Source organism: Thetidibacter halocola (assembly GCF_018224955.1).
In the GTDB taxonomy this organism is placed as follows: Bacteria; Pseudomonadota; Alphaproteobacteria; order Rhodobacterales; family Rhodobacteraceae; genus Thetidibacter; species Thetidibacter halocola.
Genome location: NZ_JAGTUU010000011.1, coordinates 1 through 57,671 on the forward strand (window position 1 = coordinate 1; position 57,671 = coordinate 57,671).

Here is a 57,671-nt window from a genome sequence, read left to right on the forward strand (position 1 = left end):
CGTCAGGTTCTTCACACCGCTGTCGACGATCGCCTGGATCAGAAGTTCCGGAATGCCGCAAAGACCGAAGCCACCAGACGCGATCAGCATGCCGTCATGCAGCACACCCTCCAGCGCCTCGGCAGCACTGCCGTAGACCTTTTTCATGGAAAACTCCCCGTTTCGATGACAGGGGTTTTCGCCGCCGCGCAGCGTAGAGTCAATGCGCGGCGCCCGATCGGGCGATCAGGCCTTCTTCTTGGCGGCGGTCTTTTTCGCGCTGCTCTTGGCCGCGGCCTTCTTCTTGCCGCCCTTGCCCGCCTTTTCCGAGATCAGCGCCACGGCCATGGCCATGGTCACATCCTCGGGCTTGACGTCCTTGGGCAGGGTCGCGTTGACCTTTTCCCACTTGATGTATGGGCCATAGCGCCCTTCCATCACGTTTACGGCGCCGCCGCCCTCGGGATGCTCGCCCAGTTCGCGCAGGGGTTTCACCGCCGCACCACGGGCGCGCCCACCGGGATTTGCGCGCTTTTCGGCCAGCATCTCGACCGCGCGGTTCATGCCGATCTCGAACACGTCGGCCGGGTCGCGCAGGTTGGCGTAGACGGGCTTGGCCTCGTCCGGCAGCTGGTGCGCGATGTAGGGGCCGAAGCGGCCGAAATTCGACGTGACCTCACCGCCCTCGGGGTGCATGCCCACGACGCGCGGCAGGCTGAGCAGGGTCAGCGCCTTTTCCAGCGTCATCGCGTCCTTATCCCAGCCCTTGGGCAGGGACGAGCGCGGCGGCTTCTTGTTTTCCGGCGTGGGCTCACCACGCTGGACATAAGGCCCGAAACGGCCGTCCTTCAGCCAGATCTCGTCGCCATTGTCATGGCCCAGCAGGCGCTCGTCGCCCTCGGCCCCCTCGCCAGCGATGGGGCGGGTATAGGTGCATTCGGGATAGTTGCCGCAACCCACGAAGCCGCCGGTGCGCGAGGTCTTCAGATGCAGCCGCCCCTGCCCGCATTTCGGGCAGATGCGCGGGTCGGAGCCGTCCTCGCGCGGCGGATAAAGCTGGGGCGCAAGCGCCTCGTCCAAAACGGTCAGCACCTCGGCGATGCGCAATTCCGACGTCTCGGCGATGGCGGCAGAGAAGTCGCGCCAGAACTTGCCCAGCAGCGCCTTGTAGTCCATCGCGCCGGCGCTGACCTCGTCGAGCTCGTTTTCCAGCTCGGCGGTGAAGTCGTATTCGACATAGCGCTTGAAAAAGTTGAGCAGGAAGATGGTGACGATCCGGCCCTTGTCCTCGGGGATCAGGCGGCCCTGCTCCTTGCGGACATAGTCGCGGTCCTGGATCGTGGTCAGCACGCTGGCATAGGTCGACGGGCGCCCGATGCCCAGTTCTTCCATCTTCTTGACAAGCGTCGCCTCGGTGTAGCGCGGAGGCGGCTGGGTGAAGCTTTGCGTGCCCAGAACGGCGCCGTTTTCCGACAGCAGCGCCGCCGCGTGGCGGCGAATGCCCTTGGCGGCGGTCTCGACCACGTCGTCGGTCTTTTCGGCGGCCTTGTCGAAGGCGTCGTTCAGAGAACCGGGCGCAAAGACGGCCTTTTCGCCCTGCATGATCTGGGGCAGACGCTTGTCGTCGTCTTCGAGCGGCTCGTCGCGTCCCTCTTCGTAGACCTTGAGGAAGCCGTCGAAGGTCACGACCTGCCCGGTCGCACGCAGGCCGACCTGGCCGTCGTCGCTGCCGATCTCGACCGTGGTGCGTTCGAGGCGCGCTGCCTCCATCTGGCAGGCCAGCGTCCGCTTCCAGATCAGGTCATACAGCTTGCGCTGGTCGGCCTCAGTCAGGCGCAGGCTTTCGACATCCGCTTTCATCTCGGTCGGGCGGATGCATTCGTGGGCTTCCTGCGCGTTCTTGGCCTTGTTCTTGTAGAGGCGCGGGCTGTCGGGGACGTATTTCGCGCCGTAACGGTCCTTAATCGCGGCGCGGCAGGCGGTCACAGCCTCTGGCGCCATGTCGATGCCGTCGGTCCGCATGTAGGTGATGTGGCCGGCCTCGTACAGGCGCTGCGCGGCGTTCATGCACTGTTTCGCGCCCATGCCGAACTTGCGGCTCGCCTCCTGCTGGAGGGTCGAGGTCATGAACGGGGCCGAGGGGTTGCGCGTGCTTGGCTTGGCCTCGACCGAGCGGACGGTCATCGCGCGCGAGCCGACCGCCTGCACCGCCATCTCGGCCTGCGTGGCGTTGGCCAGATCGAACTTGTCCAGCTTCTTGCCGGCCAGCGTGACGAGGCGCGCATCAAAGGTCTGGCCGCGGGGCGTCTGGAAGACCGCCTTGACCTGCCAGTATTCGCGCGCCCTGAATGCCTCGATCTCCATCTCGCGCTCGACCACGAGGCGCAGGCAGACCGATTGCACGCGGCCCGCGCTGCGCGCGCCGGGTAGTTTGCGCCACAGAACCGGCGACAAGTTGAAACCGACGAGGTAGTCCAGCGCCCGGCGGGCGAGATAGGCTTCGACCAGCGGCGCGTCGATCTCGCGCGGGTTCTTCATCGCCTCGGTGACGGCGGCCTTGGTGATGGCGTTGAAGGTGACGCGCTTGACGTCGGTGGTCGCCTTGATCGAGCGCCGCTTGGTCAGCGCCTCCTTCAGGTGCCAGCTGATCGCCTCGCCCTCGCGGTCGGGGTCGGTCGCGAGGATCAGCGCGTTGTCCGTCTTCAGCGCCTCGGCGATGGCCGCCACATGTTTCCGCGAATCGGGAGAGACCTCCCACGTCATGTCGAACTCATGCTCGGTATCGACGGAACCGTCCTTGGCCGGCAGGTCGCGCACATGGCCGTAAGACGCCAGAACCGTGTAGTCGGATCCCAGATACTTGTTGATTGTCTTGGCCTTGGCCGGGGATTCGACGACGACGACGGGCATCGGGCGCTTCACCTCTTGAATGGTCGGGTCAACGGATTTTGCGGACCGCTCCGGCCCGCGTATGGCGTTCAGGCATGTGGGGTGCAAGGGGGATTTGTCAATTGCGGGTGGCGGCGAGGCCCCGCGACACGGTCGCTCAGCGCGGGTCGACCAGCGACAGCAGGCCGCCGGGCTGGCGGCGGATGCGGCCGTCCATTTCCAGGTCGGTCAGCACCGGTGCCACCTGCGCCGGAAAGCCGCCGAGGTCGCGGATCAGCTGATCCTCGGCCAGCGGCGAGGGGCCCAGCCGCGCCAGGATCTCGCCATGCAGGACGGCGGTCTCGCGCAGGCTGCGGCGTTCGGGCGGCGGATCTGCGATGACGGGCGCGGCGAAAGGCAGGTCTGGCTGCACGGGCTCCGCCAGCGGGCCCAGCGCCTCGAGTACGTCAGCCGCGTCACGCACCAGGCGCGCGCCGTCGCGGATCAGCATGTTGCAGCCTGCGGCGCGCGCGTCGAACGGGTGGCCGGGCACCGCCAGCACCTCGCGCCCCTGGTCGAGCGCGCCGCGCGCGGTGATGAGAGAGCCCGATTTTCCCGCCGCCTCGACCACCACGACAGCGCGTGCGAGGCCCGAGACGATGCGATTGCGGGTCGGGAAATGCCGCGCGACCGGTTGCATGCCAACGGGCTGCTCGCTGATCCGCGCGCCGCCTGAACTGGCGATATCCTCGCCGAGTTGGGTGTTTTCCGACGGATAGAGCACGTCGACCCCGCCTGCCATGACGGCGACGGTGCCGGTTTCCAGCGCGGCGTGATGGGCCGCAGCGTCGATCCCGCGCGCCAGCCCCGAGACGACGACGATTCCCGCCTGCCCCAGCCCGACCGCCAGAGACCGCGCCATGCGCAGGCCCAGCGACGAGGCGTTGCGCGCACCGACCAGCGCGACCATGGGCCGGCGCAGGATGGCGTGATCGCCCGTCACCCAAAGCGCCGGAGGCGCGTCGGGCAGGTCCAGAAGCAATGCGGGGTAATCGGCCTCGCCCGCGCAGACCAGGCGGGCACCGCAGGCGCGCGCGGCCTTCATCTCGGCCAGGACGACGCCAATGGGACAGGCCTCGTAGCGGTCGACCCCGGCGGCGCGGGCGACCTCGGGCAGCGCGTCCAGCGCGGCCCCGGCGGAACCATGTTCGGAAATCAGGCGCCAGAAGGTGGTGGGCCCCACGCGGCGCGAGCGCAAGAGACGAAGCCAGGACACACGGTCATCTTCCGTGGTGGGTGGGAGTGGGGGGTGAGTGGAAGAGTAGCTGTGTTCCGTCATCCTGGCCCCGTCGTCTTGCAGGATCATGGGTAGCGCGACAGTGGTTAACCAGCGGTAAACCGCGACGCTCCAATTCGACGAAAAACGCCTGGTCCGCGAAAAACTTGGCTTGGCGCCGCGGCGCCCGGCTCTCGCAAGACGCGAAATGCCCAGATATCGCTCAACTGCCCGAATCCTGCGCAGCGTGGCCAGCGCAGGATCGGCGCGAGAGGCAGTGGGCGGCTCAGGTCACCGCGCCGCCGACCGTCAGTCCGCCGATCATCACCGTCGGCTGGCCGACACCCACCGGCACCCATTGCCCGGCCTTGCCGCAATTGCCCATGCCGGGGTCCAGCGCCATGTCGTTGCCCAGCGCCCGGATATTGAGCAGCGCCGTCGCCCCGTCGCCGATCAGGGTCGCGCCCTTGACCGGCGCGCCCACCTTGCCGTCCTTCACGCGGTAGGCCTCGGTGCAGCTGAACACGAACTTGCCGTTGGTGATATCCACCTGCCCACCGCCGAACCCCACCGCCCAGATGCCGTCCTTGAGGTCGCCGACGATGTCCTGGGGATCGGCCTCTCCGCCCAGCATGTAGGTGTTGGTCATGCGCGGCATCGGGATGTGCGCGTAGGATTCGCGCCGTCCGTTGCCGGTGGGCGCGACGCCCATCAGCCGGGCATTCTGCCGGTCCTGCATGTAGCCCACCAGCACGCCATCCTCGATCAGAACGTTCTTGCCGCTGGGCGTGCCTTCGTCATCCACGGTGATGCTGCCGCGACGGTCCAGGATGGTGCCGTCGTCCAGCACCGTCACGCCGGGTGCCGCCACGCGCTGGCCCATCAGCCCGGCAAAGGCGGAACTGCCCTTGCGATTGAAATCGCCCTCGAGCCCGTGGCCGATCGCCTCGTGCAGCAGGATGCCGGGCCAGCCCGGCCCCAGCACGATGTCCATCACGCCCGCCGGCGCCGGTTCGGCGCGCAGGTTGACCAGGGCGATGCGCAGCGCCTCGCGCGCCTTGGCCTGCCAGTCGGCGGGGTCCAGCAGCCCGTCGAGGCCGACACGCCCACCGCCGCCCGCCGTGCCGGTCTCGCGCCGGCCGTCCTGTTCGACGATGACCGAGACGTTGACCCGCGTCATCGGGCGCACATCCGTCACCAGCCCGCCCTCGGGCCGCAGGATCGCGACCTCCTGCAGCGAGGCGGCGATGGTCGCCGTCACCTGCACCACACGCGGGTCGAGGTCGCGGGCAAAGGCGTCGATCTCGCGCAGCGTCTCAACCTTGACCGGAAAGCTCGCCCCGGCGATCGGGTCGGCATCGGTGTAGAGCCGCGTGTTGGTGCCCGCCGGTGGCGGCGCCATCACCCCGCCGCCGTCGCCCACCGCCAGCCGCGCCGTGTCCGAGGCGCGCTTCAGCGCGGATTCGCTGATCTCGGTGGAATGCGCATAGCCGGCCACCTCTCCCTTGACGGCGCGCAGGCCGAATCCCTCGGCGGCGTCGTAGCTCGCGGTCTTGATGCGCCCGTCGTCGAAGACCAGCACCTCGGACCGGCGGCGTTCGAGAAACAACTCGCCGTCCTCGGCGCCGGAAAGCGCCTGTTTCAGCAGCTGAGCGGCGCGATCACGGTCCAGATGCGTGTCGAACGGGGCGAAGGGGGCGTCGGCCATGCGTGTCCTCGGGGTTGATCCAGATCAAGAAAAGCGGCGGTTTGCCGCAAGGCGAGTTCTTTATCGTCGGAGCAGAATATGATTTCTAGCAGACGATACGCAATGGGAGGGGTTGCGCAGTCGGCGCAAGCATGTCCCTAGACCGCAGGCCCGCCCCGCGGCGCGGCACGACACAAGACGAAAACGATCAGGAAGTGACATGAGCATCAAGACGATCCTTTCAAGCCTGGGCGCCGCCATGATCGCCGCGCCGGCGATGGCGCAGGGCCTCGACGTCGTGGGCCGGCCCCATGACGGCATGACCGGGTTCCAGCCCGCCGCAACCGAACTGGCACGGGACCTGCAGTGGCTGGATGGCATGATCCTCGTCATCATCACGGCGATCACGCTGTTCGTGACGGCGCTGCTGGCTTTCGTGATCGTGCGTTACAACCAGCGCACCAACCCGACGCCGAAATCCTTCACCCACAACACCCCGCTGGAAATCGCCTGGACGGTCGGACCGATCCTGATCCTGGTGTTCATCGGCGCCTTCTCGCTGCCCGTGCTGTTCAAGCAGCAGGAGATCCCCGAGGGCGACATCACCATCAAGGTGACCGGCTACCAGTGGTATTGGGGCTACGAGTATGTGGGCACCGACCTGGCCTATGACAGCTACATGATCGGCGCGCCCGCCACCGGCGGCGAAAACCGCATGACCCCCGAGGTCGAGGCCCAGCTGGTCGAGGCAGGCTACACCAAGGAAGACTTCCTGCTGGCGACCGACACCGCCGTGGTCGTGCCCGTGGGCAAGACCGTGGTGATGCAGGTGACCGGCGCGGACGTGATCCACAGCTGGACCATCCCGGCCTTCGGCGTGAAGCAGGATGCAGTCCCCGGTCGCCTGGCGGAACTGTGGTTCAACGCCGAGCGCGAGGGCGTCTATTTCGGCCAGTGCTCGGAACTCTGCGGCATCGCGCATGCCTACATGCCGATCACGGTCAAGGTCGTCTCGGAAGCGGCCTATGAGGCCTGGCTCCAGCGCTCGATCGAGGACGGCGGCTATGTCGACGTCCGCGAGGTGCTGACGAACTGATCCCGGCACGGCCCGGCATGACCGGGCGCGCCAACCGGCAGGGCGGGGGTTCCCCCGCCCGCCTTGCAGAAAAGACCGACGGACGGACCCATGACCGACGCCAGCTTCGACAGCAGGACACTGACGCAGGAAGCGCAATTCGGCGACTATTTCGCCCTGCTCAAGCCGCGTGTCATGACGCTGGTCGTCTTCACCGCCTTCGTCGGCCTGCTGGCCGCGCCGGAAACGGTGCATCCCTTCGTCGGCTTCTGCGCGATCCTCTTCATCGCCGTGGGCGGCGGCGCCTCGGGCGCGCTGAACATGTGGTATGACAGCGACATCGACGCCGTCATGCGCCGCACGGCGAAACGTCCGATCCCCGCCGGCAAGGTGACGCGGGACGAGGCGCTGGCCATCGGGCTGACGCTGTCCGTCTTTTCGGTCGTGTTCCTGGGGCTGGCGACCAACTGGCTCGCCGCCGGGCTGCTGGCCTTCACCATCTTCTTCTACGTCGTGATCTATACGATGTGGCTCAAGCGGCTGACGCCGCAGAACATCGTGATCGGCGGCGCCGCCGGGGCCTTTCCCCCGATGATCGGCTGGGCTGCCGCGACCGGCGACATCTCGACCGCGTCGGTGCTGATGTTCTGCCTGACATTCCTGTGGACCCCGCCACATTTCTGGGCGCTCGCCCTGTTCGTGCGGATGGACTACGACAACGCCACCGTCCCGATGCTGACCGTGACCCACGGACGCCGGGCGACCCGCACCCATATCCTTGTCTACACCGTGCTGCTGGCGGTCTTTGCGCTGGGCCTGGGCCTGACGCAGGTGGGCGGGCCGGTCTACCTGGCCGTGGCCGTGGTGCTGAACGCGCTGTTCCTGAAAGGCGCCTGGGCGATCTGGCGCCGTGACGAGGCCGCGTCCGAGGCCGACAACTTTCGCGTCGAGAAGAAGTTCTTCAAGCTGTCGCTGCTTTATCTCTTCGCGCATTTCGGCGCGATCCTGCTCGAGGCCGGGATCGACCGGCTGGGGGTCTTCGCATGAGCCTGAACCGGCAGCATGAGATTCATGGCCGCCGCTTTGGCCGCAATCTGGGCGTCGGCCTTGTGCTGGGGGCGCTGATCGCGATCATCTTCGGCCTGACCGTCGTCAAGATCGAGCGTGGCGACTTCCAGGTGCAACCGCAGACGCAGGGGGTGTCCAATGGCAATTGACGCAAAGACCAGGACCGTTCTCCAGACGGCCGGCACAGTCGTCCTGATGGGCAGCCTGGCCTGGGCCTCGGTACCGTTCTACGACTGGTTCTGCCGCGTCACCGGCTTTGGCGGCACGCCCAACGTGGCGACTGCCGCAGGCGACGTGCTGGACCAGACGATCAAGATCAAGTTCGACGCCTCGAAGGAACGCGGCATGCCGTGGGACTTCCGCCCCGTCGAGCACGAAATGACGATCCGCATCGGCGAAGAGGGCCTGGCCTTCTACGAGGCCTACAACCCGACCGACCGCGTCGTGGCTGGATCGGCCAGTTACAACGTCACGCCCTACGAGGCCGGCGCCTTCTTTTCCAAGATCCAGTGCTTCTGTTTCGAGGAGCAGGTGCTGCAGCCGGGTGAACGGGTGCTGATGCCGGTCAGCTTCTTCGTCGATCCGGGCATCGTGACGGACCGCGACGCGAAATACACAAAGCACATCACGCTTTCCTACACTTTCCACGAGATCGACCTGCCCGAAGAGGCGCAGGCCGCGCTCGCAACCGAACAGGACGCGCCCGGCGCGTCCCTGAACTGACGCCTAACGAGGGAACCGATGGCACACGCTAAGAACCACGATTACCACATCCTGAACCCCTCCATCTGGCCCTTCGCCGGCGCGGTGGCGGGCTTCGTCATGCTTTTCGGAGCGGTCCTGTTCTTCCACGACCGCGGTCCGTGGATGCTTCTCATCGGCCTGGTCGGTGTGCTTTACGTCATGTTCGGCTGGTGGGCGGACGTTGTCGCGGAAAGCCAAGTGGGCGACCACACCCCGGTGGTGAGCATCGGCCTGAAATACGGCTTCATCCTGTTCATCATGTCCGAGGTGATGTTCTTCTTCGCCTGGTTCTGGTCGTTCTTCAAGCACGCGCTCTACCCGATGGATCCGGGTGGTATGAGCCCAGCGGTGGATGGCGTCTGGCCGCCCGCGGGAATCGAGACCTTCGACCCCTGGCACCTGCCGCTGATCAACACGCTGATCCTGCTGTGCTCGGGCGCGGCGGCGACCTGGGCGCACCATGCGCTGGTGCACGAGAACAACCGCGAGGACATGAAGCGCGGCCTGATCCTGGCCATCGCACTCGGCGCGCTGTTCACCGTGTTCCAGGTCTACGAATACGGTCACGCGGCCTTCGGCTTTGCCGGCAACATCTATGGTGCGAACTTCTTCATGGCGACGGGCTTTCACGGCGCCCACGTGGTGATCGGGACGATCTTCCTGTTCGTCTGCCTGCTGCGCCTGATGAAAGGCCATTTCACCCAGGACAAGCATATCGGCTTCGAGGCGGCTGCCTGGTACTGGCACTTCGTCGACGTGGTGTGGCTGTTCCTGTTTGCCGCCGTTTACATCTGGGGCGGCTGACCAGCCCCCAGGCCCAAGGACAGAGCGCCCGCCCTTTCGGCGGGCGTTTCCCTTTGGGGGCTCTGCCCGGCGGGCCCACGGCCCGCTCCCCCGAGGTATTTGAAGCCCAAAGAAGCCCGCGACGCGTTCCGGGCGCCATCCGGGGATTGCACCCGCCGTCCGAGAGGCTAAACCCGGGGGGCAGGACAGGAGACGGAAGTGACACGCGCCATCGCCCCCATTTTGCTTGGTCTCGCCGGCATCGCGATCCTGCTCTGGCTGGGCCTGTGGCAGATGCAGCGGCTGGAGTGGAAGCGCGGCATCCTGACCGAGATCGAGACCACCATCGCGGGCGCGCCGCAGCCCCTGCCCAGCCTTGTCGCACCGGACGAGCAGCGCTATGCGCCGGTCGATCTGAGCGGGCGTATCGGGGCCGAGGCGCTGTTCGTGCTGGTTTCCGTCAAGCAGCGCGGCGCCGGCTGGCGGGTGATCTCGGGTTTCGAGACCGAAGACGGGCGGCGCGTGCTGCTGGACCGCGGCTATGTGCCGGTTGTGGACAAGACCGCGCCGCTGCGCGACGACCTGCTGGAGGTCGAGGGCAACCTGCACTGGCCCGACGACCGCAACTCTTCGACGCCGGAAAACGACCAAGATGGGAACATCTGGTATGCCCGCGACATCGCCGCAATGGCCGAAGTATTGGGGACCGAGCCGCTGCTGGTCGTCGCGCGACGCATCACGCCGCCGGACCCCGGCCTGACCCCCCTGCCCGTCGACACGTCGGGCATTCCCAACGATCACCTGCAATACGCCGTCACATGGTTCTCGCTGGCCGCGGTCTGGTTCCTCATGACCGCGCTCTGGACCTGGCGGCGCCTGAAGGAAGGCCCCTGACATGCGCTATATCTCCACCCGCGGGCAGGCGCCCATCCTGAGCTTCGAAGACGCGATGCTGTCGGGCCTGGCGCGCGACGGCGGGCTCTATGTGCCCGAAAGCGTGCCGCAGATGAGCGCCGCCGACATCCGCGCGCTGAACGGGCTGAGTTACGAGGAGGTCGCCTTCCGCGTGATGCGGCCCTTCGTGGGCGACAGCTTTACCGACGAGACGTTTGCCGACCTGATCGCGCGCGCCTATGCCGGCTTTGGCCACAACGCCCGGGCGCCGCTGGTGCAGCTGGCGCCGAACCACTTCCTGCTGGAGCTGTTCCACGGGCCGACCCTGGCGTTCAAGGACTTCGCCATGCAGCTGATCGGCCAGCTTTTCCAGGAGGCGCTGGGACGGCGGGGCGAGCGGGTTACCATCGTCGGCGCGACCAGCGGCGACACCGGCAGCGCGGCGATCGAGGCGTTCCGCGGCCTCGACAATGTCGATGTCTTCATCCTGTATCCGCATGGCCGGGTGTCCGAGGTGCAGCGCCGCCAGATGACCACGCCCACCGAATCCAACGTGCACGCGCTGGCGGTGGACGGCACCTTTGACGACTGCCAGGCGCGGCTGAAGGACATGTTCAACCATTTCGAGTTCCGCGACCGGGTGCGGCTGGCGGGCGTCAACAGCATCAACTGGGCGCGGGTTCTGGCGCAGGTGGTCTACTACTTCTCGTCCGCCGTCAGCCTGGGCGCGCCGGACCGCAGGGTCAGCTTTACCGTGCCCACCGGCAATTTCGGCGATATCTTCGCCGGCTACATCGCCAAGCGCATGGGCCTGCCCATCGACCGGTTGGTTGTGGCGACGAACCAGAACGACATCCTGCACCGCTGCCTGTCGGGCGGCGAGTATCGGACATCCGAGGTGCATCCCTCGATCAGCCCGTCGATGGACATCGAGGTCAGCAGCAACTTCGAGCGTGCGCTGTTCGACGCCTATGGCCGCGACGGTGGCGCGGTGGCGCAACTGATGGCAGAACTCAAGGCGGGCGGCTTTGCCGTCAGCCAGGGCGCGTTGCAGGCGCTGCGCGAGCATTTCGACTCGGGCCGCGTGTCGGAGGAGGAAACGCTGGCCACGATCACCGTGGCACAGAAGACCATGGGAGAGCTGCTCTGCCCGCATTCCGCCATCGGCGTGAAGGTGGCCGAGGACCTGCGCAACCCGGCCGTGCCGATGGTGACGCTGGCCACCGCCCACCCGGCCAAGTTCCCCGACGCGGTCGAGAAGGCCAGCGGCATCCGTCCCCCCCTTCCAAACCGCATGGCGGACCTGTATGAGCGGCCAGAGCGCGTGACGCGGGTCGCCAATGACCTCTCCGCGCTGGAAACCCTGATCGAGGAGCGTCGCACAAAGTGACCGTGCAGATCGCCACACTGGAGAACGGCCTGCGGATCGTGACCGAACGCATGCCGGGCCTGCAATCCGCCGCCATCGGCATCTGGGTCTGCGCGGGCGGTCGCCACGAGCGCCCCGAACAGAACGGCGTGGCGCATTTCCTCGAACACATGGCGTTCAAGGGCACCGCACGGCGCAGCGCACTTCAGATCGCCGAGGCGATCGAGGACGTTGGTGGCTATATCAACGCCTACACCTCGCGCGAGGTGACAGCCTATTACGCCCGGGTTCTGGGCGCCGATACCGAACTGGCGCTGGACGTGATCGGCGACATCCTGATGAACCCGGTCTTCGACCCGAAAGAGATCGAGACAGAGCGCCATGTCATCCTCCAGGAGATCGGCCAGGCGCTGGACACACCCGACGACGTGATCTTCGACTGGTTGCAGGAAAAGGCCTATCCCGGCCAGGCACTGGGCCGCACCATCCTGGGCGAGACCGCGCGCATCCGCGCATTCGACCGCGAAGACCTGGCGACCTTCGTGACCGAGCATTACGGACCCGACCAGCTGATCCTGTCGGCGGCGGGCGACGTGGATCACGACCGGATCGTGACCCAGGCGCGGGAGATCTTCGGCGGCCTCATCCGCCGCCCCGGCCGCAGCGCCGACCCTGCCCGCTTTGCCGGCGGCGAGGCGCGGCATGAAAAGCGGCTGGAACAGGCGCATGTGGCGCTGGCCTTCGACGGTCCGGGCTATCGGCACGCGGATTACTACACCGGGCAGATCTACAGCATCGCGCTGGGCGGCGGCATGTCCTCGCGGCTGTTCCAGGAGATCCGTGAAAAGCGCGGCCTGTGCTACACGATCTTCGCGCAGTCCGGCGCCTATGCCGACACCGGCATGACGACGATCTATGCCGGCACCTCGGCCGATGAGATCGGCGACCTGATGACCCTCACCATCGACGAGATGAAGCGCGCCGTCGAGGACATGAGCGTGGCCGAGATCGACCGCGCCCGCGCCCAGATGAAGGCCGGGCTGCTGATGGGGCTCGAAAGCCCCTCGAGCCGGGCCGAGCGCATGGCGCGGATGCTCCAGATCTGGGGAGAGGTGCCGCCGATCGAATCGACCGTCGCCAAGATCGACGCCGTCACACCCGAGGACGTGCGCCGCTTTGCCGAGGCGCAGGCAGTGACCAGCCCCGCGGCGCTGGCGCTTTACGGCCCGGTGAAACGGGCGCCCGACCTCGCCGCACTGGCGGCCCGCCGGGCGGCCTGATGCTGGGACGCAGGCGCAAGATCCGGCTGGACACCGACCGGCTGTTCCTGCGCCCGCCGATCCATGCGGATTACACGCCCTGGACCTCGCTCCGGCGCGAGAGCGAGCCCTTCCTGACCCAGTGGGAGCCCAGCTGGGCCGAGGATCACCTGTCGCGCCGCGCCTTTACAAACCGCGTCTACTGGGCCGCGCGATCGGTCTCCAGCGGCAGCGCCCTGCCCCTGTTCCTCTTCCGCCGCAGCGACGAGGCGCTGCTGGGCGCGATCACGCTGGACAACATCCGCCGTGGCCCGGCCCAGGCCGGAACCCTCGGCTACTGGATCGGCGAGCGCCACGCCCGCCAGGGCTTCATGGCAGAGGCGCTGGCGGCGGTGGTGCATCACGCCTTCAACCGGATGGACCTGAGCCGGCTCGAGGCCGCCTGCCTGCCTGAGAACGTCGCCTCACGCGGGTTGCTGGAACGTTCGGGCTTCAAGTACGAGGGCGTCGCGCAAAGCTATCTCCAGATCAACGGGCGCTGGCGCACCCATGTGCTCTACGCCGCGCTGCGCAGCGACCGGCGCGGCCGCACCGACACGGGCTAGGTCCACGCGGCGGATGCCCGCCGGACAGGCAGCGCGCCCGTCGTCTTGTCGCCAGGGACCCACCCCGCGCGGATGTGACTTTGGCAAATGCCACGGCTGGCCTACCTTCATGCAGATCGCACAGGGAGCCGCCGATGATCCTCCGCCTCGCCCTCGCCCTTCTGCTGACCGCCAGCGCCGCCACCGCGCAGGACCAGCGCCGCCCGTCCCATTGCATCGCCATCGCCGATGCCGCGCCGGGGCTGCAATACCTGCAAAAGGCCAGTTGGACCGAACCGGTGCCGGAATACAGCGTCCGCATCCAGTATCTCGCCCATGCCTCCTTCCTGATCCAGACCCGAGGCGGGCTCGAGGCGGTCACCGACTTCACCGGCTACATCGGCAATGTCGACCTGATCCCCGACATCGTGACGATGAACCACGCCCATGACACGCACTGGACGGCCAATCCCGATCCGGCCATTCCCCACGTCCTGCAAGGCTGGGGAGAGACATTTGGCGCCGGCATCGATCACCATCTCGACCTGGGCGAGATGCTGGTGCGCAACGTCTCGACCGACATCCGATCGTCCTTCGGCGGGACCGAGGAAAAGGGCAACTCGATCTTCGTCTTCGAGGTCGAGGGCCTCTGCATCGGGCATCTTGGCCACCTGCACCACGAACCCACGGACGACCAATACGCCGCCCTGGGCCGGCTTGACGTGCTGATGGTGCCGGTCGATGGCGGCTACACGATGCCACTCGCCACCACGGTGCGGATCGTCGAGCGGCTGAAATCCTCGATCATCCTGCCGATGCACTGGTTCTCAGGCTTCGCCCTGAACCGCTTCCTCGAGGATATCTCCGACACTTTTCCCATCGATATCCGCGACACCCCGACGCTCGAGGTCTCGCTGCGCGACCTGCCCTCGCGGCCCACGGTGATCGTGCTGCGCCCGGAATGGCTGCGCGACCCGTCCTGATCTTCTTCGGCTCCCAAATACCGCAGGAGGGGTCCGGGGGCGCAGCCCCCGGGGCCTGCGCGGCTCGAGCGCAAATCATACTGAGCGGCGCAGCCGCACCGCTGGATCATTCCCGCGCCGCGTTCTAGACCTGTCGCCGACAGGAGAATGCCCATGCCGCTTTGCCCCGCCGACGACGCTTTTGCCGAGACCCTCGCTGCGCGCCTGCCGCCCGACACGCTGCGTCGGGCCGAGCCGCGTCACCTCGAGGAGCCGCGCGGCCGCTGGCACGGAATCTCGGGCTGGATCGCCCTGCCCCGCAATGCCGAGGAGACGGCCCTGGTCGTCCGCGCCTGCGCCGAGGCGCGCGTCGGGCTGATCCCGCTGGGCGGCGGCACCGGGCTTGTCGGCGGACAGATCGCACCCGACGGCCCGCCACCGCTGCTGGTCTCGACCGAACGCATGGCGGCGATCCGCGCCGTCTACCCGCGCGAGAACGTGCTGATCGCCGAGGCGGGCGCGATCCTCGCCGACGTGCAGGCGGCGGCAGAGGCCGAGAACCGGCTGTTTCCGCTATCCCTCGCCTCCGAAGGCTCGGCGCGGGTCGGCGGGTTGCTGGCGACGAACGCGGGCGGCGTCAACGTGCTGCGCTACGGCAATGCGCGCGACCAGGTGCTGGGGCTCGAGGCGGTGTTGCCCGACGGCACGATCTGGCACGGGCTGAAACGGCTGCGCAAGGACAACACCGGCTATGACCTGCGCCACCTGCTGATGGGCGCCGAAGGCACGCTGGGGATCATCACGGCGGCCGCGCTGAAACTGTCGCCCCGCCCAGCCGCGACCGGCACCGCGCTGCTGGCGGTGGCCTCACCCGAAGCCGCGCTCGACCTGCTGGCGCTGGCGCGCGACCGGCTGGGCGAGGCAGTGAGCGCCTTCGAGCTCATGGCCCGGACCGGCTTCGACTTCCTGCGGCAGACCCTGCCCGACCTGCGCCAGCCCTGGGACGCGGCGCCGGACTGGACAGTGCTGGTGGAGATCGGCCTGCCGCGCGGACTGGACCCGCAGGAGGCACTGGAAGACCTCTTTGCCGCCGCGCACGAGCGTGGCCTCTGCAACGACGGCCTGATCGCGCAGAATGCAGGCCAGGCGCAGGAGTTCTGGGCCGTGCGCGAACATATCCCCGAGGCCAACCGCCGCATCGGCGCCGTGTCGAGCCACGACATCTCGCTGCCGCTGGGCGAGGTCGCGCATTTCGTCGCCGAGGCCGGCCCGGCGCTGGAGCGGATCGGTGCCTTCCGTGTCAACTGTTTCGGCCACCTGGGCGACGGCAACCTGCATTACAACGTCTTTCCCCTGCCCGGCCGCAGCCCGGCGGATCATCGCAACCAGCGCGAAGAGGTCATGACCTGCCTGCACGACCTGGCGGATCGACTGGGCGGATCGGTCAGTGCCGAACACGGGATCGGCCGCCTGAAGGTCGGCGACCTGGAACGCTACGGCGATCCGGCCAAGCTGGCGGCGATGCGCGCGATCAAGCACGCGCTGGACCCGCAGGGGATCATGAATCCGGGCGCGGTGCTGCGCGTGGGCTGAGGCCCCTTGTTGCGAGGGGCATCAGGGGCTCTGCCGCTCTTGGCCTGCGGCCAATGCACCCCGGGATGTTTCCGGCCAGAAGAAACGCTGCCGCCCGCAGGATCAGCCCGCCTTCAATTGGCCGAGACGGCAAAGACGCAGCCGTCCGAGATCAGCTCCGGCGGCGTCAGGCACAGGCCCTTGGCGGTCTGGAAGGCGGCCAGCACCTTTGGCACGTAGTCGCGCGTCTCGGCATAAGGTGGGACGCCGCCATGTTTCGGGATCGAGTTCTCGCCCGCATTGTAGCCCGCCAGGACCAGGATCGGGTCGCCGTCGAATTGCTTCATCAGGAAGTCCAGGAACGCCACGCCGCCGCGGATGTTCTGCACCGGGTCGTCGCGGTCGATCACACCGAAGCGTTCCGCCGTGGCGGGCATGAGCTGCATCAGGCCGCTGGCCCCGGCATGGCTGACCGCATCGGCCCGCCCCGAGGATTCGACCGCGATCACCGCCAGCGCCAGCGCCGGGGAAACGCGCGTGCCCACCGTCTCGCGCAGGATGTGGCTGCCATATCGGGCGGCGATGTTCTGGAGCGATTGCAGCCGCGGGCTTGCCACGCCGTCGCCGGGCTGGCGCGCGGCCAGGGCATCCAGCGCGGCGCCGAGGCGCCCTGGCCCGCTGTCGGTCAGTTTCGGCGAGACCGCCTGCCAGAACCAGTCGTATCCGCCGGCAGGGGCGACAGGGCCTCCCGGGTCGCGCGGCGCGACCGTGGCGACCGCGGCGGGCGTCGCCGGCGGCGGCGGCACGGCAGGATTGTCGCGCGGGGCGATCTGCACCGTGATCCGTTTCGCACCGGGCGCGGGCGGTTTGACCCGCTTGGCCGAGAATTGCGGAAAGGGGCTGGGGGCTTCCGCCAGCACGGGCGGAGACGCCAGATGCAGCGCGCAAAGCGCCGCGAGAAGCGGGGTGACTCGCATGATTGCCTGGGCCTGCCTAGTTTTTTTTTGTCTGCTCTTTTGGCAGAGTTTCGCACAATCCACCCGTCTAGACCAGAATTGTTAACAAAAGCGGAACGAAAGCCAGCAATCTTCAAGGTCATGTCGCCGTTCTGCGCCCGAAAAATCATCCCAAGCCATTGATTTCAATACTACTAATTCCCGCTCCTTTGCCCTGCATGCGCCCCGCAGATACTGCAAAATCAATCCAATCCTGTCACACTCTTGCCCCAATGCGGGGGCCATATATGCCCATACCGCGACGGAACAGGGCAAGTGAGAGAGGCCCGGAACGGTCCAAGCGGTTCGAAGGACACCACATCTACGGAGAGAGACCAATGCTGAAATTCATCAACACCTTCCGCAAGGACGAAGACGGCGCTGTCACGGTGGACTGGGTCGTGCTGACCGCCGCTGTCGTGGGCCTGGCCATCGCCGCCTACTCGACCATCGAGACCAACGCCAACACGCTGATCACCGCTGCCGGTGGCGCCGTCGCGGCAGAGAACGACTTCTAATCACCCCGCGGCCTGACCGCCGCATTCAATCGACCGGCACCGCGGTGGTGCCGGCCCCTTCCCCGGACCGGGAACTCAGGAGAGACCAATGCTGAAATTCATCAACACCTTCCGCAAGGACGAAGACGGCGCTGTCACGGTGGACTGGGTCGTTCTGACCGCCGCTGTCGTGGGCCTGGCCATCGCCGCCTACTCGACCATCGAGACCAACGCGACCACGCTGATCACCGCTGCCGGTGGCGCTGTCGCGGCCGAAAACGACTTCTGAGCCTAAGGCTCTACCCGTCTAGCGCGGGCCGGCATCCCGGCCCGCGCTGTCCAACAGACAACGCGCAAAACGGGGAGCAAAGATGCTTGAGCGCCTGAAGGCCTTTACCGATGACGACAACGGCGCAGTCACTGTCGACTGGGTCGTGCTCACCGCCGCGGTTGTCGGCATGTCCGCGATCTCCTTTTTCGTGATCGAGGACAATTCCAACGACCTCATGGCGGCGGCAGGCGGCGCAATCGCCGCGGAAAACGACTTCTGATCGTTCCGAAATCGCAAGCGACGTAAAGGCTGAACCCAGAACGGGTCCGGCCTTTTTTCATGTCGGGGCCTTGCCCAACAATTCCCCAAGGCACGGCGCGTTTTGGCCATATTCCCCCGGTATCAAATCCCCACAAGCAGTTCACGACTCGTCCGAGTCCCAGGAAAAATGAGGTAAGACATGCGGCTCGTATTTGGACTCGTCCTGATTGCGGGACTCGGCCTGGCCGGTTTCGCGGTCTACATGGCGCAGAACTATATCGGTGCCTACGAGAACGCGCTCAAGCAGGAGCGCGAGAAGGCCACCAAGGCAGTTCCCACCCAGCAGATCTATGTGACCACGCGCGCCATCGCCTATGGCGAGCAGATCCAGCCCGAGGACTATCGCCTGGCCCCCTGGGCCAAGGAAGTCCTGCCCGAGGGCTTCTTCGACGAGGAAAACCCTTTCGTCAAAACCGGCGACAAACCCCGCGTCGCCGTGCGCGTCATCGAGAAGAACGAGGCGCTGACCACGGTCAAGGTGTCCGAACCCGGTGGTGACGCCGGCCTGACCTCTCGGCTGAACCGGGGAGAGCGCGCCTTTGCCATCGAGGTCGACGTGTCCTCGGGGGTGTCGGGCTTCCTGCGCCCGGGCGACCGCGTCGACATCTACTGGACCGGCCGGATCCCTGGCAACGACCCGAACCTGCCGACGGGTGACGTCACCAAGCTGATCCAGACCGGCATCCGCCTGATCGCCATCGACCAGAACTCGGTTGCGGACAGCACCGACGCGATGATCGCCCGCACCGTGACCGTCGCGGCGTCACCGCAGGAAATCGCCAACCTGGCGCAGGCGCAGCAGACCGGACAGTTGTCGCTGTCGCTGATGTCGCACAATGACGACACCGTCGCAGAGGCCATCGAGGTCGACCAGCGCTCGCTCCTGGGCCTGACCAAGCAGGAGCAGAAAGAGACAGAGGCGCTGAAGGTCTGCACCATCCGCACCCGCCGCGGCGCCGACGTCGTCGAACTGCCGATCCCCTGCTCGGATTGAACGGTTCGCCCCCGGCGCACCATGCGGGCCATCCTTCGGGGTGGCCCGCAGGCATTTCCCGTTAGCGTTGCATTTTCGCCTCTGTTGCGGGTTATCCACATAAAACCGGCATGGGAAGCCATTGATTCTTGCAAAAAATGGCAAACTGTCCCAAGTTGCAGTCAAAGCGGGCAACCAGACCCGCGTTCCGAGGCGTGATCGAAAGGCAGGTCACATGAAAATCGACAGGTTCATGCAGGCAGCCCTCTTGGGGTTGACTTTGGCATATGCGCCGGTGGCGCAGCAGGCAGAGGCGGAAAGCATCCGCGTCGTGCGGACAGGAACGGAATCGGTCCTGAGCGTCCCGATGAATCGGGCCGTCGTGGTCGAAAGCGACATCCCCTTTGCCGAGTTGTCCATCGCAAACCCCGCGATCGCGGATATCTCGTCATTGTCTGATCGGACGATATACGTCCTGGGCAAGGCGCCGGGCACCACGACATTGACCATTCTGGACGCCGAGGGACAGCTGATCACCAATGTCGATGTCCGCGTCGCCGCGGATGTCACCGAGTTCAAGGAACGGCTGCGCCAGATCCTCCCCGACGAGAAGATCGACGTGCGCACCGCCAATGACGGCATCGTTCTGTCAGGCACCGTGACCTCCATCCAGAAGCTGGAGAACGCACTGCAACTGGCTGAACGCTATGCGCCCAACCGGGTCTCGAACCTGATGGTGGTGGGCGGAATCCAGCAGGTCATGCTGAAGGTCCGCTTTGCCGAGATGCAGCGCTCGGTCGCCAAGACCCTGCGCGCTTCGCTGGCCACCGGCGGATCGGTGCTGAACGGCGACCTGGGACTTGAGATCGGCACCGGCAACGCAGCGCCGCTGACCGATGTCGACACCATCGTAGGCAAGCTTAACCCGCAATCGGGCTCGAACGCCGCCAATGGCGGCATGCTGCTGGGCTTCAACGCCGGCGGCCTTGAAATCGGCATCCTGCTGGAAGCGCTGGAACAGAAGGGCGTCGTCCGCACACTGGCCGAACCCAACCTCGTCGCCCTGTCGGGCCAGGAGGCCAAGTTCCTGGCGGGCGGGGAATATCCCATCCCGGTCAGCCAGCAGGGCGGCACGATTTCCATCGAATACAAGCCCTTCGGTGTCGAGCTGAACTTCATCCCGCGGGTTGTCGACGGCGACCTCATCAACATCGAGCTCGAGGCCGCCGTGTCGGCCATCGACCCCGACAACGGGTTCGAACTCGAGACGATCCGCGTCGACGCCTTCCGGCGCCGCGAGACTCAGACGACGGTCGAGATGCGCGACGGCGAAAGCTTTGCCATCGCCGGCCTGCTGCAGGACGATTTCCGCGACCTCAGCGGTCAGGTGCCTTGGCTGGGCGACATTCCCGTGCTGGGCGCGCTGTTCCGCAGCGCGGAGTATCGGCGCGAACAGTCGGAACTGGTCATCATCGTGACCCCGCACCTGGTGGAACCCACCCGGGGCGAGGCATTGGCCCTGCCGACCGACCGCGTCCGGCCGCCGACCGAAAAGGACCTGTTCCTCTTCGGCCGCGTCGCCGACGACACCAAGACGCGCCGCCCGACATCGGGCGCCGCGGGCGAGGTTGCGCGGCAGGACTTCAGCGGGTCTTATGGCTACGTGATGGACTAACGGACATGCGGGGGCGCACCATGATCAGGATCACTATCGCAACCGCCGGACTCGCCCTCTTGGGCGCCTGTGGCGTCGTCAGCAACGATCCGATCCAGGGCCAGTTCTGGCGTGAGGCGGGATCTCTGGTCGATACCGGCGACTTCGGCAACGCGACGATGAACAACCACCAGTACCAGACCGGCGAAAAGAAATTCGCCTACGACCTGGCGCAGCGGTTCGCATCCGAGGTGCTGACCACGGTCAACTTCGCCTTCAACAGCGACGCGCTGGACGCCGGCGCGCAGGACACGCTGCGCGAACAGGCCAACTGGATCCGGCAATTCCCCGAGTTGCGCTTCCGCGTCTATGGCCATACCGACAAGGTCGGCTCGGACGCCTACAACCGCTCTCTCGGCCTGCGTCGGGCACATGCGGTGGTCAACTTCATCGTCAGCCAGGGCGTCTCGCGCGAGCGCCTCGAGGCGGTCGTCTCCTACGGCGAGACGCAGCCTCTGATCGTGACCGAGGGACGCGAGCGGCGCAACCGCCGCACCGTGACCGAGGTGTCGGGCTGGGTCGGACGGCATCCGACCGTTCTGGACGGGCGCTATGCCGACGTGGTCTATCGCGAATACGTCAACAGTGCGCAGCCCGCGACCGGCCTCAGCGGCATCAGCGGCAACAACCTCAGCCTCGAAAGCGGCCTGACCGGCGGCGGCGGTGGCGGTGGCGCGGGGGCGGCGCAGGCGGGTCTCTGACCCGGCCAGCCCGGAAAAGACCGGCAGGAAGGCGCCTTCGGGCGCCTTTTTTCATGACCGCTTGCCAATCTGCGCCTGCCCTGCCCCGGCGCCGCGACTCCGGCCGGGACCGTCCGCCGATCATCTGCGCTTATCCAACAATTACGATCTTTTGGCCCAAATGTTGCCGCCTTTGGCAGCGACCTTGTCCGGCAAGGATCAATGTGCCGAGTCAGACCCGGCGCGCGCATTCGGAACGGGGCGGCCCCGCGCGGGTCCTTTCGCCTCAAACCGGAGCGGCTTCGAAAGGACCTGAGGCAAGATGGCGAGTATGACGAAAACACCGGATGCTCCTGCACCGATCCGGGGGTGTACGATCAGCCGCGACGTGCAGAACTTCGATCTTCTGATCGAGGATATGGAATCGATCCTGGGCGAGCAATGGGGCGACCTGGGTTTTGACGAGGCTCTGGCCTTCCTGACGCAACCCGAGGCGGCCCATCTAGAATTCGTCGCCATGGCGATCGACGCGCAGGACGAAAACGACATCGGCCGCCTCGGCGCCATCATCCAGGGGGCCGCGCAGGCCCGCATCAAGACGGTCCTGATCGCCGAAGACGTGACACCCGCTGCGCTGCACCAGCTGTTGCGGCTGGGCGCGGACGAATTCGTGCCCTACCCCCTGCCCGAGGGCGAACTGGCCGCCGCGGTCGAGCGGATGCGCAATGCCGCCCGCCCTGCGCCCGCACCCGAGAAGGAAAAGGTCAAGCTGTCGGGTGGCGGCGACGGCGTGCTGATCGCGGTGCAGTCGATCGCAGGCGGCGCCGGCGGCACGACCCTGGCCGTGAACCTCGCCTACGAGCTGGCCACCTCCAAGAAGGAGCACGCGCCGCGCGTCTGCATCATCGACCTCGGCCTGCAATTCGGTTCGGTGGCGACCTATCTCGACCTCAACCGCCGCGACGCGGTGATCGAGCTTCTGGCCAACCCCGAGCATCTCGACGAAGACAGCTTTGCCCAGGCGCTGGAGGTCTATGACGGTAAGGTGCAGGTCTTTACCGCGCCGCCCGACATCCTGCCGCTGGACATGATCGGCCCGGCCGAGGTGCACCGGTTGCTGGACGTGGCACGCGAGCATTTCGACTTTGTCATCGTCGACATGCCCTCGACCCTCGTCAACTGGAGCGAGACCGTCCTGACCGAGGCGCAGGTCTATTTCGCGCTGGTCGAGCTCGACATGCGCTCGGCCCAGAACACGCTTCGGCTCAAGCGGGCCCTCCAGGCCGAGGACCTGCCCTTTGGCAAGATCCGCTTCGTGCTGAACCGCGCGCCCAAGTTCACCGACCTGCAAGGCAAGGCGCGGGTCAAGCGCATGGCCGAAAGCCTGGGCATCGCGCTGGATGTGCGCCTGCCCGATGGCGGGCACGTGGTGACGCAGGCCTGCGATCACGGCGAACCGCTGGCGGTGCATTCCGCCAAGAACCCCCTGCGCAAGGAGATCGTAAAGCTGGCCACCAGCCTGATCTCCGTCGGCGCAACCGACTCCGAGGCAGCCTGAAAGGACTGAACACCGATGTTTTCGAGATACAAGAAGACCCAGGTGACAGACGCCAAGCCGGTCGCCAGCACGGCCACCGCATCGACGAGCATGGCGCCCGCGCCCGTTTCCACGGTCATGCGCAAGCAGAAGCCGACCGTGCCGGCGCAGACCGCGCCGCAGGACAAGGAGAAGAAGCGCAAGGAACGGCTTGGCGAGATCAAGCTTGAGTTGCACCGCGCGCTGCTGGAAAACCTGAACCTCGCCGCTCTGGACCAGGCCACCGAGTCTGAACTGCGCGAAGAGATCAACGACATCGCCACCGAGGCGCTCCAGGAAAGCGGCATCGTCCTGACCCGCGAAGAGCGGCGGATGCTGGGCAACGACCTCTATGACGAGGTCAAGGGTCTGGGCCCGCTCGAAACCCTGCTCAAGGATGACAGCGTCTCGGACATCCTGGTGAACGGGCCGCATCAGGTCTTCATCGAACGGGGCGGCAAGCTGACCCTGTCGGACGTGACCTTCAAGGACGAACGCCACCTGATGCGGATCATCGATAAGATCGTGTCCGCGGTCGGCCGGCGCGTCGATGAAAGCAACCCCTACGTCGACGCCCGCCTTTCGGATGGCTCGCGTTTCAACGCGATGGTGCCGCCGATCGCCATCGACGGCAGCCTGGTCTCGATCCGGAAATTCAAGAAGGACAAGCTGGGGATCGACGACCTGATCCGCTTCGGCGCCTTCACCGAGGAAATGGCCGTCTACCTTCAGGCCGCTGTGGCCACCCGTCTGAACATCATCGTCTCGGGCGGCACGGGCTCGGGCAAGACGACCACGCTCAACGCGCTGTCCAGCTTCATCGACGACAGCGAGCGCATCCTGACGATCGAGGACACCGCCGAACTCCAGCTGCAACAGAGCCATGTGGGCCGGATGGAAAGCCGCCCGCCCAACGTCGAGGGCAAGGGCGCGGTCACGCCGCGGGACTGCCTCAAGAACGCGCTGCGGATGCGTCCCGATCGCATCATCGTCGGCGAGACGCGCGGCGAGGAAGTCATCGACATGCTTCAGGCGATGAACACCGGCCACGACGGATCGATGACCACGATCCACGCCAACAGCGCCCGTGACGGCGTGGCGCGACTTGAAAACATGATCGCCATGGCCGGGATCGAGATGCCGCTGAAGGCGATGCGCAGCCAGATCGCCAGCGCCGTCAACCTGATCGTGCAGGCCTCCCGCCTCCAGGACGGTTCGCGCCGGATGACCTCGATCACCGAGATCACCGGCATGGAAGGCGACGTGATCTCGATGCAGGAACTGTTCCGCTTCCAGCGAGTCGGCCTGACCCCTGACAACAAGATCATCGGCCATTTCACTGCGACCGGCGTGCGCAGCCATTACAGCGAGCGCTTCCGCATGTGGGGTTACGACATCCCGCCGTCGATCTACGAACCCTTCAGACCGGAGTAACCCGTCATGAGTGCAGAACCGATCATCTACGGCATGATCTTCCTGGGCGTTCTGATCCTCGTCGAGGGGGTCTATCTGGTCGCCTTCGGCAAGTCGATCAGCCTCAACAGCAAGGTCAATCGCCGGCTGGAAATGCTCGAAAAGGGCAACAACCGCCGCGAGGAAGTGCTGGCCAAGCTCCGCAAGGAGATGGACCAGCACATGCAAAGCCGCTCTCTGCCGCTGTATTCCGTGCTCGCGGACAAGGCGCAGAAGGCGGCCATCGCATTCACGCCGAAACAGCTGATCATGCTGATGGTCGCGGTCAGCGTCTTTTCCTTCATCGGCCTGACCGCCGGCACCGAGGCCTCGCTGCCGGTGCGCGCGCTGATGGCGGCGGTGATGGGCGTGGGTGGCGTCTACATGTGGATCAACCACAAGGCCAAGAAGCGCCTCTCGCTGATCGAGGAACAACTGCCCGACGCGGTCGAGCTGATGGTGCGGTCACTGCGCACCGGCTATCCGTTTTCGTCCGCGATCTCGATCGTCTCGAAAGAGATCAAGGACCCGCTGGCCACCGAGTTCGGCATCATCGCCGACGAATCCACCTATGGCCGCGACATTGGCGAGGCGCTCAAGCACATGGCCGAACGGCTGGACATGCAGGATTTGCGCTTTCTCGCCGTGGCCGTGGCGATCCAGCAGCAGGCCGGTGGCAACCTGGCCGAGATCCTCGACGGCCTGGCCAAGGTGATCCGCGCCCGCTTCCGCCTGTTCCGCAGGGTGAAGGCGATCACCGCCGAGGCGCAATGGTCGGGCAAGTTCCTGTCCGCCTTCCCGGTCGGCGCGCTGATCTTCATCCAGGTGGCCAAGCCCGACTATTACGACGAAGTGCTGGATCACCCGTGGTTCATCCCCGCCTGCTTCATCGTGGGCATCATGCTGACGCTGAACATCTTCGTGATGCGCGCGCTGGTGAACATCAAGGTCTGAGGAGAAACCCGCCATGATCGCAGAACTCAACGACAGTATCGTCGACCTTCTTGGACCGGCCGGACCGCTGATGGTGGTTGCCGGCCTCGCCTTCCTGATGATCGTCGCAACCGTGCCGATGATGCTGGCCTCCAAGTCCGATCCGATGGACAAGCTGCGCAAGACCGGCCAGCAGAAAATGGACGCGGAAACCCGCGCCATCCTGCGCGACAAGCGGCGCAACGAGAAGCTGAACAAGTATGCGCAGTTCCTCGAGCCACAGAATGAGAAGGAGCTGTCCGACATCCGGATGAAGCTGCTTCAGGCGGGTTATCGCAGCAAGGACGCGGTCCAGATCTACTATTTCGCGCAGTTCGCGCTGGGCCTCGGCCTGCTGGGTGTCGGCGTGGCGTACTTCCTGCTGTTCAAGAACTCCGGCGACGCGACCATGCAGCAGAAGCTGATGTATATCCTCGGCCCCGGCGCCGCGGGCTACATGGCGCCGAAGTACTGGGTCAACAAGCGTATGGAAAAGCGCAAGGAAGAGATCCAGCAGGGTTTCCCTGACGCGCTGGACATGATGCTGGTCTGCGTCGAGGCAGGCCAGTCGATGGACCAGGCGATCGTGCGTATCTCGAAAGAGTTGCACGCATCCTTCCCGTCTCTGGCCGACGAATTCGCCATCATCAGCCACGAGATGAAGGCCGGCAAGGACAAGGGCCAGGTGCTCAACGACATGGGCGAACGCTGCGGCGTGCAGGACGTATCGAGTTTCGTCACCGTTCTGAACCAGGCGCAGACCTTCGGCACCTCGATTTCCGACGCGCTGCGCGTCTACGCGGGGGAAATGCGTGACAAAAGGGTCATGCGTGCCGAAGAAGCGGCAAACAAGTTGCCGACAAAGATGACGCTGACCACTATGATGCTCACGGTGCCTCCGCTGCTGATCATCCTGGTCGGTCCCTCGGCGGTGGGCATCACCGAGATGGGCAATATCGGGAAGTAACCATGCGCTTACCCCTCGTGGGAGCCGCCCTTTTGACCAGCCTTCTGGCCGCCTGTTCCGCAGGCGGCCTCGGCGCGCCCGGGGACCGGGTCTTTGCCCCCGGCCTCGATCCGCGCGGGCAGTCGGTCAGCGGGCTGGAAGTGGGCCACCGGCTGATGGATGCCGGCGAATACGACCTGGCGCTGGACGCCTTCACCCGCGCCGCGGGCGAGGAAGGCATGACCGGCGAGGTCGCGGTGGGCCTCGGCTCGGCCAACCTCGGGCTGGGGCGGCTGAACCAGGCCGAACAACTGCTGCGGCTGGCCGTGCGGCAGGAACCCGACTGGCCCGAGGCCTGGAACAACCTGGGCGTCGTGTTGATCGAACGCGGCAAGGTTGCCGAGGCGGCGCAGGTGTTCCGCAAGGCCTATGCGCTGGACAATGGCGAAAGTGACTCAATCCGCGACAATCTTCGCTTGGCTCTCGCAAAACTTGACAATTCGGATTATGCTTTGGGTAGTGAAGAAGAATTCAGGCTGGTGCGCCGGGGCAGCGGGATCTACCAGATCCGGCCGAACCGGTAGAAAAACGAGAACCGGCCACGAGAGGCAGAGCAGTATAAAGGACGCAGGCACATGCGCCACCCTATCCTCGTTTCCGTTTGCGTGGCGGGCATCGCCGCGCTGTCGGCCTGTGACAAGACGATTGACAAGAACGCCGTCGACCGAAAGTTCCAGGACAGCCTGAACGTCATCGACGAATCCAACCTCAACGACGTCATGCTGTCGGCAGGCGATCCGAACGAGGCGGTGACCTATTTCGAGCGCGCCAGCGCCAACGCCCCGGAGCGCCTGGACCTCAAGCGCGGCCTCGCCGCCTCGCTGGTCAAGGCCAAGCGCATCCCCGAGGCGAAACGCGCCTGGGCCGAGGTCGTGGCCGATCCCGCCAGCACGCCCGGCGACCGGGTCGAACTGGCCGACACTCTGATCCGCGCCAACGACTGGGCCGAGGCGGAGCAGGTTCTGGACGCGATCCCGCCCACCGTCGAGACCTTCAAGCGCTACCGGCTCGAGGCGATGATCGCCGACGGCAACAAGGAATGGGACAAGGCCGACAGTTTCTATGAAACCGCCGTCGGCCTGACGACCCAGCCCGCCAACGTGCTGAACAACTGGGGCTATTCCAAGCTGTCGCGCGGCGACTTCGCGGGTGCAGAGCGGCTGTTCATCGACGCGATCCGGCAGGACCGCTCGCTGTTCACCGCCAAGAACAACCTTGTTCTCGCCCGCGGCGCGCAGGGCAACTACACGCTGCCCGTGGTGCCGATGACGCAGATCGAACGCGCCAACCTGCTGCACACGCTGGGCCTTGCGGCGGTCAAGCGCGGCGACGTGCAGATCGGCAAGGGCCTGATGCGCGAGGCGATCGAGACCCATCCCCAGCATTTCGAGGAAGCGGCGCGCTCGCTCGACGCGCTCGAAGCCAGCGTCACGAATTGAGGCGGCGATGGACATCGCCGCCAGCGCCGCCCTGTGGTTCGCACCGTTCGTGGTGCCGCTCTGTCTTTATGTCTGCTGGACGGACATGGCGACGATGCGCATCCGGAACCATGCCGTCGTGGCGCTGTTCATCATCTATGCCGTGGTGGGGCTGATCGCCCTGCCGCTGGACGCCTACCTGTGGCGCTACCTGCACCTGGCCGTTGTCCTGGTGGCGGGGATCGCGCTGAACGCGGGCGGGGCGATGGGCGCGGGCGATGCCAAGTTCGCCGCCGCCGCCGCCCCATTCATCCATATCGGAGACCTGCGGCTGCTGGTCTTCCTGTTTGCCGCGACCCTGCTGGCGGCCTTCAGCGCGCATCGCCTGGCCAAGCACACGGCCCTGCGCCGCCTCGCGCCCGACTGGGTCAGCTGGAAAAGCGGGCAGCGTTTCCCGATGGGGTTGGCCCTGGGCGGCACGCTGGCCATCTACCTGCTGCTCGGCATCTGGATCGGCCGCCCGGCCTGAGCCTGCGGGGGCCAAGAAACATCCCCGCCCAAGCCCCTGATTTGCCACAAAGCCGCGCGATCTTGTGCCCAACACAAGAAACCGGAGGCCGAGCCATGAACATGCAGATCGGAGAGGTGACCGCACCGCCCCCACCACGTCGGCTGGAGGATGTCGGGCTGTCGCCGGTGATGATGCGGGACATCCTGCTCAAGACCCTGTTCCGCAAGAACACCAACCTGCCCACCACGCTGGCGCGGGCCGTCTGCCTGCCCGTTCCCATCACCCAGGAACTGATCGACTCGGCGCGTAGCCAGGGTCTGCTCGAGGCGATGGGCACGCTGGGGCCAGGCGGCGCCACGTCCGCCGAGATGCCCTACCAGCTGACCGACAGCGGCAAGGCCCGCGCGCTGGATGCGCTGGCGCAGTCCGAGTATTTCGGCCCGATGCCGGTGCCGCTGGAGATGTATCGCGAGCAGGTCTCGCGCCAGTCGATCCGCAACATCCATATCTCGCGCGAGCAACTGACCGGTGCGATGAGCCACCTGGTCCTGCCGGAGAACCTGATCTCGAATCTCGGCCCGGCCGTGTCCTCCGGTCGCTCGATCCTGATGTATGGCCCGCCCGGCAACGGCAAGTCCTCGATCTCGAACGGCATCCGCGACGCGATGGGCGACCGTATCTATGTGCCGCTCGCGCTGGAGTATTCCGGCCAGGTGATCTCGGTCTATGACCCGATCGTGCATTCCCGCGCCGAGGACGATTCGGACAACCCCAACAGCCTGCGCCGCACGTCGCGCTTCGACCGTCGCTACATGCTGTGCCAGAGGCCCACGGTCATCACCGGCGGCGAGCTGTCGCTGTCCATGCTCGACCTCGTCTATAACCCGACCGCCCGCACCTACCAGGCGCCCTTGCAGTTGAAATCGACCGGCGGGATCTTCATCGTCGACGACCTCGGCCGCCAGGCCGAACCGCCGCAGAAGCTGGTCAACCGCTGGATCGTCCCACTGGAAGAGGGCAAGGACATCCTCGCGCTGCAATCGGGCGAGAAGTTCGAGGTGCCCTTCGACACGCTGGTGATCTTCTCGACCAACTTCCATCCCAACGAGATCTTCGACCAGGCCGCGCTGCGCCGGATCTTCTTCAAGATCAAGATCGACGGCCCCGCCCAGGAGGACTTCCTCAAGATCTTCGCGCTGGTGGCCCGCAAGAAGAAGATGCAGCTGGACGAGGCCAGCCTCGTGCACCTGCTCAAGACGAAGTATCCCACCATCGGCAACGTCTACGCGAACTACCAGCCCGTCTTCCTGGTCGACCAGATGATCGCCGTTTGCGACTTCGAGGGCTGGCCCTACAAGATGACGCCGGAACTGGTGGACCGCGCCTGGGGCAACATGTTCGTCCGCGACGAGCATATCGTGAAGTGACGGCCGGATCCGCGCGCGACCGCGCGGACCGTTCCGACCCATCGCGGCGATACACGGCGCATTCCGCCCAATTGCCCCTTGACGCCCCTGCCCCGTCCGCTTAATCACCCGCCACGTTGGCGCGGTAGCTCAGTTGGTTAGAGCGAACGACTCATAATCGTTAGGTCGGGGGTTCGAGTCCCCCCCACGCCACCACACCCCTCTCTCACATCCGGATGCTCACGGGACAGGCACTGCCGATGCTGGCCGGACGCTGCCCCCCGCGGTGCCATCGACAGGCGCCAAGGGGCGCGTCAGGTTCTGGTTTCGGGGCGGATTGGCAGTCGAAATAGGGCCGCCGTCGAATGGGAATGAACACAAGACGATTGATTTTTTGCGCGCGATAAGAAAACTTGGCGGGTAGGAGAAAGCATGCCCACGGCATCAAAGCGGTCGCTTGGCCGGGATTGGACAGCGTGAAGAAGATTCGCAACATGGAGGAGTTCGCGGCGCGCAGCGGCATCTCGCGCCCGACGGTGTCGAAGTATTTCAACGACCCCGAAAGCGTCCGCCCCTCGACCCGCGAGCGGATCGAGAAGGCGCTGGAACGCTACGAATTCCGCCCCAACCTGTTCGCGATGAACCAGAACCGCAAGCTGACCAAGAATGTCGGCATCGTGGTGCCGTTCCTGTCCGACCCGGTGTTCGCCGAGCACGCCCGCGCCATCGAGCAGCGCAGTATCCAGGCGGGCTATCGCCCCTTCATCTTCAGCGCCTATGGCCGGCCCGAGGTCGAGGTAGAGATCCTCGACAGCCTGCGCTCGCTGAAACCGGCGGGCGTGCTGCTGGCACCGCTTGGCCGCGCATCGGACAAGGCCGAGATCGAGAAATTCTGCCGCGACGTGCCCACCGTCCTGTTCGACAGCAACATCGACGGCATGGGCGAAGCCTTTGTTGGCTCTGACAATTTCAGTTTCGTCAACCAGACGGTGGACTACCTGGTCCGCACCGGAGAGCCGCCCTGCTTCTTTGAGATGCGCAGGCCCGCCAACCCCAACGCGAACAAGCGACGCGCTGCCTACATCGCCGCAATGCAGCGACATGGGCTGGAACCCCAGGTGATCCAGATCGAGGGCGATGGCTGGGGCTTCGAGGAAATCGGGCGGCAAGGCGCGCTGCGCGCCTTCGAGGACCGCGCCCTGCCCGGCAACACCGTGCTGTGCAGCAACGACCGCCTCGCCATCGGCCTTCTGTCGGCCTGCTATGACCGAGGCTTGCGTGTAGGCCGGGGCGAGGGCTGCGCGCTGCGCGTGGCCTCGCATGACGACCATCCCTTTGCCCGTTTCACCTGCCCGTCCCTGACCACGGCGGCGCATGATTACGAGGCCGTGGCAGAGCGTAGCGTGCAGACCCTGCTGGAGGTGATCGACGCCGGCGGCAGCCTGGCCGACCGCAAGGAAACGCTGTTTCCGGCGCACCTGGTCCTGCGCGCATCGGCCTGAGTAATTTTACGCGCGTAAATTTTTTATTGACGCGAATCGACATTCGCTGCAATGTTGGCGCCATCATCCAAGCATAGGGAGGACAGGGATGAGCTTCGCAAACGCACTTCGTGCGGCGACTTCGCTCGCACTCGTGTTCGGCGCCACGGCGCAGGCCGAGACCATTACCATCGCAACCGTCAACAACGGCGACATGATCCGCATGCAGGGTCTGACCGAGGATTTCACCACCAAGACCGGACACACGGTCGAGTGGGTGACCCTCGAGGAGAACGTGCTGCGCCAGCGTGTCACCACGGACATCACCACCAAGGGTGGCCAGTTCGACATCATGACGATCGGCATGTACGAGACTCCGATCTGGGGCAAGAACGGCTGGCTCGTCCCGCTGGACGACCTCAGCGCCGAATATGACGTCGACGACCTGCTGCCGGCCATGCGCAACGGCCTCAGCTATGACGGCACGCTCTTTGCGGCGCCGTTCTATGGCGAAAGCTCGATGATCATGTATCGCACCGACCTGATGGAAAAGGCCGGGCTGGAGATGCCCGAGGCACCGACCTGGCAGTTCATCCGCCAGGCCGCAGCGGCCATGACCGACCGCGCCAACGACATCAACGGTATCTGCCTGCGCGGCAAGGCCGGCTGGGGTGAGGGCGGCGCCTTCATCACCGTCACCGCCAACTCGTTCGGCGCACGCTGGTTCGACGAAGAGTGGAACGCCCAGTTCGACCAGCCCGAGTGGAAAGAGGCGCTGGAGTTCTTCGTCGGCATGATGTCGGAATCGGGCCCGGCCGGCTATGCCACCAACGGCTTCAACGAGAACCTCTCGCTGTTCCAGCAGGGCAAGTGCGGCATGTGGATCGACGCCACCGTGGCAGCATCCTTCGTGACCAACCCCAACGACTCGAGCGTCGCCGACAAGGTGGGCTTTGCCCTGGCGCCGAACTCCGAGGGTGTGGAAAAGCGCTCCAACTGGCTCTGGGCCTGGGCGCTGGCGATCCCCGCCGGTACGCAGAAGACCGACGCGGCCAAGCAGTTCATCGAATGGGCGACCTCGAAGGACTACATCGAGCTCGTGGCCGCGAAAGAAGGCTGGGCCAACGTTCCCCCGGGCGCGCGGACCTCTCTCTATGAGAACCCGAACTACATGGAAGTGCCCTTCGCCAAGATGACGCTGGACTCGATCCTGTCGGCCGACCCGAACAACCCGACGGTCAAGCCGGTTCCCTATGTCGGCATCCAGTTCGCCGCCATCCCGGAATTCGCGGGCATCGCGACCGAAGTCAGCCAGGAGTTCTCGGCCGTCTATGCCGGCCAGCAATCCGTGGACGAAGCCCTGGCCAAGGCGCAGGCCCTGACCAACGACGCAATGGAAGCCGCGGGCTACCGCTAAGCGTTCCTCCCCACCGGGGGGCGGCCCAAGGGCGGCCCCCCGGACCCCAGAAAAACTCTTTACATCTCAGAGTTCCGCGAAAAGACGGCTCGTCCGTCAATGGAAGAGGCTTGCCATGGCGACCCAGCATTCCCGATCCGCCGCCCGTCTGATGATGGCGCCCGCTGTGATCCTGCTCTTGGGCTGGATGCTGGTGCCGCTGACGATGACGCTGTTCTTCTCGTTCAAGAAATACCTGCCGATGCGCGGCGACTCCCTCGAAAACGGCCTCGAATGGGTCGGCTTCGAGAATTACGTGCGCTTCATCGGCTCCAGTTCCTTCTGGCCCAGTGTGCAGGCGACGCTTGTGATCGTCGGCGGCGTGCTGGCCATCACCGTGATCCTGGGCATCTTCCTGGCGATCCTGCTCGACCAGCCGTTCTGGGGACAGGGCGTCGTCCGCATCCTCGTGATCGCCCCGTTCTTCGTCATGCCGACCGTGTCGGCGCTGGTCTGGAAGAACATGTTCATGGATCCGGTCAACGGCATCCTGGCGCATCTGTGGCGCTTCTTCGGGGCAGAGCCGGTGTCCTGGCTGTCGGATGCCTCGCTGCAGTCGATCATCATGATCGTCTCCTGGCAGTGGCTGCCCTTTGCCACGTTGATCCTGCTGACCGCGATCCAGTCGCTGGACAGCGAACAGCTGGAAGCGGCCGAAATGGACGGCGCCCCGGTCGTGCAGCGCTTCTTCTACATCGTGCTGCCGCATCTCGGCCGGGCGATCACCATCGTGATCCTGATCCAGACGATCTTCCTTCTGTCGATCTTCGCCGAAATCTTCGTCACGACCGGCGGCGCCTTCGGCACCCGGACGCTCACTTACCTGATCTTCCAGCGGGTCATCGACAGCCAGAACATCGGGCTCGGTTCCGCCGGCGGTGTCTATGCGATCATCCTCGCCAACATCGTCGCCGCCTTCCTGATGCGCATCGTCGGAAAGAACCTCGATGCCTGATCCAGGCACCCGTCGCGCTCCGGCCCTCGGCCGGGTCGCCCCCCTCACCCAAGAGGTCCCGGCACGAGGCCGGGACGGGAGACGCTGACATGGCACGCTCTACCACGACCCGCCGAAAGATCATCACCACCGCCGCCGCCTGGGCCGTCGGCCTGCTGATCTTCTTCCCGATCTACTGGACCATCCTGACCAGCTTCAAGACAGAGGCCCAGGCGATCAACGACCCGCCGCTGTTCTTCTTCTTCGACTGGACGCTGGAAAACTACGCCGTCGTCCAGGAGCGATCGGACTACATGCGCTTCCTGTGGAACTCGGTCATCATCTCTGGTCTCTCGACGCTGCTGGGGGTCATGATCGCGGTCCCTGCCGCCTGGTCGATGGCCTTTGTGCCCTCGCGGCGCACCAAGGACATCCTGCTGTGGATGCTGTCCACCAAGATGCTGCCCGCTGTCGGCGTCCTCTATCCGATCTCGCTGCTCTTCGTGAAGTTCGGCCTGCTGGACACGCGGACAGGCCTGGTCGTGGTGCTGATGCTGATCAACCTGCCGATCATCGTCTGGATGCTCTACACCTACTTCAAGGAGATCCCCGGCGAGATCCTCGAGGCGGCCCGGATGGACGGCGCCACACTGCGCGAGGAAATCGTCTACATCCTGACGCCGATGGCCATTCCCGGCATTGCCTCTACCATGCTGCTGAACTTCATCCTGGCCTGGAACGAGGCGTTCTGGACACTCAACCTGACCGCCGCCAAGGCCGCCCCGCTGACCGCCTTCATCGCCAGCTATTCCAGCCCCGAGGGCCTGTTCTTTGCCAAGCTCAGCGCGGCATCCACCATGGCCATCGCCCCGATCCTGATCCTGGGCTGGTTCAGCCAGAAACAACTTGTCCGAGGCCTGACCTTCGGCGCCGTTAAGTGAGGAAAGACACATGGGACGCATTCAGCTGAAGCAGGTCAAGAAGTCCTTTGGCGACGTGACCGTCATCCCGCCGCTGGACCTGGAAATCGAGGACGGGGAATTCGTCGTCTTCGTCGGCCCCTCGGGCTGCGGCAAGTCCACGCTCCTGCGACTGATCGCGGGGCTGGAGGACACCACCGGCGGCGTGATCGAGATCGACGGCAAGGACGCCACCTCCCTGCCTCCGGCCAAGCGCCGACTGGCGATGGTTTTCCAGTCCTACGCGCTGTATCCGCACATGACGGTGCGCAAGAACATCGCCTTCCCGATGCGGATGGCGGGGCTGGACAAGGCCGAGCAGGACAAGCGGATCGCAGCCGCCGCCAAGGCGCTGAACCTGACCGACTACCTCGACCGCCGGCCCGGCCAGCTGTCGGGCGGCCAGCGCCAGCGCGTCGCCATCGGGCGGGCCATCGTGCGCGAACCGGCGGCCTTCCTGTTCGACGAGCCTCTGTCCAACCTCGACGCCGCGCTGCGGGTCGGCATGCGGATGGAGATCAGCGAGCTGCACAAGAAGCTGGCCACCACGATGGTCTACGTCACCCACGATCAGGTCGAGGCCATGACCATGGCCGACAAGATCGTCGTGCTGCATGCCGGCGTGATCGAGCAGGTCGGCAGCCCGCTGGAACTGTATCGCGCCCCGCGCAACAAGTTCGTGGCCGGTTTCATCGGCAGCCCCAAGATGAACTTCATCGAAGGCAAGGAGGCGGCGGCGCACGATGCCCACACGATCGGCATCCGGCCGGAACACATCGACGTCTCAACCACCGAGGGCCACTGGCACGGCACAGTCGGCGTGGCCGAGCACCTGGGCTCTGACACGTTCATCCACGTTCACGGCGTTCCGGGATGCAGCCCGATGACCGTGCGCGTCGGCGGCGAGATACCGGTGCGTCATGGCGACAAGGTCTTTCTGACGCCGAACCTCGATCATCTGCACCGGTTCGACGCCAAGGGGCTGCGCATCGCATGACACGGCTTGCAGGAAAGACCGCGCTGATCACCGGCGCGGCGCGCGGCATCGGCCTGGCCTTTGCCCGACGCTACGTCGCCGAGGGCGCGCGCGTGGCCATCGCCGATATCGACATCGTCCGCGCCCGGGCCTCTGCAGCAGAGATCGGTGAAGCCGCCATCGCCGTCGAGATGGACGTGACGCGGCAGGACAGCATCGACGCCGCGGTGACCGAGACGGTTGCAGGGCTGGGGCAGATCGACATCCTGATCAACAACGCCGCGATCTTTACCGCCGCCCCCCTGATCGAGATCGAGCGCCGCGATTTCGACCGCGTCTTTGCGATCAACGTGGCGGGGTGCCTGTTCACCATGCAGGCCGTCGCCCGCCACATGATCGAGGCAGGCATCAAGGGCCGGATCATCAACATGGCGTCGCAGGCGGGCCGGCGGGGCGAGTCCCTCGTCGCCGTCTACTGTGCGTCCAAGGCGGCGGTGATCTCGCTCACGCAATCGGCGGGGCTGAACCTGATCCGGCACGGCATCAACGTGAACGCCATCGCGCCCGGCGTGGTCGATGGCGAGCATTGGGACGGCGTCGACGCCTTCTTTGCGAAATACGAAGGCAAGGCGCCCGGCCAGAAGAAACGCGAAGTCGGCGAGGCGGTGCCGTTTGGCCGCATGGGAACGGCGGACGACCTGACCGGGATGGCCGTGTTCCTGGCCTCGGACGATGCCGAATACATCGTCGCCCAGACCTACAATGTCGACGGCGGCAACTGGATGAGCTGATGGACGGAAACGCGCAAGGGGGAATACCCATGAAACTCGCCAACGAGACCCTCGCCGCCCTGCCCGACGGCATCGAGCGCCCGCGCTACGACCGCGCACGGCTGACGCCCGGCATCGTGCATATCGGGCTGGGCAATTTCCACCGCGCGCACCAGGCGTGGTATCTGCACCGGCTGATGCAGCAGGGGCAGGCGCTGGACTGGGCCATCATCGGCGCGGGCGTCCGGCCCTATGACGCGGCGATGCGCGAGCGCCTGCTGGCGCAGGATTGCCTGACGACTCTGGTCGAACTGGACCCGGCCGGAACCACGGTCGAGGTGACGGGCGCGATGATCGACTACCTGCCCATCGTCGAGGGCAACGGTCCGCTGATTGCCGCCATGAGCGACAAGGCGATCCGCATCGTCGGCCTGACGATCACCGAGGGCGGCTATTACCTCGACCCCAATACCGGCGGTTTCGACACGACGCATCCGGATATCGTCTTTGATGCGGCCAACCCGGACACGCCCCGCACGGCGTTCGGCGCGATGGTGGCGGCGCTGCGCGCGCGTCGCGCGGCGGGCCACCCGCCCTTTACCGCGCTGTGCTGCGACAACCTGCAAGGCAATGGCGCGATCCTGCGCGCCTGCGTGGTGGGCCTCGCGCGGCTGAGCGACCCGGCGCTTGCGGAATGGATCGACGCACAGGGTGCCTTTCCGAACTCCATGGTCGATTGCATCGTCCCCGCCACCAGCCCCGAGTTGGTCGCAAAGGTCCGCGCGCTGGGCATCGACGACGCCTCCCCGGTGAGCCACGAGAATTTCCGCCAATGGGTGATCGAGGACGACTTCTGCATGGGCCGCCCGGCCTGGGAGGACGTCGGCGCAACCATGACGGACGACGTGCACGCCTACGAGGCGATGAAGATCCGGATTCTCAACGGCGGCCACCAACTGCTTGCCAACGCAGGGGAAATCCTGTCAGCGCCGACCATCGCCGACTGCATGGCCGATCCCGACATCGCCGGTTTCTTCCGCGCGGTGCAGACCGCCGAAATCGTGCCCTGCGTGCATCCCGTGCCCGGCATGACACCCCTGGCCTATGTCGACCTCATCGTGACCCGCTTTGCCAACCCGGAAATTCGCGACAGCACCCGCCGCGTGGCCTTTGACGGCTCGTCGCGGCATGCAGGTTTCCTGCTGCCGATCCTGCGCGAGGGACTGGCGGCAGGCCGCTCCGTCGCGGGGCTGGCCCTGGCCGAGGCGCTCTGGGCGCGGATGTGCGAGGGCACGCGCGAGGACGGCTCGGTGATCGAGCCCAACGACCCGAACTGGGACGTGCTGAACGACGCTGCGCGTCGCGCCCGGCATGACCCGCAGGTCTGGCTGCGCGAGGCGGGCATCTATGGCGACCTGGCCGACGCCCCCCGCTTTGCCGCCCCATTCGCCGAGGCGCTGACCGCGCTCTGGTCCGAGGGATGCCGCGCCACGCTGCGGCGCCACGCGGGCGGCTGAGTCGCCCGCTTCTTCGCGCGCCGGCGCAGCCCGGGCGAAGACGCTCATTTTGCAGGCAGATGTCGCAATTGGCGCATGCGAACGCCCGAGAATTGTGCAACCTTGTTGCGGACGCTCGATGACGCCTGTCATCTTGACCAACGAACCGGCCAGCGTAGGGCTGGTCATGTCAACAGGAGAGACCCCTTGTTCCATCGTTTCAAATCCCTTGCCGCCGCGGCCTCCTTTGCGGTCATGGGCGCGGCTGGCGCCGTCTCGGCCGAGACGAACATGCCCTTCGCCCTCGACTGGAAGTTCGAAGGCCCCTCGGCGCCCTATTTCCTCGCCATCGATTCCGGCCTGTTTTCAGGCGCGGGCCTGACCGTCGAGATCACCGAGGGTCAGGGCTCGCTCGACGCGATCCCGAAGGTCGCCACCGGCGCATTCCCGGTCGGTTTCGCCGACATCAACAGCCTGATGCGTTTCCTCGACCAGAACCCCGGCGCGCCGGTCAAGGCCGTGATGATGGTCTATGACAAACCCCCGTTTGCCGTGGTCGGCCGCAAGTCGCTGGGCGTCACCGGCCCCAAGGATCTCGAAGGCAAGGTGCTGGGCGCGCCGCCGCCCGATGGCGCCTGGGCACAGTTCCCGATCTTCGCCGCCGAGAACGGCCTCGACACCGCGTCCATCACCGTGGAACCGGTGGGCTTCCCGACGCGCGAGCCGATGCTGGCCGAGGGCAAGGTCGCGGCCGTGACGGGCTTTTCCTTCTCGTCGACGCTGAACCTCAAGCGGCTGGGAGTTCCGGCCGATGACCTCAGCGTGATCCTGATGGCAGACAACGGCGTGGCGCTTTATGGCAACGCGATCATCGTGAACACCGATTTCGCCGCCGCCAACCCCGAGGCCGTGACCAGCTTCCTTGGTGCCATCGCCGCCGGCTGGAAGGCCGCCATCGCCGATCCCGACGCCGCCATCGCCGCCCTTTTGCAGCGCAACCCGGCCGCCGATTCGGACCTGGAAAAAGAGCGCCTGATGATGGCGGTCGACGCCAACGTGCTGACCGATTACGTCAAGGCAAACGGCATCGGCGGCGTCGACGCAGACCGCATGGCCAAGGCGATCGAGCAGACGAAGTCGGTCTACACCTTCACGACCGAGCCCGACGCCGCGCTCTATTTCGACAGCAGCTTCCTGCCTGCCGCCGACGCGCGGATGTTGCAGTAAGGCAAGGCGCGCCGGCGGCCCACCCGCCGGCGCGCATTCGCAGGACCGGCAGGCCATGACCAATCTCATCGAAATCAAGGGCGTGACCCACGCCTACCAGACGCCGAACGGTCCGCTGCCGGTGCTGGACAACCTGAACATTGCCGTCCCCGAGGGCGAATTCGCCGCCGTCGTCGGCCCTTCGGGCTGCGGCAAGTCCACCCTGACGCGCCTCATTGCCGGGCTGATGAAACCCGACACGGGCGAGGTCTGGCTGCATGGCGAACGGGTGAAATCGCCGCGCAAGACCGTCGGCATGGCGTTCCAGAACCCAGTGCTGCTGGAATGGCGCTCGATCCTCGACAACGTCATCCTGCCGCTGGAAATCGTCGCCCCCTCGATGCCGCGCAAGCAGCGCGAGGCGCGGGCCGAGGAACTGCTGGCGCTGGTCGGCCTTCAAGGCTTCGAAAGCAAGCGGCCCTCGGAACTCTCAGGCGGGATGCGCCAGCGGGCCTCGCTCTGCCGATCCATCGTCCACAAGCCCGACGTGCTGATCATGGACGAACCGTTCGGCGCGCTCGACGCCTTCACGCGCGAGGACCTGTGGCAGACGATGCACGCCCTGCGCGCCTCCGAGCCCTTCACCGCCGTACTGATCACCCACGACCTGCGCGAAAGCGTCTACCTGGGCGACCAGGTGTTCGTCCTGTCCGGGCGCCCTGCCCGCACGCAATACGTGCTTGATGTGCATTACCCGCAGGCCGAGGGGCTGCGAAAGCTCGAGGGGCTCTATACGCCCGAATGCGCGCAGATGCTGGCCACGCTGCGCGAGCAGATCCAGATCGCCCAGGGGCGGCATCCGGAACAGGCGGTGCACTGATGAAGACCTTTCAGAAGATCGCCGTTCCGATCGTCGCCATCGCGCTGTTCCTGGCGGTGTGGGAGTTCCTCGTCTGGGTCAACGGCTGGCCCAACTATGTCATGGCTTCGCCCTCTGACCTGCCCGAGGCCTATATCCGCTTCTGGAACCTGTTCGTGAGCGGTGGCTGGCAGACGCTGTGGCGCACCGTGGCGGGGCTGGGTCTTGCGGTGCTGTTCGGCACGGCTCTCGGCATGGTCATGGGCTTTTCGCGGGTGGCGCGCGACGCGCTCTATCCGCTGCTGGTGGGGTTCAACGCGATCCCAAAGGCGACGCTGGTGCCGGTGCTGGCGCTGCTGTTCATCGGGCAGCACAATTTCAACACCGTACTGATGGCCTTCCTGATCTCGTTTTTCCCGATCGCCGTGTCGGTGGGCATCGGCCTGTCGACGCTGGAGCCGGAATACCGCGACATCCTGCGCAGCCTCGGCGCCAGCCGCTTTACCATCTTCCGCAAGATCGCCCTTCCCAAGACCCTGCCTGAATTCTTCGGTGCGCTGAAGGTTTCGGTCACGTTGGCATTCATCGGCACCAACCTGGTCGAGATCATCTCTCCGCACGGCCGGGGCTTGGGCGCGCTGTTCCTGTCCGGGCAGACGAACTCCAACTATCCGCTGATGTTCGCGGTGCTGATCGCGCTCGCGGTACTGGGCATCGTGCTGTATTACGCGGTGGTCGCGCTGGAAAAGATCTTTGCCGGCTGGGCCGAGCGCCCGCACGGCTAGGCCGTCGCGGCCTCGCGCACCAGGTCCAGCAGCAGCGCCTGCGCCCGGGTCGGCACCCAGCCGGCCCGGCACGTCAGCCCGATGGCCCGCGCGGGCCAGTCCAGCGCCACGTCCAGCCGCACCAACAGACCCTTGTCGAGTTCCGCCTGCGCCTGCCGGGCCGAAATGCAGCCCAAGAGGTCACTGCGCACCAGCAATTCCCGCATGAGCAGGATCGACCCGCATTCCAGGATGCTGTCCGGCAAGGCCATGCCCCGGCTTTCGAACAGCGCGTCGAACTGCTCGCGCGAGGGGGTTCCGGGGCGTGGCACCGCCCAAGGGTGGCGCACCAGCACCTCCAGCGGGATGGCGCGCTCGACGGTCAGCGGATGGCCGGGCCGGGCGAACATCGACAGGCGGTCGTCGAACAGCGGTTCCTGCGCGATGTCATCCACCGGGGGCGGATCGCGCATCGCGCCCAGCAGGAAATCGATCTCGCCCCGCCGCAGGCCCGCCAGCATCTCCGCATAGGTGCCGTCGATCACCGTGACCGGATGGGTGGGGCGAACCTGCCGGAACCGCGCCAGCGCCTCGGGCAGCACGACGCTGCGCGACAGCGGCAGCGCGCCGATCACGATGCGGCCCGCCTCGCGTCCGTCGAATTCGGCCAGTTCCGCCTCGGCCTGCGCGAATTCGGACAGGGCCAGCAGCGCCGCCATCACGAGGCCTCGGCAGGCACGCGTCGGCACCAGCCCGAAGGAGGTTCGCTCGAACAGGGGCTTGCCTGCGGCCTTTTCCAGCTGCGTGGCGCCGCGATGCACGGTCGGCTGCGACAGGCCCAGGCGCCGCGCGGCGAGTGTCGCGCTCTGCGCCTCGGCCACGGCGATCAGCTGGCGCAGCTGCGCCGAGGTGGCGGTCAGCACCAGCCGTGGCGAGACCTCGGCCAGCGCGATGTCCAGCCGGTCCATCGCCCGCCGCAGCCGCGCCTCCAGCGTCGCGCCGCGATCGGTCGGAAAGGCGCCCTGCGGCGTCCGGTCGAACAGCGCGCCGCCCGCTTCGCGCTCCAGCTTGCCGATGGCCTGGGTGACGGCGGGCTGCGACACCCGGCACAGACGCGCCGCCCCGGTCAGCGAGCCCACGCGCGCGACCGCAAGGAAGACCCGGACATGGCGGAGATTTCGGCTGAGCATGGCGGGGCGCGGGATTCCGGGCGGCAGGGAAGCCCAGACTAGACCCGCACCCGCGCCCGGGAAAGGCCTGGCGCAGCACCTTTGCACTACCCGACCGGGCAATCGTCCAAGGCGACACACGGCCCGTTTGCGCGTTGCAACAAAAATGCCGCTTTTCAGGAGGTTCCGCCCAAGACGCGCTTGATCGGGCAACCCGCGCCGGGCTACGGCTTCAGCAATTTGGTTCAAATCCGGTTCGACGATTTCAGCAGATTCCGGTTCAGGCAAGGCAGCGCCCAATGACGATTACCCAGGCACAGATCGATTCCCTTTCCAGCGGCGCCGACACGGCGCTGGCCGTCCTTGACGCGGCATGGCGGGCGCAGGCACTGGCAGAGGCGCTGCCGCTGATCGGCGACGGTTTCGGTGACAGCGTCAACGACGCCACAGGGGCCGTGGCCGACCTGCGCACAGCGCTGCTGTCGGGCCTGTCGACCCTGTCGGACGCGGCCACCTACACCGCCGCCGAACTGGAAACCGCGCTGGCGAACGCGCTGGCGAACCGTGGCCTGTCGGGCATCGTCGTCTCGGCCTCGGAGGGGACGGGCGGGATCACCCTGACCATCGCCGCCGCAGCCTCGGCGACCGCGGCCGTGGCGCTGGCGGGCGACCTCGCCCTGCCGGGCCTCGCACTGGACGTGTCGGGCAGCGCGACGCTGGCGGCCTCGGCGGGCATGGCGCTGACGCTGGGCCTGGATGAAACCGGGTTCTTCATCGGCACCGGCGGTGCCTCGGGCCTGGACCTGTCGCTGGACGCCAGCGCAATCAGTTTCAACGCCTCCGCCACCCTCGGCATCCTGGGCTTTTCGGTCGCGGACGCGGGATCGGACCTCGACCTCGATTTCTCCATCGACCTGACCGACGCCAACAACGACGGCAAGCTGCGCCTGTCCGAGCTTTCCTCGGACTTTCTGAACGTCACGATGAGCGGCACCTCGGACCTGGTCGTGGACCTCGCGGCAGATTTCGGCACGGGCGCCCTGCCCTCGGTCTCGGCCACGCTGGACGTGGACTGGGACTTTGCCAATGCCACGGTCAATCCCGGCGACCAGAACCTGAGCTTTGGCGGGTTGCCGACGGTCGTGCTGCGCGACGTGACGCTGGACCTGGGCAGTTTCCTCGAGGACGTGGTGCTGCCGGTCCTCGACGCGATCCAGCCCATCCTCGAGCCCATCGGCATCGCGCTCGACGTGCTGACCGCCGACATCACCATGCTCAAGCTGCTGCCGGACTGGGAAACGCTGCTGGACCGCACCGGTGACGGCAAGATTAACCTGCTGGACCTGCTGAAACTGGCCGATGACGCGCTCGACCTCGGGCCGGTCTTCGACTTCGTCGACCTGGCGCAGTCGCTGACTGACTGGGCGCAGTTCCTGGGCAGCGTGAACCTGTCCGAGATCGGGCTGAATTTCGGCGATTACGCACTGGGCGCGGGGTTGGACATTCGCGATTTCGCGCTTGACCTGGCCAATGCGAACATCCCGCTGACCTCGGCCGCAGAGACGCTGAGCGGCATTCTCGACACGATCTCGGGCGGCAACTGGGACGGGTCTGGCGGCGGCAAGGCGATCCTCGCAGAGATGGCCGGCAGCCCCGCGTTCAGCCTGCCGCTGCTGGAGGATCCGTCACAGATCATCGCGCTGCTGTTCGGCGGCGATGCGGACCTGGTCGAGATCGACTTTCCCGACATCACCCTGTCCGCAGGCGGCGACAGCCTGATCCAGATCCCGGTCTTTCCGGGCATCAACGTCACGCTGGGCGGCTCGGTCAGCGCGGCCTTCGACCTGGCCTTCGGCTACAGCACGCGGGGCCTGCTGGCGCCGGGCGCCACCGCGCTCGATGCGCTGAACGGCCTTTATGTCATCGACGGCGAGGGTGCCGAGGCGACGCTGTCGGCTTCGATCTACCTGGGCGGCACGCTGGATGCGCTGATCGCCAGCCTTTACGGCGGCGGCGACGTGACCGGCACGATCGAACTGGACATCGCGGATTCGCTGCAAGGCACGCCAGGCCGGCTGTATTATGACGAGTTCCTCGCCGCGCTGACCACCAACCCATTCAGCCTGTTCGACGCCTCGGGCTCGATCACCGCCGGGCTGTCGATCGCGGCGCGCATCCTGGGCGGCGACGTCTTCCGCCTCGACAGCCCGCGCCTGACCCTGGCCGAGTTCAACTTTACCGGCCGCGCGGCGCTGACGGCGGCGGACGACCCGCTGGGCCTTGCCGACCCGTCGGGCGGCTTCCTGCTGCTCAACATCGGCGGGCGCGCCGACCAGCGGCTGGTGGGCAGCGCGACGGATGGCGCGGAACTGGTCTACCTGGCCGATTCCGGCGGCGGCACCGTCACCGTCATCATCGACGGCTACTCCGGCACCTATGACGCCGGCAGCCGGATCGAGGGCGCAGCGGGCGCTTTCGACGACCAACTGGTGCTGGCCGAGACGCTGACCGTCGCGGCACAACTGTCCGGCGAGGCGGGCAACGACCTGCTGGCCGGCGGCGCGGGCGACGACACGCTGCTGGGCGGCACGGGCGACGACACATTCTTTGGCCGGGCGGGCGACGACAGCCTTTCGGGCGGCGACGGTGCCGACCTCTTCTATGGCGGTGCGGGCGCCGACACGATCGCGGGCGGCGATGGCGAGGACATGGTCAGCTATGTCTTCTCGGGCACAGGCGTCTCGGTCGATCTCGGCAACGGGACTGGCCTGTTCGGCACCGCGCAGGGCGACGTCCTGAGCGGGATCGAGGTGCTGCAAGGCTCGTATCACGCAGACACGCTGGCGGGCAGCAGTGATGCCGACATGATCATCGGCCTCGAAGGCGACGATGCGATTTCGGGTGCCGTCGGCGACGACGTGCTGCTGGGCTCGACCGGCGCGGATACGCTGGATGGCGGCAGCGGGGCCGACACGATGGTGGGCGCGGCGGGCGACGACGTGTATTTCGTCGACGATGCGGGCGACGTGGTGGACGAGAACCGCTATGGCGAGATCCTGTCAGGCGACGTTGGCGGCCATGACGAGGTGCGCGCCAGCATCGACTGGTCCATCGCCACCGGTACGCAGGCCGCCATCGAGGACCTGACCCTGATCGGCAGCGCCGTGGTCGGCACCGGCAATGCGGGCGCCAACGTGCTGACGGCCAACGCCCTTGGCCTGGCAGACGGCGCGCTGCATGGCGGCGCGGGCGAAGACACGCTGATCGGCTCTTCGGCAGGGGAATTGCTGGATGGCGGCGCAGATGCCGACAGCCTGATCGGCCATGGCGGCGACGACACCTATCACATCGACACTTCCGGCGACGAGATCGTCGAGATCGCGGGCGAAGGCACCGATACTGCGGTCGTCTTCCTGTCGACCTTTGCACTGGAGGCAGATGACGACATCGAGGTGATGCAGCTCGACAGCTCGGTGACCGATGGCGACCTGACCGGCAACGCGCTGGACCAGACGCTGATCGGCGCCCTGGGCGACGACACGCTGGTGGGCGGCGCCGGGGCGGATGCGCTGATCGGCGGTGCAGGCACCGACCGCGCCAGCTATCGCAACGCCTCCGCCGCCGTGCTGATCGACCTGACGCTGGTCACGCAGGCGGGCGGCGATGCCGAGGGCGACACCTATACCAGCATCGAGCAGGTCGAGGGCTCGACCCATGACGACACGCTGATCGGCGGCACAGGCGATGACGAGTTCTTCGGCCTTGCAGGCAACGACGATCTGCAGGGCGCGGATGGCGCGGACACGCTCTGGGGCGGCGCGGGCAACGACCTGCTGGATGGCGGTGACGGGGCCGACACGCTGGTCGGCGGCGACGGCGACGACACCTACATGGTGGACAATGCGCTGGAACAGGTGACCGAGATCGGCTCCGGCAGCGACCTGGTGATCGCCTCGGTCGACTGGTCGCTGGACACCGCGAGCCAGCAGAACATCGAGGCGCTGACCCTGACGGGCCTCGCCCGCGTGGGCACCGGCAACGCGCTGGCCAACGTGCTGACCGGCACCGCCGGCGACGACACGCTGGACGGCCTTGCGGGCGCGGACACGATGATCGGCGGCGCGGGCGACGACCTGTATCGTGTGCAGAATGCCCTCGACCTGGTGACAGACTTTTCGGGCGATGACCGGATAGATCTCTCCTCGGCCGGGACCACCAGCTATGACATGAGCGTGCAGGCAACGCAGGTCGAGGACCTGCGCGTGATCGACGCCGTCGCCAATGTCGCGATCACCGGCAACGCGCTGGACAACGTGATCGAGGGCAATGCCCGCAACGACGTGCTGCGCGGCGGCGACGGCAACGACACGCTGATCGCGGGCGCGGGCGGGCGCGAATTGCTTTACGGCGACGCGGGCGACGACGACCTGCGCATCGTCTACGCCTCGCGCGGCGATCACCTTTTCGATGGTGGCGCGGGTGATGCCGACATCATGCGGCTGGATTGGTCGGATGCGACCTCGAACGTGATCTACAACAACAATTCCAACGGCATCTACTACAACACCTCGGTGACGGCCTATGGCTTCATCAACGCCTATTTCGTCGGGATCGAGGCCTTCGACCTGCGCTCGGGCACGGGGCGCGACATCCTCTATGGCGGGGTTCTGGACGACACGCTGCATGGCGGCGCGGGCAACGACCGGCTTTTCGCCTCGCGCGGGCGGGCCGAGATCGAGGGCGGCGATGGCGCCGACTTCGCCTCGGTCACGGTGCGCACGGCGGCGGATGTGGACCTTGGCCTGGATTTCAGCCTGCGCCTGATCGACACCCAGTCAGCCACGGTCACCGTGAACGCCGGCACCGCGGTCGAGACGCGCTGGCAGGGGATCGAGCAGATCCACCTCTATACCGGCGCCGGCGACGACCTGCTGGACACCCGCGGCGTCGGGTCGACCGTGAATACCTTCGACATTTCCAACTATTTCTCGTCCGGCGACGGCGACGACACCTATGCGACCGACATCCTGTCGCTGGGCTCGGCCAGATTTGTCGCGGGGGCGGGGTTTGACCGGCTGATCCTCGACTGGCGCGACGCCACGTCGACCGTGCTGCACAACAGCAACTCCAACGGGGTCTACTACAACACCGCCGTCACCGGCCACGGCTTCATCAACCAGTATTACACCGACATCGAGGAGATCGACATCCGCTCCGGCGCCGGCGCAGACCAGCTGCGCGCCGTGGGCGGCCGTGACCGGTTCGACGCGGGCGCGGGCAACGACCGCGTCTTCGGCGCAGACAAGGGCGACACGGTGATCGCCGGCACCGGCACCGACTGGATCAGCCTGGACCTGCGCTTTGCCGAGGATGAGACCGACCCCGCCGAGGATATCCGCCTGGTCCTGGCCGAGGCGCAGGAGACCGCCGTCACCTGGTATGCCGGCACGGCGGACGAGACGACCGTGCAGGGTGTGGAACTGATCCACCTCTATACCGGCGCGGGCGACGACAGCCTGGACCTGCGCGGCATCGCGACGAATTCCGGCACCTTCGGCACCTCGAACCACTTCGAGGCGGGCGCGGGCGACGACAGCTATGCGATCGACCTGATGGCGCTGGGCTCGGCCAGTTTCATTGCGGGCGAGGGCTATGACCGGCTGCTGATCGACTGGAGCGCGGCGACCAGCACCGTGCTCTACAACAGCAATTCCAACGGCATCTACTACAACGTCTCGGTCGCGACTTACGGCTTCGTCAACCAGTATTACCGCGACATCGAGGAGATCGACATCCGCTCGGGCTCGGGCGCGGATGAGCTGCGCGCCGTGGGCGGCCGCGACCGGTTCGAGGCGGCGGCCGGCAACGACCGCGTGTTTGGCGCCGACAAGGGCGACACGGTGCTGGCCGGGACGGGCAGCGACTGGATCAGCCTGGATCTGCGCTTCGACGCGGGCGAGACCGACCCCGTCGAGGATATCCGCCTGGTCCTGGCCGACATCCAGGGCGCGACGGCGACCTTCTACGCCGGAACCGAGAACGAGACGGTGGTCGAGGGCGTCGAGCAGATTCACCTCTATACCGGCGCCGGCGACGACCTGCTGGACACGCGGGGGATCGCGTCGGATTCCGACCGGCATATCAAGTCGCATTACTTCGACGCGGGTGACGGCGACGACACCTATGCCACCGACATCCTGTCGCTGGGCTCGGCCAGATTTGTCGCGGGGGCGGGGTTTGACCGGCTGATCCTCGACTGGCGCGACGCCACGTCGACCGTGCTGCACAACAGCAACTCCAACGGGGTCTACTACAACACCGCCGTCACCGGCCACGGCTTCATCAACCAGTATTACACCGACATCGAGGAGATCGACATCCGCTCCGGCGCCGGCGCAGACCAGCTGCGCGCCGTGGGCGGCCGTGACCGGTTCGACGCGGGCGCGGGCAACGACCGCGTCTTCGGCGCAGACAAGGGCGACACGGTGATCGCCGGCACCGGCACCGACTGGATCAGCCTGGACCTGCGCTTTGCCGAGGATGAGACCGACCCCGCCGAGGATATCCGCCTGGTCCTGGCCGAGGCGCAGGAGACCGCCGTCACCTGGTATGCCGGCACGGCGGACGAGACGACCGTGCAGGGTGTGGAACTGATCCACCTCTATACCGGCGCGGGCGACGACAGCCTGGACCTGCGCGGCATCGCGACGAATTCCGGCACCTTCGGCACCTCGAACCACTTCGAGGCGGGCGCGGGCGACGACAGCTATGCGATCGACCTGATGGCGCTGGGCTCGGCCAGTTTCATTGCGGGCGAGGGCTATGACCGGCTGCTGATCGACTGGAGCGCGGCGACCAGCACCGTGCTCTACAACAGCAATTCCAACGGCATCTACTACAACGTCTCGGTCGCGACTTACGGCTTCGTCAACCAGTATTACCGCGACATCGAGGAGATCGACATCCGCTCGGGCTCGGGCGCGGATGAGCTGCGCGCCGTGGGCGGCCGCGACCGGTTCGAGGCGGCGGCCGGCAACGACCGCGTGTTTGGCGCCGACAAGGGCGACACGGTGCTGGCCGGGACGGGCAGCGACTGGATCAGCCTGGATCTGCGCTTCGACGCGGGCGAGACCGACCCCGTCGAGGATATCCGCCTGGTCCTGGCCGACATCCAGGGCGCGACGGCGACCTTCTACGCCGGAACCGAGAACGAGACGGTGGTCGAGGGCGTCGAGCAGATTCACCTCTATACCGGCGCCGGCGACGACCTGCTGGACACGCGGGGGATCGCGTCGGATTCCGACCGGCATATCAAGTCGCATTACTTCGACGCGGGTGACGGCGACGACACCTATGCCACCGACATCCTGTCGCTGGGCTCGGCCAGATTTGTCGCGGGGGCGGGGTTTGACCGGCTGGTCCTCGACTGGCGCGACGCCACGTCGACCGTGCTCCACAACAGCAACTCCAACGGGGTCTACTACAACACCGCCGTCACCGGCCACGGCTTCATCAACCAGTATTACACCGACATCGAGGAGATCGACATCCGCAGCGGCGCCGGCGCCGACCAGCTGCGCGCCGTGGGCGGCCGTGACCGGTTCGACGCGGGCGCGGGCAACGACCGCGTCTTCGGCGCCGACAAGGGCGACACGGTGCTGGCCGGGACGGGCAGCGACTGGATCAGCCTGGATCTGCGCTTCGACGCGGGCGAGACCGACCCCGCCGAGGATATCAGCCTGGTCCTGGCCGAGGCGCAGGAGACCACCGTCACCTGGTATGCCGGCACGGCGGACGAGACGACCGTGCAGGGTGTGGAACTGATCCACCTCTATACCGGCGCGGGCGACGACCGGCTGGATGTGCGCGGCATCGCGACGAATTCCGGCACCTTCGGCACCTCGAACCACTTCGAGGCGGGCGCGGGCGACGACACGTTCGCCACCGACCTGATGGCCCTTGGTGATGGCAGTTTCGTCGGTGGAACCGGGCTCGACCGTCTGATCCTGGACTGGCGCGATGCCACCTCGACCGTGCTCTACAACAGCAATTCCAACGGGGTCTACTACAACACCGCCGTCACCGGCTATGGCTTCGTGAACCAGTATTTCACCGGGGTCGAGATGTTCACCCTGCTGGGCGGTTCCGCTGCCGATACGCTGAACGGTGCGGCGCTGGACGACGTCCTGTCCGGTGGCGGCGGCAACGACCGGCTAAACGCCGGCGATGGCGCCGACAGTGTCGCGGGCGGCACCGGCAACGACACGATCCTGCTGGGCGCGGGCGACGACACCGCGAATGGCGGTGTCGGCAACGACACGATCACCGGCTCGGGTGGAGCCGACCGCAACGTGGCGGTCTATGCCGATGCGCTGAGCGGCATCCTCGTCGAGGCGCTGGCGGATGGCAGCTATCGCCTGACCACGGCGACCGAGGGCGTGGACATCCTGCGCGACGTTCAGGTCCTGAGGCTGGACGCGGATGGCATCACGGTCGAGATGGCGATCGCCGACGCGGTCAACACGGCGCCGGTCCTGCCCGAGGACGCCGCCTTTGCTTTCGTCGAGGGCGAGGTCGGCACGCTGTTCACCGCGCTTGCGAACGATCCGCAGGGCCACGCACTGACCTATGGATTGTCGGGGCCAGACGCCACCTTCTTCGAGATCGACCCGGCGACCGGCGCGCTGGGCTTTGCGCCGTCGGTCTTCGACGGGCTGACGCCCAGCGCAGATGGCGACGGCGTCTACGAGGTGATCGTGACCGCCAGCGACAGTTTGCTGGAGGACGCGCAGGCGCTGAGCATCACCATAAACCCGCCGAATTTCGTGCCCGAACTGGTGGCGCCGGTCGATCCGCAGAACTGGCTGAACGGTAATGCACACGACCTGTCGCTGGCCAGTGTCTTTACCGATGGTGATGGCGAGGCGCTTGTGCTGGCGCTGACGCTCGCCGATGGCTCGGCCCTGCCGCCCTGGCTGGGCTTCAACCCGGCTTCGGGCCTGCTGAGCGCGGATATCCCGACCGACGTGACCGGCCCCTTCACCCTGCGCCTGAGCGCCACGGACCCGAAGGAAGCCACGACGACAACAGAGTTCGCGATCACCGTGGCGAGCAACCTGATCACCGCCCTGCCAGAGGGCGGCGCGCTGGACGGGACGGCGCTGAACGACCGGATGCAGGGGCTGGAAGGCAATGACAGCTTCCAAGCGCTGGGGGGCGACGACTGGCTGGATGGCGGCGATGCGGCGGACCTGCTGGATGGCGGCGCGGGCGACGACACGATCCTGGGCGGGCTTGGCGGCGATACGATGCTGGGCGATGCCGGGCGGGACAGCCTCGAGGGCGAACGCGGCAATGACGTGATGAATGGCGGAACCCAGGCGGATATGCTGATCGGCGGCAACGGCAACGATACGCTGATCGGCGGCTATGGCGCGGACAGCCTGCTGGGCTCGAACGGTAACGACCTGCTGCGCGGCGACGACGGGGCCGACATTCTGATCGGCGGCAATGGCAACGACCGCCTCGTGGGTCTCGACGGCAACGACGCCATGACAGGCGGTTCCGGCGGCGACCGGCTGTATGGCGGTCGCAACAACGACGACCTGCATGGTGGCTTTGGCAACGACCTGCTGGGCGGCGGCGTGGGCGACGACACGCTGAACGGCGGCGGAAACAACGACCGGCTGACCGGCGGCGCCGGCGGCGATTCCTTTGTCTTCGACACGGCGAATTTCGGCGACGACACGATCGCCGACTTCACCCCGCATGCCGTGGGCGCAGAGGCCGACCGTCTGCATTTCGGTGGAGGCTTTGCCGAAGTGGGCGATGCCGCTGGCTTCATCGCCGCATCGACGCAGGTCGGCACGGACGTGGTCTATGACCTGAACGGCGACGGGGTGAACCGGATCGTGCTGACCGGTGTCACACTGACAGATCTGGCGGCGGACGATTTCCGCTTCTTCTGACGGGTGGCAGGGGGCGCATCCGCCCCCTGCCCCGATTTCAGAAGCCCACGGCCTGGCCGTCCTTGCGCGGCTCGGACCCGCCGGCATATCCGCCGCTCTCCAGCCGGTGGATCAGTTGGGCGCCGCCAAAGCCGAAGGCGTTGTCCGGCGCTTCCTCGGACAGGTCGTGGCCCATGGCGCGCAGCGTGTCCTTGGTGTCGGCGGGCAGCGTCGTCTCGCAGGCGACGCCCAGGCCATCTGTCACGCGCCAGCGCGGCGCATCTGCCGCCATCTGCGGATCCTGCCCCCAGAGCTGCGTGCGCAGCGTCATTTGCAGATGGCCCTGCGCCTGCATCGGGCCGCCCATCACGCCAAAGCTCATCAGCGGGCTGTCGCCTTTCATCAGGAAGGCCGGGATGATCGTGTGATAGGGTCGCTTGCCCGGCGCCACCACGTTCTGGCTGGACGGGTCCAGCGAGAAGCCCGCGCCACGGTTCTGCAACGCGATCCCCGTTCCCGGCACCACCACGCCCGAGCCGAAGCCGGCATAGTTCGACTGGATGTAGGATACCATCATGCCATCGGCATCGGCGGCGGTGAGGTAGACGGTGCCGCCCTGCTTCGGCGCGCCGGCGCCGAAATTCGTGGCCTTCGTGCGATCGATCAGCTTTGCCCGCCCGGCGAGGTAGCCGTCGTCAAGCAGATCCTGCACCCGGACATCGGTCATGTACTCGATATCGGCAACATAGGCCTCGGCGTCGCGCAGGGCGAGTTTCATCGCCTCGATCTGCAGGTGGAAGGCGCGCGGGTCGTCGGCATCCAGATCGCGGATTTCCGTCTGGTCGAGGATACCCAGCGCCATCAGCGCCGCGATCCCCTGCCCGTTCGGCGGGATTTCATGCAAGCTGACATCATCGAAAGACCGCGAGATCGTGCCGCACCAGTCCGCCTTGTGCGCCGCCATGTCCGAGACGCGCAGCGCCGCGCCGTGCTCTTTCGCGAAGGCTTCGATGGCCTCGGCCAGTTCGCCCTCGTAGAAGGCGCGGCCCTTTGTTTCCGCGATCAGGCGCAGGGTGCGTGCCTGCTCCGGACTGCGGAACCGCTCACCCGCCCTCGGCGCACGCCCCCCCGGCATGAAGTGCGCCGCGAACCCGGGCTGGTCCTTCAACTGCTCGGCGCCCTTTTCCCACAGGGCAGCAATGACCGGGGAAACCGGGAAACCGCCCTCGGCATAGCGGATCGCGGGTTCGAAAAGGTCGGCGAAGGGCAGCTTGCCGAAGCGCTCCGACAGCGCCACCCAGGCCGAGACCGCGCCCGGCACCGTTACGCTTTCCCAACCGCGGAAGGGGATCGCCTGTTGGCCGGCGAAGCGCTCGGGCGTCCAGCCCGCGGGCGACCGGCCCGAGGCGTTCAACCCGTGCAGCTCCTTGCCGTCCCACAGGATGCAGAAGGCGTCAGAGCCAAGGCCATTGCCGGTGGGTTCCACCACCGTCAGTGTGATGGCGGTGGCGATGGCGGCGTCGACCGCGTTGCCGCCCCGGGCCAGCATGGAAAGACCCGCCTGCGCCGCCAGCGGCTGCGAGGTGGCGACCATGTTGTCGGCCAGGACCGAGGATCGGCGTGACGGATAGTGATGCGTTGCGCGCAGTTTCATGGGCGTCCCTGTTCCTTTTTCAGTCTGTCGTCGTGGCGAAGGAGCGCGAGGCGATCCCGCGCGCGGCCCGGTCTGCTTCGGACTTGGCGATGGCTTCGTCAAGCGGCCGGCGATCCACCATGCCAGAGAAATTCTCGACGGTGGGCATCGCCGTGCGGAAGATCGTGTAGCGTTCCTCGGCCACGTCCATCAGGCGGCGCAGTTCCGCCAGCGGATCGGCATGGTCGTCCACCCGCAGGTCGAGCGCCGCATAGGGCTGGCCGGCATGGACCCGCAGACCGGCGGCCTGCCGCCCGCGCTTGTCGCCGCCGGCGCGCTCACCCGCCTCCATCGCGGTCAGCAGGCGCTGCGCCAAGGGCTGGTCCTCGGCCGCGACGAAGGCGGCAAGCGTGTCTTGGACCACCGCGGACCCCGCCAGCATGTTGCCCGCGACCGAGACGTTCGGTGCCTGCGCATGGCCCGCCCAGGGCACGCAACCCGCACCGGTATGCTGGGCGATTCGCCCGTCCGGACCGATCATGTGCGCCTGCCGGATCTGCTGGCCGCCGTCGCGGGCGACGAGATCGTCGAGAATGGCCTGAGGGTTCTCGCCGGCGGTCAGGCGCTGCAGCCCCTCGATTCCCCAGAGCGGATTGACGAAGGCCTGGCTGGCCATGGCCGCGGTCGGTCCGACATGCGGCACCATCGCGCCACAGGCGAAAAAGCGGCTGGCTACCGCGATCCCGACCTCGCCTGTGCGCGGATCCCGCGCCACGATCGAATAGGTCATTGGTCCCCCCTCCATTTGTTGCGTGGCCCCGCTGCCGCGCTGGGCTGGACGTGGTCCGAACCCGTCTGTCAGACAAGCGCCCGCTGCTGCCCCAGGGTTAACCGGGCGGACATTGCCCATTTTTCAGTCACCGATCACGATACGCGCCACAAGGCGCACAATCTTTCATCAAAAAACGCTGGCGCAAGTTAGTGAGCATCTGCTCTACTCGCTATATGCTGATCTCGGCGTATCTGACAAGGCAACGAACAACCCGGGGGACATGGCGAGAATGCCGCTGCTGGACATCCGCGACCTGACCGTGACAGTGAAATCGGACGGCACCGAAACGACGCTGGTCGATGGCATTTCTTACGCCATCGAACCGGGCGAGACGCTGGCGCTGGTGGGCGAAAGCGGTTCGGGCAAGTCATTGTCCTCGCTTGCCGTGATGGGCCTGCTGTCCTCGGCGCTGTCGGTGACGAAGGGCCAGATCCTGTTCCAGGGCCGCGACCTGCTGGGCCTGTCGGCCGAGGAGATCCGCAAGATCCGGGGCCGCGACATTTCCATGGTCTTCCAGGAGCCGATGACCTCGCTCAACCCGGTGCGCAGCATCGGCTCGCAGATCATGGAAAGCATCGAGGAAAACCTTGGACTGTCCCGCCGCGAGGCGCGAGACAGGGCGATTCGCCTGCTCACAGAGGTCGGCGTCGCCGATGCGGACCGCCGGCTGAAACAGTATCCGCACCATTTCTCGGGCGGGATGCGGCAGCGCGTCATGATCGCCATTGCGCTGGCCGCCGAGCCCAAGCTGATCATCGCGGACGAACCCACGACCGCGCTGGACGTGACGATCCAGGCGCAGATCCTCGACCTGATGGCGCGGGTCTGCCGCGACCACGGAACGGCGCTGGTGCTCATCACGCACAACCTCGGGATCGTGGCGCGCTATGCCGACAGGGTGAACGTGATGTATGGCGGGCGGATCGTGGAAAGCGGCGACGCCCGCGCGATCTACGCCGCGCCGCGCCATCCCTATACCGAGGGGCTGCTGCAATCGGTGCCGCGTCTCGATCAGGACCGCAGCGTGCCGCTGCGCCCGATCCGGGGCAACCCGGCCGATCCCTTCACGCGGATTTCCGGCTGCCGGTTCCACCCGCGCTGTCCCTATGTCGCCGCGACCTGCCGCAGCACCGTGCCCGCCTACGAGAACGGTGTCGCCTGCCATTTCCCGCTGGATGCCAGCCGCAAGGAGGCCGTGTGATGGAGGCATTGATGCGGATCGAAGGCGTCTCGGTGCATTTCCCGGTGCGCAAGGGGCTGCTGCAACGCCAGGTCGCCGCGGTGCGCGCGGTCGAGAACGTGACGCTGGAACTGCGCAAGGGCGAGGCGCTGGGCCTTGTCGGCGAATCGGGCTGCGGCAAGACCACGCTGGCGCGCACCGTGCTGCGGCTGGTCGAGCCGACCGAGGGTGCGATCTGGTTCGACGGCCAGAACATCACCGACCTCAAGGGTAAGGGGCTGGCGCCTTATCGGCGCCGCGTCGCGGCAATCTTTCAGGATCCGTTTTCGTCGCTCAACCCGCGCATGACCTCGGGCCAGATCCTGACCGAGGTGCTCAAGGTCCACAAATACCCCGGCGACGTAACGGCGCGGGTGCAGGAACTGCTGTCGCTTTGCGGCCTTGCCCCCCGGTTCGCCGACCTGTTCCCGCACGAGATGTCGGGTGGTCAGCGCCAGCGCGTCGGCATCGCCCGCGCCCTCGCGCTCGACCCCGAGATCATCGTCTGCGACGAGGCGGTGTCCGCGCTCGACGTGTCGATCCAGGCGCAGATCATCAACCTTCTGGAAGAGCTGCGCACGAAATTCGGCCTGACCTACCTGTTCATCGGCCATGACCTGTCCGTGGTGCGCCACCTCTGCGACCGTGTCGCGGTCATGTATCTGGGCCGGGTGATGGAGACAGCGGATTCCGAGGAAATCTTCGCCAATCCCCGCCACCCCTATACCCGCGCGCTGATCGACGCGATCCCCACACCCGACCCCGAGGGCGAGCGCGGGCGCGAACACGTGGCGCTGGGCGGCGAGATCCCCAGCCCGCTGAACCCGCCGTCGGGCTGCGTGTTCCACACCCGCTGCCCGCTGGCGATGGAGCGTTGCCGGCAGGAAGTGCCGGTGCTCGAACGACTGACCCGCGATCACGCGGCCGCCTGTTTCGCGCTCGACGCGGAAGCCTGACCCTCAACGACAACAGACAGGGAGACGACCATGAACGACGACAAGGACCTGATCCGCCGCGCCCAGCGGGAGATGCGGGACGCGCATGACTTCGACCCGCGCGACCCGCTGTTCGGCCTGAACCGCTCCGAGCTGAGCGGCCCGAAACTGTCGCGGCGCGCCACGCTGCGCCTGCTGGCCGCCGGTGGCGCGCTGACCATGGCGCATGTCCTGCCCGGCCTGCGCCCGACGACTGCGATGGCCGCGGCCCATGGCGGCGGCGAACTGCGCGCGATCTGGTCCGGCGTGGCCGAGATCACCACGCTCGACCCTGCCCGCATCGACCAGGTGCTGCAGTTCCAGATCGCCTCGAACGTGCTGTCGGGCCTGATGCACATCAACAACGCGCTGGTGGCCGAGGGCGACCTCGCCGAAAGCTGGACCGTGTCCGAGGATGGCCTCGTCTACGACATCAAGCTGCGCGAGGGCCTGACCTTCCACAATGGCGACGCGTTCAACGCCGATGACGTGCTGTTCACGTTCGAACGCTCGTCGAACCCGGAAATCTCGATCCATTCCCGCGTCCTCGCCAACGTCGCCTCGCTGGAGAAGGTCAGCGATTACGAGGTCAAGTTCACGCTGAAGCAGCCGCAGGCCTCGTTCCTGACCAAGGCGCTGGAGCGCTCGTCGGGCCGTGCCATGACGATCGTCTCGCGCGGCGCGCTGGAGTCGATGGGCCCCGCACAATATGGCCTGACCCCGGTCGGCACCGGCCCGTTCAAGATCGTCGAGCACCAGATGGGCGGCTCTGTCATCCTCGAGAAGTTCGCCGACTACTACGACCCCGAGCGTCCCAAGCTGGACCGCATCGTCATCACCCCCGTCGACGGCACCGAGCCGCTGGCCGCCGCGATCGAGGCGGGCGACGCGCAGTATGTCGGCGGCAACCCGCTGCCGGGCGAACTGGTCGACCGCTTTGCCTCGAACCCCGACCTGGTCGTGGACATCAAGCCCGGCCCCGGCTTCCAGTCGGTCTGGTTCAACCCGTGGCGCGACGCGATGAAGGTCGAAAGCTTCGACAAGCCGCTGGAAGAGCTGAAGAAGGAAAAGGGCTTCATGGTGC

At 66.5% G+C, this 57,671-nt stretch carries 47 protein-coding genes and 1 tRNA gene (1 of these 48 running past the window's edge); 40 read left to right on the forward strand and 8 right to left on the reverse strand.

The features are described 5' to 3' along the window. The 4 genes from KB874_RS21460 to tldD form a co-directional block, all read right to left on the reverse strand. A partial coding sequence (locus KB874_RS21460; protein WP_283053733.1) for a CoA-transferase occupies window positions 1–147 on the reverse strand: 147 nt, incomplete at its 3' end. A gap of 78 nt (window positions 148–225) precedes the next feature. Next, complete coding sequence (gene topA, locus KB874_RS21465) at window positions 226–2,889, reverse strand: type I DNA topoisomerase (protein ID WP_212538620.1); 2,664 nt, start codon at window positions 2,887–2,889, stop codon at window positions 226–228. A gap of 136 nt (window positions 2,890–3,025) precedes the next feature. Beyond that, entirely contained in the window at window positions 3,026–4,186 is a 1,161-nt protein-coding gene (gene dprA / locus KB874_RS21470; RefSeq protein ID WP_212538703.1) for a DNA-processing protein DprA, read from the reverse strand. A gap of 223 nt (window positions 4,187–4,409) precedes the next feature. Beyond that, window positions 4,410–5,831, reverse strand: a complete 1,422-nt coding sequence (gene tldD, locus KB874_RS21475) for a metalloprotease TldD (RefSeq protein ID WP_212538621.1) — start codon at window positions 5,829–5,831, stop codon at window positions 4,410–4,412. A 199-nt stretch (window positions 5,832–6,030) separates the two neighbouring features. Between tldD and coxB the strand changes: the two genes are divergently transcribed. From coxB to KB874_RS21530, 11 genes are all read left to right on the forward strand, one after another. Continuing rightward, the gene (coxB, locus tag KB874_RS21480; RefSeq protein ID WP_212538622.1) at window positions 6,031–6,906 is read left to right on the forward strand and encodes a cytochrome c oxidase subunit II; all 876 of its coding nucleotides are present in this window, start codon (window positions 6,031–6,033) and stop codon (window positions 6,904–6,906) included. Window positions 6,907–6,996: 90 nt separating this feature from the next. After that, window positions 6,997–7,932, forward strand: coding sequence for a heme o synthase (cyoE, locus tag KB874_RS21485; protein WP_212538623.1), 936 nt, complete (start codon window positions 6,997–6,999; stop codon window positions 7,930–7,932). Next, window positions 7,929–8,102 (forward strand): hypothetical protein, encoded by a 174-nt coding sequence (locus tag KB874_RS21490; protein ID WP_212538624.1) that lies wholly within the window; start codon window positions 7,929–7,931, stop codon window positions 8,100–8,102. The genes cyoE and KB874_RS21490 overlap by 4 nt, the downstream gene beginning before the upstream one ends. Continuing rightward, the gene (locus KB874_RS21495) at window positions 8,092–8,676 is read left to right on the forward strand and encodes a cytochrome c oxidase assembly protein (protein WP_212538625.1); all 585 of its coding nucleotides are present in this window, start codon (window positions 8,092–8,094) and stop codon (window positions 8,674–8,676) included. The genes KB874_RS21490 and KB874_RS21495 overlap by 11 nt, the downstream gene beginning before the upstream one ends. Before the next feature lie 18 nt (window positions 8,677–8,694). Then, window positions 8,695–9,501, forward strand: a complete 807-nt coding sequence (locus KB874_RS21500; RefSeq protein WP_212538626.1) for a cytochrome c oxidase subunit 3 — start codon at window positions 8,695–8,697, stop codon at window positions 9,499–9,501. Window positions 9,502–9,699: 198 nt separating this feature from the next. Next, a complete protein-coding gene (locus KB874_RS21505) occupies window positions 9,700–10,374 on the forward strand; it encodes an SURF1 family protein (RefSeq protein ID WP_212538627.1) in 675 nt (224 codons plus the stop codon). Between the two features lies 1 nt (window position 10,375). Then, complete coding sequence (gene thrC / locus KB874_RS21510; RefSeq protein WP_212538628.1) at window positions 10,376–11,764, forward strand: threonine synthase; 1,389 nt, start codon at window positions 10,376–10,378, stop codon at window positions 11,762–11,764. Further along, on the forward strand, window positions 11,761–13,023 hold the full coding sequence (locus KB874_RS21515; RefSeq protein ID WP_212538629.1) for a M16 family metallopeptidase: 1,263 nt from the start codon (window positions 11,761–11,763) through the stop codon (window positions 13,021–13,023). The genes thrC and KB874_RS21515 overlap by 4 nt, the downstream gene beginning before the upstream one ends. Further along, entirely contained in the window at window positions 13,023–13,607 is a 585-nt protein-coding gene (locus KB874_RS21520; protein ID WP_212538630.1) for a GNAT family N-acetyltransferase, read from the forward strand. The genes KB874_RS21515 and KB874_RS21520 overlap by 1 nt, the downstream gene beginning before the upstream one ends. A gap of 134 nt (window positions 13,608–13,741) precedes the next feature. Next, entirely contained in the window at window positions 13,742–14,569 is an 828-nt protein-coding gene (locus tag KB874_RS21525) for an MBL fold metallo-hydrolase (RefSeq protein WP_212538631.1), read from the forward strand. A gap of 153 nt (window positions 14,570–14,722) precedes the next feature. Further along, window positions 14,723–16,141, forward strand: coding sequence for an FAD-binding oxidoreductase (locus KB874_RS21530; protein WP_212538632.1), 1,419 nt, complete (start codon window positions 14,723–14,725; stop codon window positions 16,139–16,141). 113 nt (window positions 16,142–16,254) lie between these two features. Here KB874_RS21530 and KB874_RS21535 read toward each other — a convergent pair whose 3' ends face one another. Then, the gene (locus KB874_RS21535; RefSeq protein ID WP_212538633.1) at window positions 16,255–17,097 is read right to left on the reverse strand and encodes a lytic transglycosylase domain-containing protein; all 843 of its coding nucleotides are present in this window, start codon (window positions 17,095–17,097) and stop codon (window positions 16,255–16,257) included. A 356-nt stretch (window positions 17,098–17,453) separates the two neighbouring features. Here KB874_RS21535 and KB874_RS21540 point away from each other — a divergent pair, with 356 nt between their 5' ends. The 25 genes from KB874_RS21540 (at window position 17,454) to KB874_RS21660 (ending at window position 40,834) form a co-directional block, all read left to right on the forward strand. Continuing rightward, window positions 17,454–17,633, forward strand: coding sequence for a Flp family type IVb pilin (locus KB874_RS21540; RefSeq protein ID WP_212538634.1), 180 nt, complete (start codon window positions 17,454–17,456; stop codon window positions 17,631–17,633). Window positions 17,634–17,721: 88 nt separating this feature from the next. Continuing rightward, on the forward strand, window positions 17,722–17,901 hold the full coding sequence (locus KB874_RS21545) for a Flp family type IVb pilin (protein WP_212538635.1): 180 nt from the start codon (window positions 17,722–17,724) through the stop codon (window positions 17,899–17,901). 82 nt (window positions 17,902–17,983) lie between these two features. Next, window positions 17,984–18,163, forward strand: coding sequence for a hypothetical protein (locus KB874_RS21550; RefSeq protein ID WP_212538636.1), 180 nt, complete (start codon window positions 17,984–17,986; stop codon window positions 18,161–18,163). A gap of 180 nt (window positions 18,164–18,343) precedes the next feature. Then, window positions 18,344–19,198, forward strand: coding sequence for a Flp pilus assembly protein CpaB (gene cpaB / locus KB874_RS21555; RefSeq protein WP_212538637.1), 855 nt, complete (start codon window positions 18,344–18,346; stop codon window positions 19,196–19,198). A 214-nt stretch (window positions 19,199–19,412) separates the two neighbouring features. Further along, window positions 19,413–20,852: a type II and III secretion system protein family protein gene (locus tag KB874_RS21560; RefSeq protein WP_212538638.1), complete on the forward strand. Its 1,440-nt coding sequence runs from the start codon at window positions 19,413–19,415 to the stop codon at window positions 20,850–20,852. A 20-nt stretch (window positions 20,853–20,872) separates the two neighbouring features. Continuing rightward, window positions 20,873–21,592 (forward strand): OmpA family protein, encoded by a 720-nt coding sequence (locus KB874_RS21565; RefSeq protein ID WP_249200727.1) that lies wholly within the window; start codon window positions 20,873–20,875, stop codon window positions 21,590–21,592. Window positions 21,593–21,893: 301 nt separating this feature from the next. Continuing rightward, window positions 21,894–23,129: a CpaE/TadZ family protein gene (locus KB874_RS21570; protein WP_212538640.1), complete on the forward strand. Its 1,236-nt coding sequence runs from the start codon at window positions 21,894–21,896 to the stop codon at window positions 23,127–23,129. Between the two features lie 15 nt (window positions 23,130–23,144). Next, window positions 23,145–24,581, forward strand: coding sequence for a TadA family conjugal transfer-associated ATPase (locus KB874_RS21575; protein WP_212538641.1), 1,437 nt, complete (start codon window positions 23,145–23,147; stop codon window positions 24,579–24,581). Window positions 24,582–24,587: 6 nt separating this feature from the next. Continuing rightward, window positions 24,588–25,553 (forward strand): type II secretion system F family protein, encoded by a 966-nt coding sequence (locus KB874_RS21580; RefSeq protein WP_212538642.1) that lies wholly within the window; start codon window positions 24,588–24,590, stop codon window positions 25,551–25,553. A 13-nt stretch (window positions 25,554–25,566) separates the two neighbouring features. Further along, window positions 25,567–26,538: a type II secretion system F family protein gene (locus KB874_RS21585; RefSeq protein WP_212538643.1), complete on the forward strand. Its 972-nt coding sequence runs from the start codon at window positions 25,567–25,569 to the stop codon at window positions 26,536–26,538. A 2-nt stretch (window positions 26,539–26,540) separates the two neighbouring features. Further along, entirely contained in the window at window positions 26,541–27,101 is a 561-nt protein-coding gene (locus KB874_RS21590; RefSeq protein WP_212538644.1) for a tetratricopeptide repeat protein, read from the forward strand. A gap of 51 nt (window positions 27,102–27,152) precedes the next feature. Next, a complete protein-coding gene (locus KB874_RS21595) occupies window positions 27,153–28,016 on the forward strand; it encodes a tetratricopeptide repeat protein (RefSeq protein WP_212538645.1) in 864 nt (287 codons plus the stop codon). Window positions 28,017–28,023: 7 nt separating this feature from the next. Continuing rightward, entirely contained in the window at window positions 28,024–28,524 is a 501-nt protein-coding gene (locus KB874_RS21600) for a prepilin peptidase (protein WP_212538646.1), read from the forward strand. 95 nt (window positions 28,525–28,619) lie between these two features. Then, window positions 28,620–29,933, forward strand: coding sequence for an ATPase (locus KB874_RS21605; protein ID WP_212538647.1), 1,314 nt, complete (start codon window positions 28,620–28,622; stop codon window positions 29,931–29,933). A gap of 118 nt (window positions 29,934–30,051) precedes the next feature. After that, window positions 30,052–30,128 (forward strand) — tRNA-Met (locus KB874_RS21610). Window positions 30,129–30,388: 260 nt separating this feature from the next. Further along, a complete protein-coding gene (locus KB874_RS21615) occupies window positions 30,389–31,414 on the forward strand; it encodes a LacI family DNA-binding transcriptional regulator (protein WP_346346587.1) in 1,026 nt (341 codons plus the stop codon). Between the two features lie 88 nt (window positions 31,415–31,502). Next, complete coding sequence (locus tag KB874_RS21620) at window positions 31,503–32,810, forward strand: ABC transporter substrate-binding protein (protein ID WP_212538648.1); 1,308 nt, start codon at window positions 31,503–31,505, stop codon at window positions 32,808–32,810. Window positions 32,811–32,925: 115 nt separating this feature from the next. Further along, on the forward strand, window positions 32,926–33,804 hold the full coding sequence (locus KB874_RS21625) for a carbohydrate ABC transporter permease (protein ID WP_212538649.1): 879 nt from the start codon (window positions 32,926–32,928) through the stop codon (window positions 33,802–33,804). Window positions 33,805–33,893: 89 nt separating this feature from the next. Next, entirely contained in the window at window positions 33,894–34,724 is an 831-nt protein-coding gene (locus KB874_RS21630) for a carbohydrate ABC transporter permease (protein WP_212538650.1), read from the forward strand. Window positions 34,725–34,734: 10 nt separating this feature from the next. Then, window positions 34,735–35,739 (forward strand): ABC transporter ATP-binding protein, encoded by a 1,005-nt coding sequence (locus KB874_RS21635; RefSeq protein WP_212538651.1) that lies wholly within the window; start codon window positions 34,735–34,737, stop codon window positions 35,737–35,739. Further along, window positions 35,736–36,509, forward strand: coding sequence for an L-iditol 2-dehydrogenase (locus tag KB874_RS21640; protein WP_212538652.1), 774 nt, complete (start codon window positions 35,736–35,738; stop codon window positions 36,507–36,509). Before KB874_RS21635 ends, KB874_RS21640 begins: the two co-directional genes overlap by 4 nt. Before the next feature lie 29 nt (window positions 36,510–36,538). Next, window positions 36,539–38,005 (forward strand): mannitol dehydrogenase family protein, encoded by a 1,467-nt coding sequence (locus tag KB874_RS21645; protein WP_212538653.1) that lies wholly within the window; start codon window positions 36,539–36,541, stop codon window positions 38,003–38,005. A 234-nt stretch (window positions 38,006–38,239) separates the two neighbouring features. Beyond that, a complete protein-coding gene (locus tag KB874_RS21650; RefSeq protein WP_212538705.1) occupies window positions 38,240–39,211 on the forward strand; it encodes an ABC transporter substrate-binding protein in 972 nt (323 codons plus the stop codon). A 55-nt stretch (window positions 39,212–39,266) separates the two neighbouring features. Next, window positions 39,267–40,070 carry an ABC transporter ATP-binding protein gene (locus KB874_RS21655; protein ID WP_212538654.1) on the forward strand — a complete coding sequence of 268 codons (804 nt, stop codon included), beginning with the start codon at window positions 39,267–39,269 and terminating at the stop codon, window positions 40,068–40,070. Further along, entirely contained in the window at window positions 40,070–40,834 is a 765-nt protein-coding gene (locus KB874_RS21660; RefSeq protein WP_212538655.1) for an ABC transporter permease, read from the forward strand. The genes KB874_RS21655 and KB874_RS21660 overlap by 1 nt, the downstream gene beginning before the upstream one ends. Here KB874_RS21660 and KB874_RS21665 read toward each other — a convergent pair. Continuing rightward, window positions 40,831–42,003: a LysR family transcriptional regulator gene (locus KB874_RS21665; protein ID WP_212538656.1), complete on the reverse strand. Its 1,173-nt coding sequence runs from the start codon at window positions 42,001–42,003 to the stop codon at window positions 40,831–40,833. The two genes, KB874_RS21660 and KB874_RS21665, sit on opposite strands and share 4 nt — an antisense overlap. A 278-nt stretch (window positions 42,004–42,281) precedes the next feature. On the opposite strand from KB874_RS21665, the gene KB874_RS21670 reads away from it, so the two are divergent. Further along, window positions 42,282–51,950, forward strand: a complete 9,669-nt coding sequence (locus KB874_RS21670) for a putative Ig domain-containing protein (protein ID WP_212538657.1) — start codon at window positions 42,282–42,284, stop codon at window positions 51,948–51,950. A gap of 37 nt (window positions 51,951–51,987) precedes the next feature. On the opposite strand, the gene KB874_RS21675 is transcribed toward KB874_RS21670, so the two are convergent. Further along, the gene (locus KB874_RS21675; RefSeq protein WP_212538658.1) at window positions 51,988–53,583 is read right to left on the reverse strand and encodes a gamma-glutamyltransferase family protein; all 1,596 of its coding nucleotides are present in this window, start codon (window positions 53,581–53,583) and stop codon (window positions 51,988–51,990) included. 19 nt (window positions 53,584–53,602) lie between these two features. Next, a complete protein-coding gene (locus tag KB874_RS21680) occupies window positions 53,603–54,352 on the reverse strand; it encodes a DUF1028 domain-containing protein (protein ID WP_212538659.1) in 750 nt (249 codons plus the stop codon). A 271-nt stretch (window positions 54,353–54,623) separates the two neighbouring features. Between KB874_RS21680 and KB874_RS21685 the strand changes: the two genes are divergently transcribed. The 3 genes in view from KB874_RS21685 to KB874_RS21695 are tightly spaced (at most 30 nt apart) and all read left to right on the forward strand, a layout consistent with a single transcriptional unit that may run on beyond the window. Then, window positions 54,624–55,595 carry an ABC transporter ATP-binding protein gene (locus tag KB874_RS21685; protein WP_212538660.1) on the forward strand — a complete coding sequence of 324 codons (972 nt, stop codon included), beginning with the start codon at window positions 54,624–54,626 and terminating at the stop codon, window positions 55,593–55,595. Then, entirely contained in the window at window positions 55,595–56,569 is a 975-nt protein-coding gene (locus KB874_RS21690) for an ABC transporter ATP-binding protein (protein WP_212538661.1), read from the forward strand. The genes KB874_RS21685 and KB874_RS21690 overlap by 1 nt, the downstream gene beginning before the upstream one ends. A gap of 30 nt (window positions 56,570–56,599) precedes the next feature. After that, window positions 56,600–57,671: the 5' portion of an ABC transporter substrate-binding protein gene (locus tag KB874_RS21695; protein ID WP_212538662.1), read on the forward strand. The gene runs 704 nt beyond the window's last position; only the first 1,072 of its 1,776 coding nucleotides appear in the window; it begins with the start codon at window positions 56,600–56,602; its stop codon lies off the right edge, out of view.

What these genes read in the sequence shown, in the direction of transcription:
- topA (WP_212538620.1), bottom strand. Translation starts at nt 2,889, where the DNA reads ATGCCCGTCGTCGTCGTCGAATCCCCGGCCAAGGCCAAGACAATCAAC.
- dprA (WP_212538703.1), bottom strand. Translation starts at nt 4,186, where the DNA reads ATGACGGAACACAGCTACTCTTCCACTCACCCCCCACTCCCACCCACC.
- tldD (WP_212538621.1), bottom strand. Translation starts at nt 5,831, where the DNA reads ATGGCCGACGCCCCCTTCGCCCCGTTCGACACGCATCTGGACCGTGAT.
- coxB (WP_212538622.1), top strand. Translation starts at nt 6,031, where the DNA reads ATGAGCATCAAGACGATCCTTTCAAGCCTGGGCGCCGCCATGATCGCC.
- cyoE (WP_212538623.1), top strand. Translation starts at nt 6,997, where the DNA reads ATGACCGACGCCAGCTTCGACAGCAGGACACTGACGCAGGAAGCGCAA.
- KB874_RS21490 (WP_212538624.1), top strand. Translation starts at nt 7,929, where the DNA reads ATGAGCCTGAACCGGCAGCATGAGATTCATGGCCGCCGCTTTGGCCGC.
- KB874_RS21495 (WP_212538625.1), top strand. Translation starts at nt 8,092, where the DNA reads ATGGCAATTGACGCAAAGACCAGGACCGTTCTCCAGACGGCCGGCACA.
- KB874_RS21500 (WP_212538626.1), top strand. Translation starts at nt 8,695, where the DNA reads ATGGCACACGCTAAGAACCACGATTACCACATCCTGAACCCCTCCATC.
- thrC (WP_212538628.1), top strand. Translation starts at nt 10,376, where the DNA reads ATGCGCTATATCTCCACCCGCGGGCAGGCGCCCATCCTGAGCTTCGAA.
- KB874_RS21520 (WP_212538630.1), top strand. Translation starts at nt 13,023, where the DNA reads ATGCTGGGACGCAGGCGCAAGATCCGGCTGGACACCGACCGGCTGTTC.
- KB874_RS21525 (WP_212538631.1), top strand. Translation starts at nt 13,742, where the DNA reads ATGATCCTCCGCCTCGCCCTCGCCCTTCTGCTGACCGCCAGCGCCGCC.
- KB874_RS21530 (WP_212538632.1), top strand. Translation starts at nt 14,723, where the DNA reads ATGCCGCTTTGCCCCGCCGACGACGCTTTTGCCGAGACCCTCGCTGCG.
- KB874_RS21535 (WP_212538633.1), bottom strand. Translation starts at nt 17,097, where the DNA reads ATGCGAGTCACCCCGCTTCTCGCGGCGCTTTGCGCGCTGCATCTGGCG.
- KB874_RS21540 (WP_212538634.1), top strand. Translation starts at nt 17,454, where the DNA reads ATGCTGAAATTCATCAACACCTTCCGCAAGGACGAAGACGGCGCTGTC.
- KB874_RS21545 (WP_212538635.1), top strand. Translation starts at nt 17,722, where the DNA reads ATGCTGAAATTCATCAACACCTTCCGCAAGGACGAAGACGGCGCTGTC.
- KB874_RS21550 (WP_212538636.1), top strand. Translation starts at nt 17,984, where the DNA reads ATGCTTGAGCGCCTGAAGGCCTTTACCGATGACGACAACGGCGCAGTC.
- cpaB (WP_212538637.1), top strand. Translation starts at nt 18,344, where the DNA reads ATGCGGCTCGTATTTGGACTCGTCCTGATTGCGGGACTCGGCCTGGCC.
- KB874_RS21560 (WP_212538638.1), top strand. Translation starts at nt 19,413, where the DNA reads ATGAAAATCGACAGGTTCATGCAGGCAGCCCTCTTGGGGTTGACTTTG.
- KB874_RS21565 (WP_249200727.1), top strand. Translation starts at nt 20,873, where the DNA reads ATGATCAGGATCACTATCGCAACCGCCGGACTCGCCCTCTTGGGCGCC.
- KB874_RS21570 (WP_212538640.1), top strand. Translation starts at nt 21,894, where the DNA reads ATGGCGAGTATGACGAAAACACCGGATGCTCCTGCACCGATCCGGGGG.
- KB874_RS21575 (WP_212538641.1), top strand. Translation starts at nt 23,145, where the DNA reads ATGTTTTCGAGATACAAGAAGACCCAGGTGACAGACGCCAAGCCGGTC.
- KB874_RS21580 (WP_212538642.1), top strand. Translation starts at nt 24,588, where the DNA reads ATGAGTGCAGAACCGATCATCTACGGCATGATCTTCCTGGGCGTTCTG.
- KB874_RS21585 (WP_212538643.1), top strand. Translation starts at nt 25,567, where the DNA reads ATGATCGCAGAACTCAACGACAGTATCGTCGACCTTCTTGGACCGGCC.
- KB874_RS21590 (WP_212538644.1), top strand. Translation starts at nt 26,541, where the DNA reads ATGCGCTTACCCCTCGTGGGAGCCGCCCTTTTGACCAGCCTTCTGGCC.
- KB874_RS21595 (WP_212538645.1), top strand. Translation starts at nt 27,153, where the DNA reads ATGCGCCACCCTATCCTCGTTTCCGTTTGCGTGGCGGGCATCGCCGCG.
- KB874_RS21600 (WP_212538646.1), top strand. Translation starts at nt 28,024, where the DNA reads ATGGACATCGCCGCCAGCGCCGCCCTGTGGTTCGCACCGTTCGTGGTG.
- KB874_RS21605 (WP_212538647.1), top strand. Translation starts at nt 28,620, where the DNA reads ATGAACATGCAGATCGGAGAGGTGACCGCACCGCCCCCACCACGTCGG.
- KB874_RS21620 (WP_212538648.1), top strand. Translation starts at nt 31,503, where the DNA reads ATGAGCTTCGCAAACGCACTTCGTGCGGCGACTTCGCTCGCACTCGTG.
- KB874_RS21625 (WP_212538649.1), top strand. Translation starts at nt 32,926, where the DNA reads ATGGCGACCCAGCATTCCCGATCCGCCGCCCGTCTGATGATGGCGCCC.
- KB874_RS21630 (WP_212538650.1), top strand. Translation starts at nt 33,894, where the DNA reads ATGGCACGCTCTACCACGACCCGCCGAAAGATCATCACCACCGCCGCC.
- KB874_RS21635 (WP_212538651.1), top strand. Translation starts at nt 34,735, where the DNA reads ATGGGACGCATTCAGCTGAAGCAGGTCAAGAAGTCCTTTGGCGACGTG.
- KB874_RS21640 (WP_212538652.1), top strand. Translation starts at nt 35,736, where the DNA reads ATGACACGGCTTGCAGGAAAGACCGCGCTGATCACCGGCGCGGCGCGC.
- KB874_RS21645 (WP_212538653.1), top strand. Translation starts at nt 36,539, where the DNA reads ATGAAACTCGCCAACGAGACCCTCGCCGCCCTGCCCGACGGCATCGAG.
- KB874_RS21650 (WP_212538705.1), top strand. Translation starts at nt 38,240, where the DNA reads ATGGGCGCGGCTGGCGCCGTCTCGGCCGAGACGAACATGCCCTTCGCC.
- KB874_RS21655 (WP_212538654.1), top strand. Translation starts at nt 39,267, where the DNA reads ATGACCAATCTCATCGAAATCAAGGGCGTGACCCACGCCTACCAGACG.
- KB874_RS21660 (WP_212538655.1), top strand. Translation starts at nt 40,070, where the DNA reads ATGAAGACCTTTCAGAAGATCGCCGTTCCGATCGTCGCCATCGCGCTG.
- KB874_RS21665 (WP_212538656.1), bottom strand. Translation starts at nt 42,003, where the DNA reads ATGCTCAGCCGAAATCTCCGCCATGTCCGGGTCTTCCTTGCGGTCGCG.
- KB874_RS21670 (WP_212538657.1), top strand. Translation starts at nt 42,282, where the DNA reads ATGACGATTACCCAGGCACAGATCGATTCCCTTTCCAGCGGCGCCGAC.
- KB874_RS21675 (WP_212538658.1), bottom strand. Translation starts at nt 53,583, where the DNA reads ATGAAACTGCGCGCAACGCATCACTATCCGTCACGCCGATCCTCGGTC.
- KB874_RS21680 (WP_212538659.1), bottom strand. Translation starts at nt 54,352, where the DNA reads ATGACCTATTCGATCGTGGCGCGGGATCCGCGCACAGGCGAGGTCGGG.
- KB874_RS21685 (WP_212538660.1), top strand. Translation starts at nt 54,624, where the DNA reads ATGCCGCTGCTGGACATCCGCGACCTGACCGTGACAGTGAAATCGGAC.
- KB874_RS21690 (WP_212538661.1), top strand. Translation starts at nt 55,595, where the DNA reads ATGGAGGCATTGATGCGGATCGAAGGCGTCTCGGTGCATTTCCCGGTG.